At 40.6% G+C, this 50,597-nt stretch carries 49 protein-coding genes (1 of these 49 only partly in view); 32 read left to right on the top strand and 17 right to left on the bottom strand.

Features of this window, described 5'->3' with window-relative positions; translation table 11 throughout:
* The first annotated feature begins 78 nt into the window (after positions 1-78).
* Both pdxH and N523_RS0115475 read left to right on the top strand, forming a co-directional pair.
* On the top strand, positions 79-717 hold the full coding sequence (pdxH, locus tag N523_RS0115480) for a pyridoxamine 5'-phosphate oxidase (protein ID WP_028833915.1): 639 nt from the start codon (positions 79-81) through the stop codon (positions 715-717).
* A 12-nt stretch (positions 718-729) separates the two neighbouring features.
* The gene (locus tag N523_RS0115475; protein ID WP_028833916.1) at positions 730-1,497 is read left to right on the top strand and encodes a TatD family hydrolase; all 768 of its coding nucleotides are present in this window, start codon (positions 730-732) and stop codon (positions 1,495-1,497) included.
* On the opposite strand, the gene N523_RS0115470 is transcribed toward N523_RS0115475, so the two are convergent.
* On the bottom strand, positions 1,464-2,084 hold the full coding sequence (locus N523_RS0115470) for an AhpA/YtjB family protein (protein ID WP_028833917.1): 621 nt from the start codon (positions 2,082-2,084) through the stop codon (positions 1,464-1,466). The genes N523_RS0115475 and N523_RS0115470 overlap by 34 nt on opposite strands.
* 142 nt (positions 2,085-2,226) lie before the next feature.
* On the opposite strand from N523_RS0115470, the gene serB reads away from it, so the two are divergent.
* Positions 2,227-3,252 carry a phosphoserine phosphatase SerB gene (gene serB / locus N523_RS0115465; RefSeq protein WP_028833918.1) on the top strand — a complete coding sequence of 342 codons (1,026 nt, stop codon included), beginning with the start codon at positions 2,227-2,229 and terminating at the stop codon, positions 3,250-3,252.
* Here the strand turns inward: serB and N523_RS0115460 are convergent.
* Complete coding sequence (locus tag N523_RS0115460) at positions 3,249-5,729, bottom strand: PilZ domain-containing protein (protein WP_028833919.1); 2,481 nt, start codon at positions 5,727-5,729, stop codon at positions 3,249-3,251. The genes serB and N523_RS0115460 overlap by 4 nt on opposite strands.
* Positions 5,730-6,083: 354 nt before the next feature.
* Between N523_RS0115460 and radA the strand changes: the two genes are divergently transcribed.
* Positions 6,084-7,469, top strand: coding sequence for a DNA repair protein RadA (radA, locus tag N523_RS0115450; RefSeq protein WP_013465693.1), 1,386 nt, complete (start codon positions 6,084-6,086; stop codon positions 7,467-7,469).
* Positions 7,470-7,554: 85 nt separating this feature from the next.
* Positions 7,555-8,487, top strand: coding sequence for a hypothetical protein (locus tag N523_RS0115445; protein WP_028833920.1), 933 nt, complete (start codon positions 7,555-7,557; stop codon positions 8,485-8,487).
* A 92-nt stretch (positions 8,488-8,579) separates the two neighbouring features.
* On the opposite strand, the gene serA is transcribed toward N523_RS0115445, so the two are convergent.
* From serA to metK, 5 genes are all read right to left on the bottom strand, one after another.
* Entirely contained in the window at positions 8,580-9,809 is a 1,230-nt protein-coding gene (gene serA, locus N523_RS0115440) for a phosphoglycerate dehydrogenase (protein ID WP_028833921.1), read from the bottom strand.
* A gap of 9 nt (positions 9,810-9,818) precedes the next feature.
* Positions 9,819-10,472 (bottom strand): ribose-5-phosphate isomerase RpiA, encoded by a 654-nt coding sequence (gene rpiA / locus N523_RS0115435; RefSeq protein ID WP_028833922.1) that lies wholly within the window; start codon positions 10,470-10,472, stop codon positions 9,819-9,821.
* 53 nt (positions 10,473-10,525) lie between these two features.
* The gene (locus tag N523_RS0115430) at positions 10,526-11,122 is read right to left on the bottom strand and encodes a 5-formyltetrahydrofolate cyclo-ligase (protein WP_028833923.1); all 597 of its coding nucleotides are present in this window, start codon (positions 11,120-11,122) and stop codon (positions 10,526-10,528) included.
* Positions 11,123-11,140: 18 nt separating this feature from the next.
* A complete protein-coding gene (locus N523_RS0115425; protein ID WP_028833924.1) occupies positions 11,141-11,686 on the bottom strand; it encodes a hypothetical protein in 546 nt (181 codons plus the stop codon).
* A gap of 139 nt (positions 11,687-11,825) precedes the next feature.
* Positions 11,826-12,977 carry a methionine adenosyltransferase gene (gene metK / locus N523_RS0115420; RefSeq protein ID WP_010387726.1) on the bottom strand — a complete coding sequence of 384 codons (1,152 nt, stop codon included), beginning with the start codon at positions 12,975-12,977 and terminating at the stop codon, positions 11,826-11,828.
* Between the two features lie 265 nt (positions 12,978-13,242).
* Between metK and tkt the strand changes: the two genes are divergently transcribed.
* From tkt to N523_RS0115375, 9 genes are all read left to right on the top strand, one after another.
* Positions 13,243-15,234 (top strand): transketolase, encoded by a 1,992-nt coding sequence (tkt, locus tag N523_RS0115415; RefSeq protein ID WP_028833925.1) that lies wholly within the window; start codon positions 13,243-13,245, stop codon positions 15,232-15,234.
* Positions 15,235-15,658: 424 nt separating this feature from the next.
* Positions 15,659-15,973, top strand: a complete 315-nt coding sequence (gene ppnP / locus N523_RS0115410; RefSeq protein ID WP_010387728.1) for a pyrimidine/purine nucleoside phosphorylase — start codon at positions 15,659-15,661, stop codon at positions 15,971-15,973.
* Positions 15,974-16,162: 189 nt separating this feature from the next.
* Positions 16,163-16,519 (top strand): ribosome hibernation-promoting factor, HPF/YfiA family, encoded by a 357-nt coding sequence (hpf, locus tag N523_RS0115405; protein ID WP_013465684.1) that lies wholly within the window; start codon positions 16,163-16,165, stop codon positions 16,517-16,519.
* Between the two features lie 141 nt (positions 16,520-16,660).
* Positions 16,661-17,893: an NRAMP family divalent metal transporter gene (locus N523_RS0115400; RefSeq protein WP_028833926.1), complete on the top strand. Its 1,233-nt coding sequence runs from the start codon at positions 16,661-16,663 to the stop codon at positions 17,891-17,893.
* A 130-nt stretch (positions 17,894-18,023) separates the two neighbouring features.
* Entirely contained in the window at positions 18,024-18,467 is a 444-nt protein-coding gene (locus N523_RS0115395; protein WP_028833927.1) for a hypothetical protein, read from the top strand.
* A gap of 64 nt (positions 18,468-18,531) precedes the next feature.
* The gene (locus N523_RS0115390; RefSeq protein WP_028833928.1) at positions 18,532-18,738 is read left to right on the top strand and encodes a hypothetical protein; all 207 of its coding nucleotides are present in this window, start codon (positions 18,532-18,534) and stop codon (positions 18,736-18,738) included.
* Positions 18,739-18,761: 23 nt separating this feature from the next.
* Positions 18,762-19,217, top strand: coding sequence for a GNAT family N-acetyltransferase (locus N523_RS0115385; protein WP_028833929.1), 456 nt, complete (start codon positions 18,762-18,764; stop codon positions 19,215-19,217).
* An 18-nt stretch (positions 19,218-19,235) separates the two neighbouring features.
* On the top strand, positions 19,236-19,646 hold the full coding sequence (locus N523_RS0115380) for a GNAT family N-acetyltransferase (RefSeq protein WP_028833930.1): 411 nt from the start codon (positions 19,236-19,238) through the stop codon (positions 19,644-19,646).
* Between the two features lie 34 nt (positions 19,647-19,680).
* On the top strand, positions 19,681-20,376 hold the full coding sequence (locus tag N523_RS0115375; RefSeq protein WP_028833931.1) for a hypothetical protein: 696 nt from the start codon (positions 19,681-19,683) through the stop codon (positions 20,374-20,376).
* Between the two features lie 207 nt (positions 20,377-20,583).
* Here N523_RS0115375 and N523_RS0115370 read toward each other — a convergent pair whose 3' ends face one another.
* From N523_RS0115370 to N523_RS0115360, 3 genes are read right to left on the bottom strand one after another with little or no spacing between them, the layout of a single operon-like run.
* Positions 20,584-21,771: a vWA domain-containing protein gene (locus N523_RS0115370; RefSeq protein ID WP_028833932.1), complete on the bottom strand. Its 1,188-nt coding sequence runs from the start codon at positions 21,769-21,771 to the stop codon at positions 20,584-20,586.
* Position 21,772: 1 nt separating this feature from the next.
* The gene (locus N523_RS0115365; protein WP_008464234.1) at positions 21,773-22,621 is read right to left on the bottom strand and encodes an AAA family ATPase; all 849 of its coding nucleotides are present in this window, start codon (positions 22,619-22,621) and stop codon (positions 21,773-21,775) included.
* A 54-nt stretch (positions 22,622-22,675) separates the two neighbouring features.
* A complete protein-coding gene (locus N523_RS0115360; RefSeq protein WP_008110327.1) occupies positions 22,676-22,900 on the bottom strand; it encodes a DUF1653 domain-containing protein in 225 nt (74 codons plus the stop codon).
* Positions 22,901-22,961: 61 nt separating this feature from the next.
* Here N523_RS0115360 and N523_RS0115355 point away from each other — a divergent pair, with 61 nt between their 5' ends.
* The 11 genes from N523_RS0115355 to rpoS all read left to right on the top strand — a co-directional run bounded on the left by N523_RS0115355 (position 22,962) and on the right by rpoS (position 30,593).
* Entirely contained in the window at positions 22,962-23,435 is a 474-nt protein-coding gene (locus tag N523_RS0115355; RefSeq protein ID WP_013465675.1) for a DUF2947 domain-containing protein, read from the top strand.
* Positions 23,436-23,505: 70 nt separating this feature from the next.
* Positions 23,506-24,138, top strand: coding sequence for a hypothetical protein (locus N523_RS0115350; RefSeq protein ID WP_016899656.1), 633 nt, complete (start codon positions 23,506-23,508; stop codon positions 24,136-24,138).
* A 35-nt stretch (positions 24,139-24,173) separates the two neighbouring features.
* On the top strand, positions 24,174-24,461 hold the full coding sequence (gene ftsB, locus N523_RS0115345; RefSeq protein WP_013465673.1) for a cell division protein FtsB: 288 nt from the start codon (positions 24,174-24,176) through the stop codon (positions 24,459-24,461).
* Positions 24,451-25,152 carry a 2-C-methyl-D-erythritol 4-phosphate cytidylyltransferase gene (gene ispD, locus N523_RS0115340; protein WP_028833933.1) on the top strand — a complete coding sequence of 234 codons (702 nt, stop codon included), beginning with the start codon at positions 24,451-24,453 and terminating at the stop codon, positions 25,150-25,152. Before ftsB ends, ispD begins: the two co-directional genes overlap by 11 nt.
* Positions 25,149-25,631 (top strand): 2-C-methyl-D-erythritol 2,4-cyclodiphosphate synthase, encoded by a 483-nt coding sequence (gene ispF / locus N523_RS0115335; protein ID WP_016899658.1) that lies wholly within the window; start codon positions 25,149-25,151, stop codon positions 25,629-25,631. The genes ispD and ispF overlap by 4 nt, the downstream gene beginning before the upstream one ends.
* Positions 25,628-26,677 (top strand): tRNA pseudouridine(13) synthase TruD, encoded by a 1,050-nt coding sequence (gene truD / locus N523_RS0115330; RefSeq protein ID WP_028833934.1) that lies wholly within the window; start codon positions 25,628-25,630, stop codon positions 26,675-26,677. Before ispF ends, truD begins: the two co-directional genes overlap by 4 nt.
* On the top strand, positions 26,658-27,422 hold the full coding sequence (gene surE, locus N523_RS0115325; protein WP_028833935.1) for a 5'/3'-nucleotidase SurE: 765 nt from the start codon (positions 26,658-26,660) through the stop codon (positions 27,420-27,422). The genes truD and surE overlap by 20 nt, the downstream gene beginning before the upstream one ends.
* Positions 27,412-28,050, top strand: a complete 639-nt coding sequence (locus tag N523_RS0115320; RefSeq protein WP_016899661.1) for a protein-L-isoaspartate(D-aspartate) O-methyltransferase — start codon at positions 27,412-27,414, stop codon at positions 28,048-28,050. Before surE ends, N523_RS0115320 begins: the two co-directional genes overlap by 11 nt.
* A gap of 9 nt (positions 28,051-28,059) precedes the next feature.
* A complete protein-coding gene (locus N523_RS0115315; RefSeq protein ID WP_016899662.1) occupies positions 28,060-28,638 on the top strand; it encodes a YqaA family protein in 579 nt (192 codons plus the stop codon).
* A gap of 41 nt (positions 28,639-28,679) precedes the next feature.
* Complete coding sequence (locus N523_RS0115310; protein WP_028833936.1) at positions 28,680-29,504, top strand: peptidoglycan DD-metalloendopeptidase family protein; 825 nt, start codon at positions 28,680-28,682, stop codon at positions 29,502-29,504.
* A gap of 117 nt (positions 29,505-29,621) precedes the next feature.
* Complete coding sequence (rpoS, locus tag N523_RS0115305; protein WP_028833937.1) at positions 29,622-30,593, top strand: RNA polymerase sigma factor RpoS; 972 nt, start codon at positions 29,622-29,624, stop codon at positions 30,591-30,593.
* 61 nt (positions 30,594-30,654) lie between these two features.
* Here the strand turns inward: rpoS and mutS are convergent, their stop codons facing one another.
* A complete protein-coding gene (gene mutS, locus N523_RS0115300; RefSeq protein WP_028833938.1) occupies positions 30,655-33,240 on the bottom strand; it encodes a DNA mismatch repair protein MutS in 2,586 nt (861 codons plus the stop codon).
* A gap of 21 nt (positions 33,241-33,261) precedes the next feature.
* On the opposite strand from mutS, the gene N523_RS0115295 reads away from it, so the two are divergent.
* Positions 33,262-33,750, top strand: coding sequence for a CinA family protein (locus N523_RS0115295; protein WP_024602330.1), 489 nt, complete (start codon positions 33,262-33,264; stop codon positions 33,748-33,750).
* A gap of 68 nt (positions 33,751-33,818) precedes the next feature.
* Complete coding sequence (gene recA, locus N523_RS0115290) at positions 33,819-34,862, top strand: recombinase RecA (RefSeq protein WP_013465663.1); 1,044 nt, start codon at positions 33,819-33,821, stop codon at positions 34,860-34,862.
* A 127-nt stretch (positions 34,863-34,989) separates the two neighbouring features.
* Here recA and N523_RS0115285 read toward each other — a convergent pair whose 3' ends face one another.
* A complete protein-coding gene (locus tag N523_RS0115285) occupies positions 34,990-37,110 on the bottom strand; it encodes a TonB-dependent siderophore receptor (RefSeq protein WP_197019876.1) in 2,121 nt (706 codons plus the stop codon).
* Between the two features lie 202 nt (positions 37,111-37,312).
* Positions 37,313-38,482: a DcaP family trimeric outer membrane transporter gene (locus tag N523_RS0115280; RefSeq protein ID WP_028833940.1), complete on the bottom strand. Its 1,170-nt coding sequence runs from the start codon at positions 38,480-38,482 to the stop codon at positions 37,313-37,315.
* 404 nt (positions 38,483-38,886) lie between these two features.
* Between N523_RS0115280 and acs the strand changes: the two genes are divergently transcribed.
* The 3 genes from acs to N523_RS0115265 all read left to right on the top strand — a co-directional run bounded on the left by acs (position 38,887) and on the right by N523_RS0115265 (position 43,332).
* Positions 38,887-40,827: an acetate--CoA ligase gene (gene acs / locus N523_RS0115275; protein WP_028833941.1), complete on the top strand. Its 1,941-nt coding sequence runs from the start codon at positions 38,887-38,889 to the stop codon at positions 40,825-40,827.
* A 92-nt stretch (positions 40,828-40,919) separates the two neighbouring features.
* On the top strand, positions 40,920-41,570 hold the full coding sequence (locus N523_RS0115270) for a response regulator transcription factor (RefSeq protein ID WP_013465659.1): 651 nt from the start codon (positions 40,920-40,922) through the stop codon (positions 41,568-41,570).
* 154 nt (positions 41,571-41,724) lie between these two features.
* The gene (locus N523_RS0115265; protein WP_028833942.1) at positions 41,725-43,332 is read left to right on the top strand and encodes an AbgT family transporter; all 1,608 of its coding nucleotides are present in this window, start codon (positions 41,725-41,727) and stop codon (positions 43,330-43,332) included.
* A 73-nt stretch (positions 43,333-43,405) separates the two neighbouring features.
* Here the strand turns inward: N523_RS0115265 and purU are convergent, their stop codons facing one another.
* Positions 43,406-44,236 carry a formyltetrahydrofolate deformylase gene (gene purU, locus N523_RS0115260; protein ID WP_028833943.1) on the bottom strand — a complete coding sequence of 277 codons (831 nt, stop codon included), beginning with the start codon at positions 44,234-44,236 and terminating at the stop codon, positions 43,406-43,408.
* A gap of 401 nt (positions 44,237-44,637) precedes the next feature.
* Here purU and N523_RS0115255 point away from each other — a divergent pair, with 401 nt between their 5' ends.
* Positions 44,638-46,305 carry a methyl-accepting chemotaxis protein gene (locus N523_RS0115255; RefSeq protein WP_028833944.1) on the top strand — a complete coding sequence of 556 codons (1,668 nt, stop codon included), beginning with the start codon at positions 44,638-44,640 and terminating at the stop codon, positions 46,303-46,305.
* A gap of 285 nt (positions 46,306-46,590) precedes the next feature.
* Entirely contained in the window at positions 46,591-47,943 is a 1,353-nt protein-coding gene (locus tag N523_RS0115250) for a magnesium transporter (RefSeq protein ID WP_013465655.1), read from the top strand.
* 90 nt (positions 47,944-48,033) lie between these two features.
* Here the strand turns inward: N523_RS0115250 and N523_RS0115245 are convergent, their stop codons facing one another.
* The 3 genes from N523_RS0115245 to N523_RS0115235 form a co-directional block, all read right to left on the bottom strand.
* Positions 48,034-49,029 (bottom strand): GGDEF domain-containing protein, encoded by a 996-nt coding sequence (locus N523_RS0115245; RefSeq protein WP_028833945.1) that lies wholly within the window; start codon positions 49,027-49,029, stop codon positions 48,034-48,036.
* A 177-nt stretch (positions 49,030-49,206) separates the two neighbouring features.
* Positions 49,207-49,587, bottom strand: coding sequence for a DP-EP family protein (locus tag N523_RS0115240; protein WP_028833946.1), 381 nt, complete (start codon positions 49,585-49,587; stop codon positions 49,207-49,209).
* Positions 49,588-49,610: 23 nt separating this feature from the next.
* Positions 49,611-50,597 carry the end of an nSTAND1 domain-containing NTPase gene (locus N523_RS0115235; RefSeq protein ID WP_028833947.1) on the bottom strand. 2,268 nt of this gene lie beyond the right edge of the window, so 987 of the gene's 3,255 nt are visible here — the last part of the coding sequence; its start codon lies off the right edge, out of view — the gene reads right to left on this strand; it ends in the stop codon at positions 49,611-49,613.

The raw sequence follows: 50,597 nt of genomic DNA, 5'->3' as shown, positions 1-50,597 counted from the left end.
TAGCTGATAGCTGATAGCTGATAGCTGATAGCTGATAGCTGATAGCTGATAGCTGATAGCTCTTTAGAAGGATTTGATATGAAACTCGAAGATATTCGTCGTGAATACCTGCAAGATGCGCTCAGTGAAGACAACTTGCTGGATAATCCGTTTAAGCAGTTTGAAACCTGGCTTGAGCATGCTGTTGCCAGTAATTTGCCCGACCCTACAGCAATGGTGGTCGCTACGGTTGATGACACCGGTCAGCCTTCACAGCGTATTGTGCTGCTAAAGCATTTAGATGATAACGGTTTTGTGTTTTTTACTAATACCGGTTCACGAAAAGCACAAGAGCTTAAAGGCAATAATAAAATTTCCTTGCACTTTCCATGGCACCACATGGAGCGCCAAGTAATTGTATATGGTGAGGCGCGGCCGCTTCCAACGTCTGCCGTGGCTAAGTACTTTTTATCTCGTCCAAAAGAAAGTCAATTAGCCGCTTGGGCGTCGCAACAAAGCCGCCCGGTGTCGTCGCGCAAAGTGTTAATGGAAACCTTTGCCAATATGAAAAACAAGTTTGCCAAAGGTGAAATACCACTCCCTGATTTTTGGGGCGGATATTGTGTTGTGCCGCAAAAAATCGAGTTTTGGCAAGGCGGAGCTCACCGTCTACATGATCGCTTTATGTATCAGCGTCAGGCCGATAATAGCTGGCAAATAACGCGCTTAAACCCGTAGTGGGCTAGTTTTTTGAAGTTTATAGACTCGCATTGCCATCTTGATTTTAGTGAGTTTGATGCAAACCGCGAATCACTTATTAATGCCTGTGTAGCAAAGGGCGTTAGCCAATTTATTGTGCCAGGTATTAGCTTGGCGCAATCTCAAAAATTACTCGAGTTTAAAGCAACTTACCCACAAGTCAGCATAGCGGCAGGGCTGCATCCTTATTTTTTAGAGCAACACCAACAATCACATTTAGAGTCATTATTTAATTTTGCTAAAGCAAATAAAACACAGCTGGTGGCTATTGGTGAGTGCGGGCTCGATCGCAGTATTTCCAATCTTGAAAAACAAACCTTTTTGTTTGAGCAGCAAATAGCGCTTGCTAATGAGCTTGATTTACCGCTAATTGTTCATCACAGGCAAAGCCATGATTTAATTGCGCAGTCGTTTAAGCGTTGTAGGCCAAAAAACGGCGGTGTGATTCATGCTTTTTCAGGCTCAATTCAACAAGCGCACTATTATATAAAGCAGGGTTTTAAACTTGGAGTCGGTGGGGTTATAACTTACGAGCGTGCAGCTAAAACACGTGCGGTTATAGCAAAGCTTGAGCCGCAGCAGTTAGTGCTTGAAACTGACTCACCTTCAATGCCGCTAAGTGGCTATCAAGGGGAGGTAAATACCCCACTGCATATTCCTAACGTATTTGATGCGCTTTATGGTTTAAAACCAAATAGCGATAAATTTCAATTAGCTGAGCAGCTTTATGATTCATGCTCAGATGTTTTTTGTATATAACGATTTACTTGCCAGCGCTTTAATCCTCGGCCTAATTGCCAAGTAAAAATACAGGCAATCACTAACATAAGTAGCACCTGGCGACCTAAATCATGAAAATGATTATGGCTAGCCGATACCGCAGCACGGGTTAAATAGGTAATAGATACAAAGCCAATCGGGCGGTTGTCGTCTGAAATAACTTGCTCAACAAAAGGCGTTTTTAACTTACTAATACCCGGTGATGAGTCAGGTAATAAGCCATATACATGATGCGATTGCCAATTATCGCTGCTCGCAAGTACCACACCTTGTTTGTCATAAATAGTGGCCGAGAGTACAAATTCATCTTTACTGATATTGTTGCATAAGGTGGTCAGTTGCTGCTTGTTTTTTTCTATCAGCGGATTTTTAGCATTCAGTGCCATAAACTGAGTGAGAGATTTAGCTGCGCTATTGGCATTATCGTAAAGCAGTTGATGACTTTGAAAGCTACTATTTATACCCACCCAGCTTAATAATACAAAGCAGCCAGCGGCCAATAGCAAACGGATTAAACGCTTTTTTTGCGAGGCTGTAAGTGGATTTTTAAGATGGTTATTTTTCATAGTCACCGTATATGCTGCTGACAGCATTTTGATTTGATGTTACAACTACACTATAACCTTAAATCCACCCTGATGGCGAATTTTGTATCTTATATCCTTATCATCAATGCGCTAAATGTCAGGAAATATAAACGGAGATCCCATGTCGGATGCGAACATGGCACAGCACAGCGCTGAGCAACCATTATCACAACTTACCCTAAATAAATGGTTCAGCTATCAAAAGGGCGTATTTGCACCTTTAAATACAATTCCAAGCAGAGAGCGAGGGCTTTTTAGTATCGCATTTGCAGGCGATTTTAGTATGGCGCATATCAATAGCATGATTGAATTTTTTGCCACTCATCAGCAAAATGTGACAGCAATGTGCCAATACCAGCCAGATTTAGGGTTATCTCCGGCATTATGTTTTTATATAGAAAATACAGAGCAGGCAATAAACCCACTTGAACTTCAAACTTTTGCAAATACCTTGACGTGTCAGTTAGTGCAAGTAACCAATCCCCCTAATTTAAAAAAACCAGGATTATTGGTAATGGATATGGATTCAACAGCCATTACTATTGAGTGCATTGATGAAATTGCGCGTTTAGCCAATGTATATGACGAGGTTGCCAGTGTGACCGCGCAGGCAATGGCAGGTAAGCTTGATTTTAGTGAGAGTTTAAACCAACGCGTTGCCAAGCTAAAAGGGATTGAAAAAAGCTTAATTGATGATCTAAAAAGTGCACTGCCTTTAATGCCGGGTATTAAAGCATTGTGCCAAATTTTAAAGCACCACCAATGGTATTTAGCTATTGCATCAGGCGGGTTTGTGCCGTTTGCAGAGCGTGTACAAGAGTTAATTAATTTAGATGAAGTGCATGCCAATGTATTGGAATTTAAAGACGATAAACTAACAGGTAAGGTGTTAGGAGGCATTGTTGATGCTGAGCAAAAAGCGGTTATTTTAGAATCGCTCCAACAAAAACTAGGCCTTGAAAAAACGCAAACAGTTGCCATTGGTGATGGCGCAAATGATTTAAAAATGATGGCTCAAGCAGGATTAGGCGTTGCTGTGCATGGCAAACCTAAAGTAGTTGAACAAGCCCAAGCGGCTATTTGCCAAGGCTCGTTATTACAATTGCTGTATATGTTGGCGGTTCCGCTAAATCCATCACAGGGTTAACGTAAACGGTTTAACCAAATTAGTTTTCGCCTAGACATTTGCTCAACCTGTTGTTGGTTGAGCGATAAATGTACAAGGGCTTCGTCACTTACATCAATAATATCGCCAACTCCCGATACTGACCACAAGGCATCCTCTAAGTCTTTAGCCTTGTGAATTGCGTATTGGCTAACGTATTTTAGCTCATTTGCTAAGTAGTCAGTATCGAGTCGACCAGTACGTGAAATATATAAACGCATTATAAAAACCAGCTCAGACTTCAGCCCTTTACTTATTTGCTGTTTAAACTCGCTGCAGTCGGTGCCTAAAATACACTGACTGGTAATTGCATCGGCTATATTTTCTTTTTTAGGATCGAAGTTAATCACCAAACTAAATTCTAATGGCGAGTCTTGGCGAGATCGCTCTTTAATATTCGGGGTGATCACATCAGCAATGTGCGCTTTAGTAATAATATTTGATAAGTCTGTTTTAGTATTTAGCAGTGAAAAATTTTGTAAAATAACATGCAGAGGGCTTGGATATAAACCAAATCCCATGGCGCCAATTTCAAAGTGAGCCATTGATTTATGTAAGTATATTGGGAACTGGCAAAGTGTTTTGGTTACCATATTTCTAAGTGCTGTAGAAAGCCCAGGTACTTTAGGTGACTCTTCTGCTATTTTTAATTTTTGTTTATTGCTGTTAATTAAAAGAGTAAAAAAATCGACCCCAGTATGAGGCGACTTTTTCTCTACATGTGCTTTTAAATTAATCGTGGTTAACGATTTACTCACCGCCATTACTTCATATTGAATAAGACTTAATGAATAACTTTTGGTGATTTTTTGTAAATCGGGGAATGACAGCGACACGATATCGCCTTTTTTAAAGTTTACTTCTTGATTACACTCTAGCTGTAAACCAAAGACTGAAAAGTCCCGAGTATGGCCATGCAGTACTGAGTCACGGGTGTTAATAACGACGCTGGTTTTATAAAGGTAACGCTTATTAGATCGAAGGTTCACGTACTCTAACGGCACGGTATTTAGCTCCGGCGGTGATGCATGCTTACTGTGGCCAAACAATTTCAATTTATTGGCCAAGGCTTTATCAAATTCATACTGTTGATAATGCTGTTGTTCATGCTTATTACCTACTTGAGTAAGTAGCATTAAATATTTTACGTCTTTTATGGCGCCTTCAACACGTGGTGAAGGCGGTTTATTAAGTTTCTCAATATCTTTACCCAAAGAGTTAGGTAAAGATAAAGGAATATAAGCATCTTCAGTATGGCTTGGCATCAATTGTAATTTAAAGCAGCGCCAACTGTCTCTTCGGCTACCAAAACCAAAAAATAACGCTTTTAATTGTGCATGTTGCTCAAGCTCTGAACGAGTGGCTGAATAGTAGTAAATTTTTCCTGCAGAGACATGGGTAAAGGTATATAAATATTCCTCTTTTACAGCAACAGGTTTTAGTGCCAAGTTACGAATACGCTTATGGTTTAACACACTGTATAGGCAAGATACTTTGCGCTCATCGGTAAAGTAACGCTGAATAAACAGGCTGTTTTCTGTAGTTAAACTTAAGCTTGGATAATAAACACCGTTTTTTTGACTTATAAAAACGTATAGCGAATTGACCCTTGGAATGTAATATTGCTCGTATCCTTTAGAAATAACTGCATCGAGGGTGTTATCTAAGTTCACTTTGTAGCGGCGTTTATTGCCGTGAATAAAGCTTTCTAAAAAATGGTCAAACGCGGTGTTGTTTTCTTTAAATGTGCGTTTTAAGCGAATATGATTAAATTCATCCGAGGTGTTTTCTATCGCAACCACTTCGTATTCAATCCCATTTTTTAACCCAAGCTCAAAATCTTGTTCAAGGCCAACTAAGTGCATAACAATAAGCTGACCTTTTTTTAAGTTATAGCGGGATGCCAACTTAATTTTACAGCCACTGAGTGAAATATCAGAAGTACTTGCTTCAATTTTTGTTTGCTCATCGTACTCAATAGTAATTTTAATTGAGTAATTCATTCGCTCTTCGCTACGACTTTCATAAGCCGCAAACTTAATTACATCGGTGGGTAGTTCGGGTAATGGTTCAATTATTTTAGCTGGGGTGGTCGTTGATTTTTGCTGTAATACACGATAATTATTTTCGGTATTCATCACCGCTTCGTACACGGCAAGGGTGTAGCCTTTATGTTGTTTTATTGCTGCTTCGAATACTTCAATGGCGGTGTCATCCATAAAGTGTTGTTTACCGTTATGCTCATATGGTTTTACTTGGCCGGTTACTGAGCCACGCAGATCAATAAAGCGGTCTATCGGCTGAGATAAACGCGACATTTCCATTTTTATTAAAAACTGCTCGGGTTTGCTTAACTCGGCGGTTTTTGACTTGAAAATGAGATCAAACTTAGCATTTCCCAAATACTGTTTTAATTCATTTACAAGCGCTTCATGCTTGAGCAATACGTTTTCAGCCATTTATAAATCATCACCGTCTAATTTAAAAGTAGGTATACTGTTGCAATCATTTATTAGAGAATTAAATAAATCTAATATCGAAAAGTAGTTAAATGCGACCACGATATTATGCGTAACTATACTTTGTGTTTATTGTTATTCGTTATGAGCCAATTAATTGGCATGTTTTTATTAGCTTTTTAAAGCAAGAAGCATGCCCTAAAGCAGGTTAAATGAAACTACATCAGTATAGTGTGAGTGTGATACTAAATGCGCTATTCCACAAGGCGTTGTTGCTAAGGTAAAGCCAGCAATGGCAAAATAAGCGCTTAACAGTCAATATTTCAAAATAAAGAATAGTAGGTAAGGTTTTAAATGGCTAAAGCGGCAAAAGTAGAGTTTGTTTGTACAGAATGTGGCATGAACTATCAACGCTGGCAAGGTCAGTGTCGCTGCGGTGCGTGGAACACATTAGCAGAGTTTAAACCTTCTGCAGGGCAAAGCAAAAAAGTAGCAGCTCGTGCAAGTGTCGGTGGCTACGCCGGTGGTATTGGCGGTGGCTCTAAAAAAATTAATGAAGTAGCAACCTCAGAGGCAGAAAAACAGCTTACTGAAATTGGCGAACTTGACCGTGTACTAAGCGGCGGTGTAACCACCGGCTCGGTTAATATTATTTCTGGCGATCCGGGGGCGGGTAAAACCACGCTACTATCGGATTTAGTGGCAAGAATGTCTCAGCGCATGCCATCGCTTTATTGTACTGCTGAGGAGTCTTTGTCGCAGTTTAAAAACCGAGTAAACCGTTTAAAACTTAACTATAACGAAGATGAGCTCTATTTACTTTCTGAAACCAGTGTTGAAACCATTATTGAAGAGCTGGATAAAAACAAAATTAAGTTTGCCGTTATCGACTCTATTCAAGCCGTGGTCACCGACACCGCTAATGGTAGCCCTGGCTCACCCTCGCAAGTAAAAAGTGCCGCTCAAGCGCTAACCCAATATTGTAAGCAAAACGATGTCACTATGTTCATTATTGCTCACGTAAATAAAAATAATGAAATAGCTGGCCCGCAAACATTAGTGCATATTGTTGATGCACTGTTACATATTGATACCAACGATGGTCAAGTGCGTACGCTGCGTGCTAATAAAAATCGCTTTGGTGATATAGATACTGTGGGCATTTTTAAAATGTGTGAACGCGGTATGCTCAGTGTGGATAACCCCAGCGAAATTTTCTTATCCGGTTCAACCACTGAATCACCGGGGTCGACGATTACTTGTATTCGTAAAGGTAATCGTAATCTACTACTCGAAATTCAATGTTTAACCACTGAAACAGAAGCAGAATTTCCACAGCGAGTATGTGTTGGTTTAAATATGAACCGGATTAAAATGCTCACTGGTATTTTACGTAAACACACTAAAACTAAAATATTTCACGATACGTTTTTTAATATTGTGGGTGGTCTAAAAATTGATGAATCAGAAACCTGTATTGATTTAGCGCTTGTTACTGCACTTTTAAGTAGTTTGAACGAGTTTGTTGTACCTCGAACCACCTGTATTATGGGGGAGCTAAGTTTAAACGGTGATGTGCGTCCAATCGACAGTGGTGTACCCCGTGTTAAAGAAGCGGCGCAACATGGGTTTACTGAAATATTTATCCCATTTCGTAACTACCATAAATCGATGGAAGGGCTGGGTGCTAAAATAACGCCAGTTAAAACAGTGCACGAGCTACTGAGTTTAATTAACTAGCAAACAAAAAGTGCTTAACGATGCATGTTCTCAATGTTAGTCTTGCTTAAAGCCACTTATATAAAGAGTTTAATAAGGAAATGACATGAAAAAATTAGTGATTGCAGCCGCGATTATTGCTGCAGGTGTGGGTGGCGTAAGCTATGCAAACTATGTTGCAACACAAGAGGTACGTGCTGAGGTTGATAAACAGTTGGCCTTGGTCAGCGAACAAACAGGTGCTAGTTTTAACTACGCAGAGCTATCGGCGAGTGTTATTTCAAACAGTGTTGCCATTAGTAATATTGAAGTGACTAGCCCTGAGGGCGATAAAATTGCCACGGTTGAGCATGTTGAAGTGACAGGCTACGAAACCGATAAAATATCGCCACATACTGCTTTTACGTTAAAAAACTTTCAATTTGATAAAAGCTTTGTCGATACACTGCCTGCAGATACAAATACACAACTTGCCTCAGCCAGTTATGATTTACACTCTTCATTAGATTACGATGAGCAATCAGGTAACAGTGATATTGTTGTTAAGCTGCAAGCTAATGATATTGCCAGTATTGATATGGACATGGGGCTTGCTAATTCTAAAGCGCTTATGGACGCTTCACTTGAAATCAGTAAGGCTCAACAAGCTGCAGGCACTACGCCACTTACTTATGAGCAAGAGTTACAGCAGCAAACAATGATTATGCAAGCAATGAGTAAGCTAGAGCCACGTAATGTTAGCTTAGTTGTTAATAACCAAGGTGATCTTAAAGGCTTATTAGAAAGCGAGTTGGCAAAGCAAGGTATGACGTTAGAGCAAATGCAAACAATGCTTGATCAACAGCTTCAACAAGCACCTGTGACCGAAGAAATAGCCAAGGCGTTAACTGATTTTGCTAAAGGACTAAATTCGTTTAGTGTGTCAGCAAAACTGCCTGAAGGTAAAACTATGATGGAAGTGAATCAGCAACTAATGATGTTAGCAGGACAACCCGAAGAGCTGGTTAAGTTTATAAATTTAGAGGTTAAAGGCAAATAACAGCGGTAAGTTATAAGCCGTCAGGATTCAATTTAAAACAAAAAAGCCGTACTTGATTATTCAAGTACGGCTTTTATTATTTTAGCTGATAGTTAGTGAAGAATACGCGCTCTAATTGTACCTTCAACCGCACTGAGCTCTTTAAGTGCGACTTCTGAGTGATCTGTGTCTACATCAATAACCACGTAACCAATTGCTTCATCGGTTTGTAAGTACTGTGCGGCAATGTTAATACCGTGCTGAGCAAACGCTTGGTTAATTTGCGTTAGCACGCCAGGGCGGTTGTGATGCACGTGTAACAAGCGGCTGCGATTAGCAAGCTCTGGCAATGATACTTCAGGGAAGTTAACTGCGGTAATAGTTGAGCCGTTATCTGAGTACTTAGCGAGTTTACCCGCTACTTCAATACCAATGTTTTCTTGTGCTTCTTGAGTAGAACCACCTATATGCGGCGTTAAAATAACGTTGTCGAATTCACGCAGTGGCGAGATAAATTCTTCATCGTTAGATTTAGGTTCAACTGGGAATACGTCAATTGCTGCGCCGCTGAGTTTTTTCTCTGTTAGCGCTTCTGCTAGGGCGTCAATATCAACGACAGTACCACGTGAAGCGTTAATTAAAATAGAGCCTTGCTTCATTACCGCCAATTCAGCCGTGCCAATCAGGTTTTTAGTTTGCGGTGTTTCAGGTACGTGCAAGCTAATAATATCAGCGCGTTGCAATAGCTGCGTTAAGTTATGTACTTGTGTCGCATTACCTAAAGACAGTTTGTCTTCAATGTCGTAATACTCCACGTTCATACCAATATTTTCAGCCATAATGCCCAACTGAGTACCAATGTGACCGTAGCCAATAATACCTAAGGTTTTACCACGCGCTTCAAACGAGCCATTGGCTGTTTTTAACCAGCCACCACGGTGCGCAGCGGCATTTCGCTGTGGAATACCACGTAATAAAAGCAGTATTTCACCTAGTACAAGCTCAGCTACAGAGCGAGTATTTGAAAACGGGGCATTAAATACTGCAATACCGCGTTCACGTGCTGCATTTAAATCTACTTGGTTGGTACCAATACAAAAACAACCGATAGCAACTAGTTTTTCAGCTGCATTTAATACCGATTCATTAATATGAGTACGAGAACGCAGCCCCACAAAGTGCACATCTTTAATGCGCTCAATAAGCTCGTCCTCAGGTAGCGATGTTTTAACGTAGTCGATATTGCTATAACCGTTACGTTTTAGCGTTTCAACAGCGCTTTGATGAACACCTTCAAGCAAGAGAATTTTAATTTTGTCTTTTGCTAACGATACCTTACTCATAACCATATCCTATTTAATTTGTGGCCCATTTTTTGTGCCGATAATCACTTTATCAGCACCGCGCTCTGCAAATAGGCCGTTGGTGACTACGCCAACAATTTGATTTATTTGTGTTTCAAGCTGTTTAGCATGGGTAATTTTTAAATTATGTACATCTAAAATAACGTTGCCGTTATCGGTTACAACACCTTGGCGATACACAGGATCACCGCCAAGTTTTAATAATTCGCGGGCAACATAGCTGCGCGCCATCGGAATAACTTCAACTGGCAGTGGGAAATCCCCTAAGGTATCGACTAGTTTGGTGTCATCAACAATACACACAAACTGTTTAGCCACTGCCGCGACTATTTTTTCACGGGTGAGCGCTGCACCACCGCCTTTAATCATTTCGTTTAGAGCGTTAATTTCATCTGCGCCATCAACGTATACATCCAGAGCATCAACATTATTTAGCTCAAATACTTCTATACCAAGTTCTTTTAAACGTGCTGTAGACGCTTCTGAACTAGATACTGCACCAACAATGGTGTCTTTTACTGTGCCTAAAGCATCAATAAAATGATTAACGGTTGAGCCTGTACCAACACCCACTATGGTGTTTTCTTTTACAAACTCCAGTGCAGCCCATGCAGCTGCTTTTTTTAATTCATCTTGTGTCATTGCTATGTGCTCATTTATGTCAAAAATAGACTGTTAGTTTACAAGATTAATTGTTACCAACAGTAGGTTTTATTGGGTGTAATAATAGTTTTAAGAGGCACATCCCACGATTCAATTGGGAGCTTATCCACTTGTTGGCATTCGTGTGCTAGACCAATAAGTTGTGGTTGCTGCCAGTTTTCTTCGTGTAAACATGCCAAGGTTCTATCGTAAAACCCACCCCCCATTCCAAGGCGATTACCAAATTTATCAAATGCAACAAGTGGCATAAGTAGATAATCAAGCGCTGGCAATGGGCATATTTGAGAGCAGTTTAGCTTAGGCTCCAAGATACCATAGCGGTTTGCTCTCATGGGTGAGTTTTTTTCATATCGTTGAAATAGTAAATTAGCCCCGTTGAAAGGGTGAATTACAGGTAAGTAAACATGCTGTTCAATGCTCCATAATTCATTAATTAACAATGAGGTATCTAATTCGCCATCATTGCTTAAATAAAGCGCGATATGGCTTTTTTTGGCCGAGTTCATGCTTTTTAAAAATTGAATAAAATTCACTTTAAGCGAGTGGGCCGCTATTTCTTGCTGGTTTTTTGATAGGTTATTACGTGCTTTACGAATATCGTGTCTTATTTGTGCGCGATTATTACTCATTAAATAACTAAACCATGATTAAAAAGAGAATAAATTAGGAAATAATAAGTACACAGCAAGCACAATAAGTAATATTACGGCTGTAGAAATCAGCGAATATAAAACAAGGTTACTGCGTTTTTTGGGCGTAGTAGAGAGTGGCTCATCAAGCATTAAATCGTCATCTTCCCATACTTCATTTTTTTCATCAGGTAATGATAATTCAACCTCAGGGAGACGTTGCTCAAGATCCTCAAGTTTTTCTTCAAGACGAATTAAGCTACTAGTAATGTAATCTAGGGCATCAAATAAGCGCTGATCTCGCTGGCTGTCGTGCGCTTTTTGAGAAGTAGCTTGTGTAGGGGCTGTTTGCTGAAGTTTGCTTTTGATCCCCAGCGTTGAAAGTAACTTAGCTTGCTTAAGGGCTTTCTCTTTGTTGCTAGGAGCAAACAGCGGCTTGCCATTAAAAAATGCCGCCACCTTTTCAGGTGAGGTTTTTAGTTTTTCTGTCAGTGCATTGGTCACTGCTTGGCTGTCTGCGCCTTCTGCAAGTCCTACAAATATAACACGAAAATTGTCGGCCATTTTTTATCCCTAACACGCTTTATTGTATAAGCAGAGTATATACCTAAAATGTTAAACAGTTCGAGACTGTTTTATGACTAACTTAATACACATAGCAAAACGGCCCTAAAAAGGGCCGTTTTAATATTAGCTAGGTGGCTTACAGGCCAGCTGCTGCGCGAAGTGCGTCTGCTTTATCTGTGCGTTCCCATGGGAATTCATCACGGCCAAAGTGGCCGTAAGCCGCTGTTGGAAGATAAATAGGGCGCTCAAGATCAAGCATTTGAATCAGGCCGTAAGGGCGTAAGTCAAAGTGTTCACGAATAAGTTCGATTAAACGCGCTTCTTCTAATTTACCTGTGCCAAATGTTTCAACACTGATAGATGTTGGCTCTGCAACACCAATAGCATAAGACACCTGAAGTTCACACTTGTCAGCAAGGCCAGCAGCAACAATGTTTTTAGCAACATAACGTGCAGCATAAGCCGCTGAGCGGTCAACTTTTGATGGATCTTTACCAGAGAAAGCACCACCACCGTGACGAGCCATGCCACCGTAAGTATCTACAATGATTTTACGACCAGTTAAACCACAGTCACCCATTGGTCCACCAATTACAAAACGGCCAGTTGGGTTAATAAAGAATTTAGTGGCACTAGTAATCAGCTCAGCAGGAAGTACTGGCTTAATAATCGTTTCCATTACCGCTTCTACTAAATCACTTTGCGATACATCTTCGCTGTGCTGAGTAGAAAGTACAACGGCATCAATGCCTACTGGCTTGCCATTTTCGTATGCAAACGTAACCTGTGATTTTGCATCTGGACGCAACCAGTTAAGCTCGCCGCTTTTACGTACTTGTGCTTGGCGTTGTACTAAACGGTGAGAATAAGTAATTGGAGCAGGCATTAATACTTCAGTTTCGTTACATGCGTAACCAAACATTAGGCCTTGGTCGCCAGCGCCTTGCTCTTCAGGGCTTGTACGGTCAACACCTTGGTTAATGTCAGGAGACTGTTTACCAATCGTGTTTAAAATTGCACACGAATCGGCATCAAAGCCCATGTCTGAATGTGTGTAACCAATTTCACGTACTGTTTTACGTGTAATTTCTTCGATATCAACCCATGCGCTAGTCGTGATTTCACCACCAACCATAACCATACCGGTTTTAACGTAAGTTTCACACGCTACACGGGCATGAGAGTCTTGCTCTAGGATAGCATCAAGTACCGCATCAGAAATTTGATCGGCGATTTTATCCGGATGACCTTCAGAAACAGATTCAGAAGTAAATAAATGTTTTGCCATTGTAATTATGCTCACAAATATTGCGCTTCACAAACGTCGGTATTAGCGCTAAAAAATTAAGGCGCGTATTTTATCTAAAACAAATGAACTTGCATAGTTTTTTTACGCCTAGACGTCTAAATAAAATATCTAATAGTAAATGGTTCTTAAAAAATATTCATAATGCCCTATTTTTATGGGTTTTTAATTGCACACAGCCCCCACAATAAGTAAGAATGGGGATAAATAAATACCCGCGCAAATACATATAAAGGTAGGAGAATTCATGCCATCTCGCAAAGAACTTGCAAATGCTATTCGCGTCTTGTCAATGGACGCAGTACAAAAGGCCAAATCTGGTCACCCTGGAGCCCCTATGGGCATGGCTGATATCGCAGAAGTATTATGGCGCGATTATCTAAAACATAACCCAACAAATCCAGAGTGGGCTGACCGAGATCGATTTATACTCTCAAATGGTCACGGTTCAATGCTAATTTATTCTCTACTGCATTTAAGTGGTTATGACTTGCCACTGGACGAAATTAAAAACTTCCGCCAAATGCATTCTAAAACACCAGGCCATCCAGAATATGGATACGCGCCAGGAATTGAGACCACTACGGGCCCATTAGGTCAAGGGATCACAAATGCGGTAGGTATGGCGATTGCTGAAAAAGCATTAGCAGCGCAGTTTAACCGTGAAGGCCACGACATTGTTGATCACCACACGTATGCGTTTATGGGTGATGGCTGTTTAATGGAAGGCATTTCTCATGAAGCATGCTCACTAGCCGGTACATTAGGCCTAGGCAAATTAGTGGCATTTTGGGATGACAACGGCATTTCAATCGACGGTGAAGTTGAAGGTTGGTTTAGTGATGATACCCCAGCACGTTTTAAAGCATACGGCTGGCATGTAATTAGTGACGTTGATGGCCATGATAGCGATGCAGTAAGTGCAGCAATTGCAGAAGCTAAAAGCGTGACTGATAAGCCAACACTAATTTGTTGTAAAACTATTATTGGTTACGGCTCACCTAATAAATCAGGTAGCCACGATTGTCACGGTGCACCACTAGGTGATGACGAAATTAAAGCGTCTCGCGAGTTTTTAGGTTGGACGGGCGATGCATTTGAAATCCCTGAAGATATTTATGCACAGTGGGATAACAAAGAAAAAGGCCAACAGCTTGAAGCAAGCTGGGACGAAAAATTTGCCGCATATGAAAAAGCATACCCAGAGCTAGCAGCAGAATACAAACGCCGTACACATTCAGAATTACCAGCTGACTGGGCTGAAAAATCACAAGCGTACATTGAAGAGCTGCAAGCAAACCCAGCAAACCCAGCATCACGTAAAGCGTCGCAAAATGCATTAAATGCGTTTGGCCCGTTACTACCTGAATTTATGGGTGGTTCTGCCGATTTAGCGGGTTCAAACTTAACAATTTGGGATGGCTCTAAAGGCTTAACTGCTGATGATGCAAGTGGTAACTACATTTACTACGGTGTACGTGAGTTTGGTATGTCGGCCATTATGAACGGTATTGCACTGCATAAAGGCTTTATTCCTTACGGTGCAACGTTCTTAATGTTTATGGAATACGCACGCAACGCGGTACGTATGGCTGCATTAATGAAGCAACCAAGCATTTTTGTATACACGCACGATTCAATCGGTTTAGGTGAAGATGGTCCAACTCACCAACCAGTTGAGCAAATTGCGAGCATGCGTTTAACGCCTAACCTATACAACTGGCGCCCATGTGACCAAGTTGAGTCAGCAATTGCATGGCAACAAGCTATTGAACGTAAAGACGGTCCTACATCATTAATCTTTACTCGCCAAGGCTTAGAGCAGCAAGCTCGTGATGCCCAGCAATTAAGCGACGTTAAAAAGGGTGGTTACATCTTAAGTTGTGACGGCAATCCAGAGCTTATTTTGATTGCAACGGGTTCTGAAGTACAGCTAGCGCAAGACTCTGCGAAAGAGCTACGTGCGCAGGGTAAAAAGGTACGTGTTGTATCTATGCCATGTACTGATGCGTTTGAAGACCAATCGCCTGAGTACAAAGAAAGCGTATTACCAGCAAGCGTTTCACGTCGCGTAGCGATTGAAGCGGGTATTGCTGATTACTGGTACAAGTATGTAGGCCTAAATGGCGCCGTAGTTGGTATGACCACCTTTGGTGAGTCGGCACCGGCAAACGAGCTATTTGAGTTCTTCGGCTTTACGGTAGAAAATGTAGTTAACAAAGCAAACGCATTGTTTTAAGCAACTGCTTTAACATTTAAAAGCCCGCCCTGCGTAAAATAGGGCGGGCTTTTTTATGAGTTGTACTTTTATCACTTCCTCTAAAGCATAGCGTCTCATCGCCCTCTTTGTGCACAAATTATTAAAAATTTATTTGAACACAGAGAAGCAAGTGAGGTAATACAAAACCCAAATTTCAAAGTCAATTCTGCTGTTTGATTACTTCCTCTAAAGCGTAGCGTCTCATAGTCCTCTTTGTACAAAAATCATTAAAAGACCTGTTCAAAAGTTTAGCCCGTTGCTCACAACCTATTTCCCATAAAGTCTTTCATTTTTAATCTTTTGGCTTCTAAATGAGTAATTTTCACAGCACTTAACTTGCAAGGTTTTTGTGTATCAGGCACTGTGGGGGTAACAAAATTATAAATTAACAACAGGAGTTAACATGCCAAAGTTCGATAACGTTAGTGTGGTTAAAAAAGCCAATGTGTACTTTGATGGCAAAGTATCAAGCCGTACTGTGCTTTTAGGTAACGGTGAAGCAAAAACCTTGGGTTTTATGCAACCCGGTGAATTTGAGTTTAATACTAACCAAAAAGAGTGCATGGAGTTGTTAGCAGGGCAGTGGGATGTATTACTACCTGGTGAAAGCGAGTGGAAAACATTTAATGCGGGCGAGTCATTTAATGTTGATGCTAATGTGAGCTTTCATGTAAAAGTAAGTGATTTTGCAGATTATTGTTGTTCATACACCGATTAATTTGTTGGTTGATTAAATTATCAACACCTCTAAAGGCCGCTTCAAAGCGGCTTTTTGCATACTTAATGCTAAATGAATGATCTAAATCAGGTGGGGTAATAAATAATTGCGTAATTTTCATTTTTTCTCTTGTGTTAATTCGTTTAGCCCCCAATACTAACTATGAGGTAACAAATAAAAGGATACCCTATGAAAATTAATCTTTCTGGTCACCATGTTGACGTTACTGATTCTATTAAAGAACACATTAACGAAAAGTTCTCAAAAGTCGCGAGCCATTTTCCATCATTGATATCTCTAGATATTATTCTTTCAAAAGAGCATCATAAGTTCCAAGCAGAAATTAGCACAAATTATGAAGGTGCGCGTATATCGGTAAAAGGGGAAAACGAAGTTATGTATCCTGCTATTTCCAGCGCAGCTAAAAAACTCGATGCCGCACTAAAGCATCGTAAAGGGCAAATAAAAGCGAACTTACATGAAAAGCCTGTAAGTACCACACCAGAAATAGCACATGAAATCATCCAAGAGATGGATTTAAATTAATAACTAACAGCGTGTTATTTTAAAAAGAGCCTAAGGGCTCTTTTTTATTGCCTGTAAATTAGGTAAGTTATGCATTCACACAGTTTATTAATGATAAAAATTAATAATAAAAGCACATAACACACCAAATTTGAGAAGTTAATGCAGTACACACAAAACACATGGAAGTCTCGGTTAGGGGCGCTCGGCCCAGGTATTTTAATGGCAACCGCTGCCATTGGTGGCTCACACTTGGTGGCCTCTACTCAAGCAGGCGCATTATTTGGCTGGCAGCTATTTTGGCTTATTGTGGTGGTTAACGTTTTAAAGTACCCGTTTTTTCGTTTTGGTATGGAATACACACTCGCCACCAAAAACAGTTTAGTAGAAGGGTATAAAAACCAAGGCCCTGGCTATTTTTACAGCTTTATTGCCCTCAATATTATTGCCGCTGTGGTAAATACCGCAGGTGTATTGTTGCTTACGGCGAGCTTATTACACTACGCATTACCTATTAGCATTCCTGTTACATTATTGTGTTGGGTAATATTGGCCGTGTGTTTAATTATATTATTACTGGGGCATTTTAAAGCGCTCGATAACGTAGCAAAAGCTATTATGGGGCTACTTACTATAGCAACCATCACTGCATTGGTTATTGCTATAAATAACGGCCCAGTAGCGCCTATAAACTACGTTGGCCCCTCACCATATGAACTTGCCATGTTAGGCTTTATGGTTGCCTTAATGGGCTGGATGCCAGCGCCTATTGAAATATCGGCACTGAGCTCGTTGTGGCTTAAAGAAAAACAAGCTCAGCAAAGTGTGACTAAAAACCAAGGCTTATTCGATTTTAATCTAGGTTATTGGTTAACCGCCGGGCTTGCGCTGGTATTTTTTAGTTTAGGTGCGTTAGTGCAATATGGGCAAAACAGTAATATAGAGCTCGGTGGTGTAGCGTTTGCTAAACAGCTGATTGATATGTACGCATCAACAATAGGCGAGTGGGCAAGGCCTTTGGTATCAGCCATCGCGTTTTTGTGTATGTTTGGCACCACACTCACCGTACTTGACGGTTACGCCCGCACACTTAACGAATCACACAAATTACTTGGTTTTAAGCAATCTAAACACAGCTTAAATACGTGGCTTATACTGCAAGCATTGGCCGGTATGGCGGTTATTTTATTTTTTAAATCAGCCCTTGGCCCTATGCTTATCTTTGCAATGACACTTGCTTTTGTAACCACACCGGTTTTTGCATGGCTTAACTTCAGCCTAGTGCGCTCAGAGCCCGCGATTAAACACAGTCTACTTTTGCGTAGCTTAACGTGGTTAGGTTTAGTGTACTTGGTTGGTTTTGCTGTAGCGTTTGTGGTTTGGAAGTTGATGTGATTTTATTTTCGAGGTTTGAGGTGAAAGGTGCAAATCAAACGACCTCTACATAAATACCGACTAGTGTGGACCACGATAGCCTGCGGTGGGCGAGAATTGGCCTGTCAAAAGTAATAGCTAGGTGAAAAAGATGATCATACTTGAAAGCCAAGTATTTAAGACAATCCCTAAGTCTCCAGAACAGAGCTGTATCTTTTTAAATAATACGCAAACAGATAAAGTTGTTGATGGTACTTATTTGGAACTTTGTATTAAAGCAGGTTGTAAATACCTTGTCTTTATGACGGATGACACTCCTTACGAGGATATGCTTCATATCCATCTCTTGAATGAGCACCTTGATATTGTTGATTCAGCTACGATTGGTAGCATGTATTCAACGGGATCTTTTCGAAATTATAATATTCAAAACTCGAACACGTTAACTTTTCATTTTATTGGCGATGCTAAATGGAAAATAGAAATACTAGATAGCAAGGAATTCTTATTTCCTCTTGTTTCTTCACTTAAAGGAGTTTCGAGAAAGAATATTTTTTATCAATATTTTAAAATTTATAACACCCCTTCGTTATAAACCTTGTAACTTTAAATTGTCCTAGGTAATCATTATTTTATGTTTAATCTACAAGGTGGAAACTATGATATTTAATATGCTCATTACAGACAACTTCGCATCATTTTATGGTGAGGATAAAGAAGTACATATTTTTATTGATAGTTTTGATAATCAAAAGTTTGAAATGCGAATAGGGGACTTAGAACACTCGAAACCACTCGGTAGTGTTATCGCTTTTACTGATGATGAGTTAAATATAAAGTTATTAGCGCTTTATATTAGATATTAATACACAAAAAAAATGAGCTGTAAATGGAAATAAGAACAGGCGAGCTTTCAAACCCACACGTTATAAAACTATTACAAACGCATCATAACGATATGCTAAATCACTCACCTGTTGAGAGCGTACATGCACTTGATGTGAGTAAACTCACTCAGCCCGAGATAACCTTTTATAGCTTATGGATTGATTGTAATTTAGCTGGTGTTGGTGCATTAAAAGCGCTCAATACAACTCATGGCGAAATTAAATCAATGCGTACATCAAGTAACTATTTACGCCAAGGCATAGCGGCTAAGCTACTTACGCATATTATTGAGCAGGCAACACTGCGAGGTTACAAAAAGCTAAGTTTAGAAACTGGAACAGCAGAGGCATTTGTACCCGCACAAAAGCTTTACGCTCAATTTGGTTTTAAAGAGTGTGAACCGTTTGGTGATTATGAGTTAGATCCGTATAGCTTATTTATGAGTAAAGAGCTTTAAAAGTGAGAAAGGGATATTATGGCTTATAAAGTTGGACTTAAAGCCCCTGCACTGGATGAGTTTGCTAATTTACGTACACAAGTAAAGTGGCAAAATCCTGACGATGAAATATTAAAAGCAAGCATCGAAAACTCACTATTTTGGGTTGCCGTGTACGACACTGATAAGTTGATAGGCACTGGGAGAGTGATTGGTGATGGCGCAATGTATTTTTATATTCAAGATATAATTGTTGCGCCTAGTTATCAAAAACAAGGTATTGGTCGTTTAGTAATGACCCACATTGAAAACTATCTAAGCAGTACCTGCTCTAATGGCGCTACAGTAGGTTTATTAAGTGCTTACGGGAAAGAAAGTTTTTACGCACAATATGGCTATTTAAAGCGCGATGGAGATGTTTTAGGGTTTGGAATGTGTAAGTTTATTTAGTTAATATTATGGATTAAAGGAACTAACTTTTTATATGGTTATTGACCTTACTAAGCCCTTAAGATTACCAAAGGCATTTACTGATAGATTAAGAACATTAGACGAGCTATGCCGTAAACATTACCACTTGGAAAGTATGTTTAAATACAGTTGTGTCCTCGAGTTAGTAAAAGATATTGATAAACACTGCTCGGAAAGAAAAGTTGTCGGTATTCATTATACAAGGGCCATTCCTGAGCAAATAAAAGAAAGAGGACTCCTTGTCAGAAATGGAAGTGAGATTAGGAATACCTTCCTAACAGAACATGGTCATCGGTTTTCTTTAAATGAAATTGACTTTATTAAGAGTTGTTGGAGCGATTTTTTCACTGAAGAATATTGCCCAGCTAGAGATAAACGAATATTTTTTAATTTTACTGAAGTAGCTCTAGGTAATAGTGGTTCGAAATTTTTAATCGGTTTATATGGCGGTGAGCAGGTTATGATGTGTTTTGATTTCGACGACTCTATCGGTATGAAGTTGTCGGAAATTGGTAAACCTCTTCTTATTCGCTGTGCTTTAAATCCATCAAAAGTGAAAACTTTTACTGAGTACCCATGGGGTAAAATTTTAGTTTCATCTTATCACAAGCTTATAAACCCAGAAGCTTGCACTTTTGATCAGGATGGTTATCAATCTATTGCAGTTACAAAAGACGATATTGTAAATATTGAAGTGCTTCCTGAGTAATAACTCAGTCATACTTAGGAGGTGATCTAAAAAGTGGTGCATCGGATTGTTTCTGGTACATCGATCATTTTGTCGGATGGCGTGGCTTCGCCACTTATCCGACCTACGTCAAAAGGTAGGTTGGTTAAGCCGAAGGCGCCACCCAACAAAGTTATAGATTCATGCCTAAAGCTCCGCTGCTAGCGCTGAGCTGTCGTAAATTAATATTTAACTCAGCTCTTTTATCGCGCTACTTATTCCATCTAAACTCAGCGGGTACATTCTGTTATCCATCAGCTGCTTTATAAAATCAATTGATTGATAATACGGCCAGTGTTCAACCGGTTGTGGGTTGAGCCACGCGACTTTATCAAAGTGATTAGTAATTCGGTTTAACCATGCACTGCCGGGTTCTTCATTCCAATGTTCTACTGAGCCGCCAGGATAAGCAATTTCATACGGGCCCATAGAGGCATCACCGACAAATATAACTTTGTAGTCACTGGTGAACTTGTTGATCAGCGTCATGGTATCAATAACGTTTGAGTGGCGGCGTTGGTTATCTTGCCACACGTGTTCGTATAAACAGTTATGAAAGTAGTAAAACTCTAAATGTTTGAACTCGCTGTGGGCGGCGCTAAATAATTCTTCACAGGTATGAATGTAATCATCCATTGAGCCGCCAATATCAAACAGCATCAATACTTTTACGGCGTTGTGGCGCTCGGGTGCCATTTTTATATCGAGCATGCCACCTTGTTTGGCGGTCGCGCGTATGGTTTCGTTTAAATCAAGGGTGTCGCTTGCGCCAGTGCGGGCAAATTTGCGTAGTTTTTTAAGGGCCAGCTTTATAGTGCGTGAGCCAATTTCGCGGTCAGAATCGAGGTTACGGTATTCGCGCTTATCCCACACTTTTACCGCTTGGCGATTGCGGTTGCCGTCTTGACCAATGCGTATGCCCTCAGGGTTATAGCCGTATGCCCCAAAAGGCGAGGTGCCGCCGGTACCTACCCACTTATTGCCGCCAGCGTGGCGTTTTTGCTGTTCTTCTAAACGCTCTTTGAGGGTTTTCATTAGCTCGTCGAGCCCGCCCATGGCTTTTAGTTGGGCTTTTTCTTCATCGCTTAGGTGCTTTTCAAACTCTTTGCGCAACCAATCTTCAGGTAAGTTGTGTTGCTGTTTTAAGCTCTCGAGCAGGTCTAAGTCGGCAATACCGCTAAAGTAATCGCTAAAGGCTTTATCGAATCGATCAAAGTGCGTTTCGTCTTTTACCATAATAGTGCGCGCTAAATGATAAAAGGCGTCTACATCAGCAAATACAACGCCTTGTTTTAAAGCGTTTATTAAATCGAGCAGTTCGCGCAGGCTCACGGGTAAGCGGTATTTGCGTAGCGTGAAAAAAAACTGTACCAACATATTAGCGACGGCTCATAAACGCGAGCTTTTCGATTAGGCTTATGTCTTGCTCGTTTTTAAGTAGTGCGCCAAACATCGGCATTAAGCCGCCTTTTTGCGCTTTGTCGTGCAGGGTTTTGGCGTCTATATCTTCAGCCATTAATAGTTTTAACCAATCCAGTAACTCGCTGGTGGATGGCTTCTTTTTAAGGCCGTTGGCTTCGCGTAAGTTAAAAAACACTTCAAGTGCTTGGCGAACTAAATCTTGTTTAACATGCGGGTAGTGCACATCAATAATTTGCTGCATTTCGTCGCTATTTGGAAAATCAATATAATGGAAAAAGCAGCGGCGTAAAAACGCATCGGGCAGCTCTTTTTCATTGTTTGATGTGATGATCACAATAGGGCGCTCTTTGGCCACAATGCGCTCACCGGTTTCGTATACATGAAATTCCATTTTATCGAGTTCGAGTAGTAAATCGTTTGGAAACTCAATATCGGCTTTGTCTATTTCGTCAATAAGGAGTACTGGGCGTTTTCCGTTTAGTTCAGCGTACATGAAGGCTTGCCACAGCTTACCTTTGACTATGTAGTTACTAATATTGTGAACGCGCTCATCACCTAGCTGGCTGTCGCGTAAACGCGATACTGCATCGTACTCGTACAAACCTTGCTGCGCTTTAGTGGTTGATTTTATATGCCACTGAATCAACTCGGTATCTAAACTTTTTGCCAGCTCTTCAGCCAACATGGTTTTACCTGTGCCCGGCTCGCCTTTAATTAAAAGCGGCTTTTGCAGCATAATAGCGGCGTTTACGGCCTGTTTTAATGCTGAGCTTGCGATGTAATTATCAGTAGAATTAAATTGCACGGGTTATCCTTTATCTGGTCTGAGCAGTAATTATTATGCGTTATAATGCCATAGTTAATCGGCTTCACCAAGGTAGGCAAAACGCGCAATCGTTTTACCGTCTTTTTCAACGGTTTCAGTAAACATACTTAGTGGGCGTGCCCATATGCCGTATTCACCGTATAAGGCTTGGTAAATAACCAATTGCTCGTTGGTTTCGCTGTGAGTTGCCACATGCATAACTTTATATTGTGGGCCTTTGTAGTGTTGATATAAACCCAGTTTTAGTGCTGTAGTCATAGTCTGTTATCTTGTATAATTTGCCTTCGCTTTTTATTATGCCAAAGAATACGCCAATACTATGAATTATATTTCTCTTGATGATTACAAAAAAGCCTGGGTATTTCGCCACAAAGATATTCCGGTTTCAGATATTGATGCAGCTAATATTAAACCGATGACCAGCGAGCGTGCTGCAGTGCTATGGACAACCATGGTGAGTCGTGAACATGATCATCCTGACTTTTTTGATAAAACCGATTGGTGCGCGCAAGAGCAAAACTTTAGCCAAGAAGTAAATTGGGAAGACGCATGGGAAAGCGAAGATCCCCAATTTCCTGACGCTATTTTAAACCACCTAGACTGGCAGGCTAACACCACCGTTTATTTTTGTATGGCGCGCGATAATATTATTGAAACGAGCTTTGATGTGTTTAAACGCAACTGGCAAAACTTTATGTTTTTAGCCGATGGCAGTTTATTAATTGGAAAAAAACGTAATACGGTTGTGCAATTTTTAGAATCAGGCATTGCGAAATTAGGCGAAAAGCCCTAACAATCGGTGCTTAAAAACTGTGCATTACTGTGTTATAAAACATCTATTAAGGTGTTTTTGAGTACAGCGATTGGTCAGTAAAAATAAGCAGTTTGACACAAACCAACAAGTTGAAATGTGGCAAACTGATGCACAAAAAGTGCTTTATGCACAATTATGTAATGCCTTTTATCAGCGTGAGGTGCAGCGCTTAGTGGCTGAACCTAATGGTGATCGTTTACGCAGGCAATTAAAAAGCCTGCCTTATTACATTGAACGTGCCGCAACACGGGTGGCTAATGCAACATCGCCTTTTACGCTCGATGCGCAAAATGGTGGGTGGCTTGAAAAGCAAAAACCAACTCCGCCAGAAGTTAATTCTTCAGCGAATGAACTTTTTTATCAAGTCTATGCCAAAGTTGGGCTGATTATTCCTGTATTATTACAAAATCACGGCCAAATTCGGGTTAGAATAGACAGCATTGATCAAGTAACTAAAACACAGGTTCATTGCAATGAGCTTGGCTGGTTTGATTTTTTAGGTCAAGGGCTTGAGCAGCAAAGTGCGCAATTACTCAAACCCAACAAAGCAACGCTTGCTGCGGCGTGTTGTGGCCACCAGTGGCAGTTTTCAAAGCGCAGTACGCCACGGGTATTATCGTTACGGGAAATGTTATTGGCTGCCAATATTAATTGGCGCAATGTTAAGCGGCCATTGGCGTAAAGCTTACAATTCAAAATTAAAATAAGGAGTGTTTAATGCGATTTTTTCAATTTGGCTTGTTGTGCTTAGCACTTTTTATTCAGTATAGACTTTGGTTTGGCCATAATGGTGTGCAAGACTACACCCGTCTAAAAAATGCGGTAGCATCGCATCAACAAACAAACGAAAAGCTGATCAAGCGTAATAAAGTATTAAAAGCGGATATAGAAGATTTAAAGCTCGGCCTTGAAGGTATTGAAGAGCGTGCCCGCAACGAATTAGGAATGATTAAACCGGACGAAACCTTTATTCGTGTTTTACCGGCTCAACACCATGACAAATAAATTTACTATTGCAGCTATTGTTCCTGCCGCAGGTGTTGGCAGCAGAATGCAACACACAACACCAAAGCAATATATTTCCTTAGCAGGGAAAACCATTTTAGAGCACACGCTCGCTAAGTTATCGCAGTTACCGCAGTTAAACTCTATAGTGGTGGCTTTGAGCGAAACCGACCCTTACTTTGACGACCTTACGCTAGCTGATCCTCGCATCGTGCGTGCTATTGGCGGTAAAGAGCGTGCAGATTCAGTATTAAACAGTTTATTGTTTTTAGCTGCCAATCCACCGACTTGGGTTTTGGTGCATGATGCAGCAAGACCTTTAGTTGATATTGCTGATATAGAGCGCCTAATAGCACAGTGCATGCAGGCTGATGAAGGCGGCATTTTAGCCAGCAAAGTAAAAGACACCATAAAACGAGGGCAAAGCCATGCGCAGCAAACAGTGCCTCGTGATGATTTATGGCAAGCACTTACGCCACAGCTTTTTAAATATGACGAGCTCAAAACAGCACTGCAAAATGCGTTAGCCAATGGGGCAATTATTACTGATGAAGCCAGTGCCATGGAATGGGCAAATAAGCCGGTAAGGTTGGTGGCGGGGCGCAGTGATAATATTAAAATTACCACCCCAGAAGATTTAGACTTAGCAGGTTTTTTACTGCAAAAACAAAATAATGAGAGTGCAACATGATACGAATAGGCCATGGTTTTGACGTGCATAAGTTTGGTGGCCAAGGGCCTTTAACCATCTGCGGCGAAAAAATTGATTACCCGCAAGGCTTTTTAGCGCACTCAGATGGTGATGTAGCTATTCATGCGTTGTGTGACGCGATTTTAGGCTCATTAGCGCTAGGTGATATTGGTAAGCACTTTCCAGATACAGCCAGTGAGTATGAAAATATCGATAGCCGTATTTTACTTCGCCATGTGGTGAGTTTGGCCAAGCAACAGGGCTATGTATTGGGCAATGCGGATGTCACCATTGTTGCACAAGCACCAAAAATGCTGCCGCACATTCAAGCAATGCGAACCAATCTTGCCAGTGATTTAAATGCTGAGCTCTCACAGATAAATGTTAAAGCCACAACCACTGAAAAGCTCGGGTTTGAGGGGCGTAAAGAAGGTATTTCAAGCCATGCCGTGGTCATTATGAGTAAACAAAGCGCATGAGCGAATTAAATTATTTATATGGCGCGCCGCTTTCTAAAGCCGACTTTAAAACCACCGCAGAAGACTTTATGGTCGATGAAGATCTTGGTATAGAGTTTACCGGCAGTGGCGAACATGTGTGTTTGCAAGTGATAAAAAAAGGCGAAAACACTCAATATGTGGCTAAGCTCATTGCACAAAAAGCGGGGGTGTCGCCGCGTGATGTAAGCTATGCAGGTATGAAAGACCGCCATGGAGTATGCTCGCAGTGGTTTAGCGTAAAAGTACCGATTAAAAAACATATTGATTTTACTGAACTCAACAGCGAAAGCGTGTTTGTGGTTTCGCAGCAGCGCCATGAGCGAAAATTGCGCACCGGTTGTCATAAAGGAAATAGATTTACTATTACCTTGCGTAATGTAACCGAACCTTTGGATATTTTGTGCCGTATAAACGCAGTACGCGCCGGTGTGCCTAACTATTTTGGTGAGCAGCGTTTTGGCCGTGATGGGCATAACTTAGTGATGGCTGAAAAAATGTTTGCCGGTGAGCGCATACGCGATAAAAAGCTGCGAGGCATTATTATTTCTGCAGCACGTTCACATGTGTTTAATCAAATTGTTAGTTTACGCGTGGCTGAGCATGGCCTTGCTAAAACCATGCACCGCGAAGTATTTATGCTTAGCGGTAGCAATGCGTTTTTTGAAGATGCGATAAGTGATGAAAATATTGCACGGCTTGCTTCTGGCGATATTATGATGTCGGCGCCCATGGTGGGCAAAAGTGAAAAAGGCTTAACCGAACAAGAAAAAACATGGTTGGCACCGTATCAAGCATGGTGTGATGGCTTAGGTGAGTTAGGGCTTAAAAACGAGCGCAGAATGCTGCGTTTAATCCCTCAAGATCTAAGTGTAGAAACACTTGATGAACGCACATTAAAACTCAGCTTTGGTTTACCCAAAGGCTGCTTTGCAACGGCTTTACTGCGCGAACTGGTTGATTATACTGACGCCAGTCCTCGCGAGCGGAAAGAAAAGGATAACGCAGATGAAGATTCTATTAAGTAATGATGATGGTGTTAATGCCAAAGGTATTGCTGTTTTATACCAAGCATTAACACAAATTGCTGAGGTAACGCTGGTTGCGCCAGATAGAAATTGCAGTGGCGCAAGTAATTCACTGACGTTAATGAATCCTTTGCGTGCAACGACACTCGACAATGGCTTTATGTCGGTTAATGGCACGCCAACGGATTGTGTGCATTTAGGTGTGAATCAATTAATGGATGAAAAGCCCGATTTAGTGGTAGCCGGTATTAACCACGGCGGCAATTTAGGTGACGATACACTTTACTCTGGTACGGTTGCTGCGGCGACTGAAGGTCGTCATCTGGGTTTACCAGCAATTGCGGTGTCTTTGTGCTCTCACCATGGTGAACACTTTGAAACGGCAGCAGCCGTTACGGTCAATATTATTAAAGGGCTTGCTTCGCATCCACTGCCTAAAGATCAGATCATCAATATTAATGTGCCAGATATTCCTTTAAGTGAGCTAAAAGGGGTTCAGGTAACTCGCTTAGGCGCGCGACACAAAGCAGAAACCATGACTAAGCAAAGCGATCCTTGGGGACGCGATATTTTTTGGTATGGTTCTTTGGGTACAGAAAGCGATGCCGGTGAAGGCACTGATTTTTATGCTGTAAATAATGGCTATGCATCAGTTACCCCATTGAGCGTTGATATGACCGCTAAAGACAGTATCAAAGCTGTGGGAGAGTGGTTAGCCGAGTTGGAGATCAACCGTGCTGGCTAATTATACCCGCAGTGCACAAGCGCTTTCAGACCTATTACAACGAGAGGGCGTAGAAGATAAGGAGGTTTTAAAGGCGATTGCGCAAATTCCTCGGCATATCTTTATTGATGATGTACTAAAGCACAAAGCGTATCAAAATACGGCGCTACCGATAGGGCAAGGACAAACTATTTCTCAGCCTTACATTGTTGCCCGCATGACCGAATTGATGCGTTTAGCTGGCGTGAAAAGTAAAGTGTTAGAAATTGGTACCGGATCCGGCTATCAAACCGCGGTACTGGCTAAAACCTTTGATAAGGTGTATTCGGTTGAGCGTATAAAAGCTTTGCAATGGCAAGCAAAGCGTCGATTACATCAGCTCGATTTATATAATGTCACTATGAAACACGGTGACGGTTGGCAAGGATGGCAATCGCAAGCGCCATTTAATGGCATTATTGTGACGGCTGCGGCAACGATTATCCCTCCAGAACTACTCGCACAACTTGCAGATGGAGGCGTATTACTCGCCCCCATTGGTGAGGCAGAACAAAAATTAACCATGGTTATTCGCCAAGGCGATAGCTTTACAGAGCATGTAATTGCGCCAGTAAGATTTGTACCTTTGGTCCCTGGCGATATTGAATAGGAATTCATTTTGAAGTTGTTTACCAAGTTATATGATATGGCCTTAGTGTGGGCTAAGCATCGCCATGCAGAACGTTATTTAGCAGGGATGAGCTTTGCCGAATCGGTTTTTTTTCCGGTGCCACCCGATGTAATGTTAGCGCCTATGTCGCTGGCACAACCGAGTAAAGCATGGCGATTTGCAAGCTTTGCTACCGTAGCTTCTGTGCTTGGTGGCGTGCTAGGTTATCTACTAGGGTTTTGGTTATTTGAACCTGTTGTAGAGCCTTTTATTGCACAAATGCAATGGCAAGATAAATTTAATACGGCACTTACATGGTTTAAAGATTATGGCGTATGGGTGGTATTTTTAGCCGGGTTTTCGCCTATTCCTTATAAGGTATTTACTATTGGTGCAGGGGTATTACAAATGGCGTTTTTACCCTTTATTGTTGCATCGGCGGTTGGACGAGGGGCGCGTTTCTTTTTAGTATCTGCTTTAATGAAATGGGGCGGAGTTAAAATGGAGCAAAAATTACGTCAATATATTGAAGTGCTTGGCTGGGCTGTTGTTGCTTTAATTGTTGTTGCGTACATTTTATTACGTTAAGTACTATATATTAATGTTATTAACGCAGAGGGCAAAACGCATTGAATAAACAAATACGCTGTTATGTTGCTTTATTTATTAGTGTTTTGCTCTGTGCATGCTCGTCTCGCCATGTTCCCGCTCCGGTAAGCAGTTTAAATAATAATATTAATGACTATCCCTCACGGATTAATATTAACGGCGGAAAATACACAGTACAAAAAGGCGATACACTTTACTCGATTGCTTTTAGTGCCGGAAAAGATTTCAGAGAGCTTGCAAAAAACAATTCAATTCCATCACCTTACACTATTGTTCCTGGTCAGGTTGTTTCTCTTTTAGAACCAAGTAAGCCAAGGGTTACAGCAAAAACGAATGAAAAACACCCAGCTAAAAAGTCATCTCATTTACAAAAAAATAACAAAAAATTAAAGAAAGAGCTTGATAAGCCGAAAAAACGAAGGTATGTTCAAAAACAAGCTAACCAAAAAATTAGCAAGTCTCAAGGTTCTACAAACAGAAAGTTGAGTTGGTTTTGGCCTGCTAAAGGTAAAATAATCCAACGCTTTTCTAACAAGGAAAATGGTTATAAAGGCCTACAGATTGCTAATAAAAAGGGGGCGGCAGTATTCGCCGCTGCTCAAGGAACGGTAGTCTATGCGGGTAGTGCACTAAGAGGTTACGGTAATTTAATTATATTGAAACATAATGATGATTACCTAAGTGCTTATGCACATAACTCAAAGTTACTTGTTAAAGAAAAGCAAATAGTGAAGGCGGGACAAAAAATAGCAGAAATTGGTAATTCAGAGTCTTCAGTAACGGCACTTCGCTTTGAAATTCGTTATCGAGGAAAAGCTGTTAACCCTGCTAAATACCTACCCTGAACTAAAGGTGTTGATTGACAGTTCTGGAGAAGGCTCATGGCTAATACAGCAAAAGCTAATAAAACGACTACAGACCTTAATCATAAAGTTATTGATAGCTTGCTCAGGAGAAGTCTTATGGCTGATGTAGCAAAAGCTGAGAAAACCCCCACTGATGATAAGTTTGACGATTCAAAAGTTGAAGAGCCAACGCAACTACTTGATGACGTGGAAGATGAAGACGTATTTGTTAAAGAAGAAGTCACTAAAAACCTCGACGCCACTCAGTTATACCTAGGCGAAATTGGTTTTTCCCCTCTATTAAGTGCCGAAGAAGAAGTTTTTTTTGCACGAAAATCGCTTAAAGGCTGTGAAGCTTCCCGTAAACGCATGATTGAAAGTAACTTACGCTTGGTTGTGAAAATTGCGCGCAGGTATAACAATCGTGGGCTTGCTCTACTCGATTTAATTGAAGAAGGTAACTTAGGACTCATTAGAGCGGTTGAAAAGTTTGATCCTGAACGTGGTTTTCGATTTTCTACTTATGCTACATGGTGGATACGTCAAACCATTGAGCGGGCGATAATGAATCAAACGCGTACTATTCGTTTGCCTATTCATGTAGTTAAAGAGCTTAACGTTTATTTACGTACAGCACGTGAGCTAACGCAAAAGCTTGATCATGAGCCTACCGCAGAAGAAATTGCAGAAAGCTTGGATAGACCGGTCGAAGACGTCACCAAAATGCTACGCCTAAATGAAAAAATCGCCTCTGTAGATATGCCCATTGGTGGCGAGAATGACAGTGCATTATTAGATGTGATAGCTGATGAAAAAAATGTAGGCCCTGAAGGTGAAGTACAAAACAACGATATGAATACGCATATCATTGACTGGTTAGGTGAATTAAATCCTAAGCAACGCGAAGTACTTGCACGTCGGTTTGGTTTACTAGGCTATGAACCCTCAACCCTTGAAGATGTTGGTCGTGAAATAGGCTTAACCCGTGAGCGAGTTCGCCAAATACAGGTTGAGGCGTTACGTCGGTTAAAAGATATTTTGCAGCAAGAAGGATTAAGTACCGAAAGCTTATTTGAACAATTTGCTTAATCTAATCTAAACACACAGAAAAATGAATACAGCCCGGCTTTTTAAGCCGGGCTGTATGCGTTTAAAGCAGTGCTTTTAATTTATAAAGCAGTTCATGCGCCTGACGCGGTGATAGGTTATCAGGGTCTATTGCGCTCATTTGTAGCTCAAGCTCACTTGGCTGGCTGGTTTGTGGCTCACTATCAAACGGTAAAACCTGCTGCTCTGTAGTGACTGTGGTGACACTTTGATGGTTTTCAAGCAAGCTTAGCTTTTGTTTAGCTTGGGCAATAACCGCTTTAGGCACCCCGGCCAGTGCTGCTACTTGCAAACCAAAGCTCTTACTCGCTGCGCCATCTAATACCGTATGCATAAAGGCAATGGTATCGTTGTGTTCGATGGCATCTAGGTGCACATTAACCAGCCCAGGCGTTTGCTCTGCAAGCTCTGTAAGTTCAAAGTAATGGGTTGCAAACAGGGTTTTAGCCGCTATTTTTGAAGCGAGGTGATCAGCTGTCGCGTACGCCAGTGATAAACCATCGTAAGTGCTGGTTCCTCGGCCTATTTCATCCATAAGCACCAATGATTGCGCGGTGGCATTATTTAAAATAGCCGCGGTTTCGGTCATTTCAACCATGAAGGTTGAACGCCCAGATGCTAAGTCGTCACTGGCGCCAATACGGGTAAATATTCTATCTATATTACCAATTTTAGCGCTATCGGCAGGAACGTAACAGCCAATATGTGTCATAAGCACAATAAGCGCAGTTTGGCGCATGTAGGTTGATTTACCGCCCATGTTAGGGCCGGTAATAATCAACATTTTACGCTGGTTATTGAGCTCCACAGGGTTGGCAATAAACGGGTCTTTCATTACCTGCTCTACCACAGGGTGGCGGCCTTGTTTAATGCTGATATTATCGTTATCGCAAAGCTCAGGCTTGGCATAATTAAGTGTTTGGGCACGCTCTGCTAAATTGTTCAGTACATCTAGATCGGCAATTACTGAGGCCATTATTTGTAGCTGCTCAATATGCGGAGCTATAAATTCAAATAACTGTTCGTATAATTGTTTTTCAAGGGCCAGCGCTTTTGATTGGCTGCCGAGAACTTTGTCTTCGTGTTCTTTTAGTTCTGGGATTATATAGCGTTCGTTATTTTTTAATGTTTGACGACGAATGTAATCTGCAGGCACTAAGTGCGAGTTGGCGCGACTCACTTCAATAAAAAAGCCATGCACTCGGTTATAACCAATTTTAAGTGTACTAATACCGGTGCGTTCACGTTCGCGCTGCTCTAGCTGTTCAAGCACATCGGTGGCACCTTGGCTTAAATTACGCCACTCATCGAGTTCGCTGTTATACCCTGGCGCAATAACACCGCCATCACGAATTAACACTGGCGGATTATCAATGACAGCACGTTCAAGTAATGCTTGTAGCTCAGGAAGCTCTTTAGAATGCGTAATTATATGTGAAATACGTGTATCAGTTGCATCGTTTAATAAGCTATGCAGTGGCGCCAATGCTTGAAGCGCACTGCGAAGCCGTGTTAAATCGCGTGGGCGAGCGGTATGTAATGCCAAGCGAGCAATTACACGTTCTATATCACCAATCTCTTTGAGCGCGTCATGCAGTTCACCACATAATTGTGCATCTAAAATGGCAGTAATAGCATTAAGTCGTGAGTTGAGTTCATCTTTATTGCGAATAGGAGTATGAATGCGGCGTTTAAGTAATCGCGAGCCCATCGCCGTTGCTGTTTTATCAAGCACTTGGGCTAAGGTGTTTTCAAAGCCGCCGGATAAATTAACCGTTAACTCAAGGTTTTTACGGGTTGGCGCATCCAAAATAACCGCGTGTTCGTTATGCTCAAGAGTGATTGCGCGGATGTGCGGTAATGCAATACGTTGGGTATCTTTTACGTACTGCATTAAACAGCCTGCTGCCACCAAGGCGCTATGTGCTTTGTCGACGCCAAACCCCACTAAATCTTTGGTCCCAAACTGCTCGCACAGTAAGTGTTGCGCGGTATCAAGGTCAAACTCCCAATCAGGGCGACGTCTTGCCCCTTTAATGTGTTCAATTAAGTGAGTGTTTTCAAAGTGTTCGCTATACAGTAATTCAGCAGGCGCTAAGCGTTGTAGCGTTGAGCTAAATGCTTCATCAGTGTTTACTTCAACAACATTAAAGCGCCCTGAGTTGATATCAAGATACGCAATACCGTATTGGCCTTTTTTATTTTGCCAAACACTGGTTAAAAGGTTGTCTTGGCGTTCTTGCAGTAAGGCTTCGTCAGAAATGGTACCCGGGGTGACAATACGTACTACCTTGCGCTCAACAGGACCTTTGCTGGTGGCTGGGTCGCCCACTTGCTCACAAATAGCCACCGACTCGCCCATTTGTACTAAGCGGGCTAAATAGTTTTCTACTGCATGATAAGGCACGCCCGCCATAGGAATAGGATCGCCGCCGGCTTTGCCACGATGTGTTTGTGAAATATCAAGCAATTGCGCGGCGCGTTTTGCGTCGTCAAAAAAGAGTTCGTAAAAATCCCCCATCCGATAAAACAATAAAATATCGCGATGCTCTGATTTTATTTTTAGATACTGCTGCATCATAGGGGTTTGTTGTTTTATAGTGTGCGGTGCATAAAGATCAAACGACATGTATTTACCCAAAGGCTGAATATGGAATTACATCAAGAGATTAAGACACTTGCTGCGCAATTAGGCGCTATTTTAACGGATAAACGCTTATGGATCACTACCGCTGAATCATGTACTGGTGGTGGAGTGAGTTATTCGCTTACCGATACCCCCGGAAGCTCTGCATATATTGACCGCGCATTTGTCACTTATAGCAATAACGCAAAGCATGAATTGCTCAATGTGAAGCGTGATACCCTCGAGGAATTTGGCGCGGTGAGCGAACAAACAGTCATTGAGATGGCAGCAGGTGCATGTAAGGCGGCTAATGCTGATATTGGCATTGCTATTTCAGGAATTGCAGGTCCCGGTGGTGCCACTGAGGGCAAACCGGTAGGGCTTGTGTGGTTTGGCCTACAAATTAACGGTAAACACTGGACGTTTGAGCAAGTATTTGATGGAGATAGGGCGCAAGTTAGGCTGCAAGCTATTGTATTTTCATTGAAAAGTATAATAGAGAAGATAAAATAATAAAATTAGCTTGATACTGTGATTTCATACAGTATACTTGTCTGCATTAGCTGGATTTGGAGAGTAAAATGAACGATAACAAACAAAAAGCATTGGACGCAGCTTTATCACAAATTGAACGTCAATTTGGTAAAGGCTCAATTATGAAATTGGGTGATAACAAGGCGTTAAACATTGACGCTGTATCAACAGGCTCGCTAGGTATTGATATTGCTTTAGGCATAGGCGGCTTACCAATGGGGCGTATTGTTGAAGTATATGGCCCAGAGTCATCAGGTAAAACAACGCTAACATTGCAAGTTATCGCTGAAGCTCAAAAAGAAGGTAAAACGTGTGCCTTTGTTGATGCTGAGCATGCTCTTGATCCAATTTATGCACAAAAACTAGGCGTTAACATTGATGAGTTACTGGTATCTCAACCAGATACGGGTGAGCAAGCACTGGAAATTTGTGACATGTTAGTGCGTTCAAGCGCGGTTGATGTGGTTATTGTCGATTCGGTTGCAGCATTAACGCCAAAAGCTGAAATTGAAGGCGACATGGGTGATTCACACATGGGCTTACAAGCACGTTTAATGTCACAAGCATTACGTAAGCTGACTGGTAACATTAAGCGCTCAAACACGCTATGTATTTTCATTAACCAAATCCGTATGAAAATTGGTGTAATGTTTGGTAACCCTGAAACAACAACCGGTGGTAACGCCCTGAAATTTTACGCCTCTGTACGTATTGATATTCGTCGTATTGGTTCGGTAAAAGAAGGCGACGAGGTTGTTGGTAATGAAACGCGCGTTAAAATTGTTAAAAACAAAGTTGCACCGCCGTTTAAACAAGCTGAATTTATCATTATGTATGGTGAAGGTATTTCTAAGCAGGGTGAGCTGATTGATTTAGGTGTTAAGCACAAACTTGTTGAAAAAGCAGGTGCTTGGTATAGCTACAATGGCAACAAAGTTGGCCAAGGTAAGTCTAATTCGATTAAGTTCCTTAAAGAAAACCCTGAAATTGCAGATGAAATTGAAGGTAAACTGCGTGAAATGCTATTGCTAAAAGCAACAGTTGAGCCAGAAGATGGCGAAGACGTATTAGGTGACGAAGGCGACCTTTAAGCCAATTAGTTTTAAAAGCTTGATTTGACCCGAGCTTAAAAAAAGCGCTAACCAATTAGGTTAGCGCTTTTTTATTGCTTGCTATAAATTGACTTAAGCTCTGTTCATGAGAGCCCAGTACTCAGGTTTATAGCTGCCAGTTAACTGACAGTGAGTAGTTACGCGGTGCACCGTAGTAACCTTGAGCCCAATAGAGGCTGTTTATGTATTTTTCATCAGTGCTGTTATTAACATTGAAGGTAACACCGACGTTTTGAGTGATTTCGTAGGTGGCCATTAAATCTAGTAAGCCATAAGCACCTTGTTTTGTAGTAACCAATGCGTTGCCTGCTGGATCTTTTACTTGCACGCGGCTAATAGAGTCTTGCCAGCGGTAATTAGCACCTAAGGTTAAACCATCAATAAATGGCACCTGATAAGTGGCAGCCATTTTTAATTGGTTTTCTGGGGTGTAGTCTTTAACAAGTTCGTCACCATCAATACTTAAATTACTAAAGCTGATACTGGCACTTAAATCATCAGTTAAGCGACCGCTTAGCTCAATTTCGAATCCATCGCTATTGATACCATCTGCAGCATAATAACGCGTATCGCTAGGAAGAGAGTTTGGAAGTGCAACAGCAAGTCCATCTTGCTCGGCATCAAAGTAGGCGAGTGTAACAAATACTTGCTCACCTAAAAGCTGTGCTTTTAGGCCAACCTCAGTACTTTTGCCAATTACAGGAGCTAGTTGTTCAGCATTAATGTCTAACTCTTTTTGTGGTACAAACGTTTCGGTATAGCTAGCATACGCAGATAACGACTCGGTAAAATCGTACACTGTGCCAATATAAGGGATTAATTCTGAGTCATCACGGGTTTGTACTACATCATAAGCAATACCTTTAGTTTCCCAATCGGTATAGCGTACTCCAGCTAAAAGGCTCAATGGTTCAGCTAATTTGATGCGGGTTGATATATAAGCCGACCTTTGTGTGTTTTGTACATCACTGCCATTAGGTCTATCAACCAATGTCGCTTCTGGAATAACACCATCCCAACTTGCTAAATCAGGCATACCTGGAAAACCATTACCTGTAGTGTAGTCATAAAGCGATTGGTCATTAAAGTCCATGTTTGCTTGGCTGATGCCGAATGATAAGTCGTGCTCTAGCGAAAATAGCTCAAACTTACCGCTGGCATATAAATCATACAAATCTTGTGTGTCTTTGTAATCATAACGACTCGCATATCCCGTTAAACCTAAACCAGTTTCTTTATCTGGTGTGCCATACACATAAAACAACTCTGAATTTTGTTCATTTTTTATGTGGGCATAACGCGCTTTAGCGACCCAAGTCGCTGATAAGTTTTGCTCAAGTGTTACATAAACACGTTCAGCGCTATTATCCCAATACGACCAATCTGCAGCTGTGCTAGTTGAGTCATCATAGTTAGTTGCTGAGCCATCAGTGTAATAAAGTGGTAACGCGCCCCATAAAGGACTGTCGGCATCTTTTTGTTCGTTTACGTAGTTAATGCTCAGTAGTGTATCGTCAGTCAGCTTACCCTCATAGGCAAGGTAGGCAACGGTTTTATCGGTTTCGTAACGGTCTAGGTATGACTCTTTATCTTGCTTAGTAAATACAGCACGAACAGCGTGTTCATCGTTAATCGGTGTGGAAACATCAATATCTACACGTTTATTATTCCACGAACCATAAGAAGCGGATGCATGAGCTTGCCTGGTGTAGGTTGGTTTTTTTAGCACCATATTAACAGTAGCCGATGGGTTACCTGCACCGGTCATCATGCCGTTGGCACCACGCACTATTTCAACGCGATCGTAAATTGCCGTATCAAGTGTACCTTGAATTGAACCTGAACTTTGCGGCGTGCCTAAACCATCAATTAAAAAGTTAGTTATTTCAAAACCACGGGCTTTAAAGTAAGTACGATCGGTTTCTATTTGTTCCACTGTTACGCCTGGGGTACTTTCTAATACCGCATTAATATCATCAAGTGAAAAGTCATCCATCAACGCACGTGAGACAACAGAAATTGACTGTGGAGTTTCTTTAATTGTTAAACCTAGCTTAGTCGCTGACTGTGCTTCTTCGGTAATATAATTTTTATGATGTTGCCCATAAACGGCAATTTTTTCTAAAGGTAGGTCGTCTTGCGTGTCGTTAGCAATAGCATGCCCAGATAAAACCAGTGAAGTAAGTAGACTCAGTTTAAATGCAGAGTTTTTATGTTTGTACAGCATCTTGTTTCCCATAAGATAAAATGTGGGTGTAATTTAATCTAAATGAGAGTGATTTGCAATTGCGTTAAGTCGGTATTTTACACATCTTTGATATTTTTTAAATAAAGCGTGTGGTTGTAGTTAACCTGAGCGCTAGTTAAAAACCAAAAAAAGCGGCCGAAGCCGCTCAGGAAGTAAATCAGTACATTAATCAGTAAAGAAATTAAAATGCATATTTAACAGAGAACTGTAAGCGATCCATATCGCCATCTACGCCACTTTCAAGCTCACGTTCTGCATGTTTTAATTCAGCACCAAAGGTTAAGCGTTTAACCGGTGAGTACAGAATATTTGCGCTGTAGCTTTGGCTTGATTCTGTCGGATCACCTGAGAATAAAAGTAAGTCTGTATTGTTATCTGCTGAGAAAAACGAATATAGGAATGTAGAGCGCCATTGGCTGTTCCACTTATGTTGATAAGCAATAAAACCTGATGTTGAATCAATGGCATCTAAATCATCACCGTTGAGTACCGCACCACGTGCTACGTTTAGACCAACATAACGACCTAACCCTTTACCTTGAGTAAGCATAAATTTAAGGTTGTCTTCACCTAGTTTAACCATACCTGATGCACTGACACCAAAAGAAGTTTCATCGGCATCAACACCGCCTACTTTATAAGTTAATTGACGAGCGAGTGCAGCAACTACAAAGTTACCCCAGTCAGCATTATGCGTATAGCGTGCAGTAAAATCAGGTAATGAGGCATCATCTGTCACTGCCATGCCACCACCAGGTGTTGTAATTGTGCTTTCTGGGTTTTCTAAAGAGAAAGACCATGCGCCCGTAGTGTATTTAATTTGAGATTGACGAACAAAGACGGTGCCTTCAGCTGGGCCAACAAAATCAAGCGCTTCTGGTAATGCACCGACGTTTTGAAAGTTTGACCATGTTTGACCAAATAACCAGCCATCATAAGAAATAAAGGCATGGCGAATACGCGGAGAATATGAATTGGACACACGCTCGTTGCCGCCAGGAGCAGAAGCTAAAAAGTCTAACTCAATTTTAGTTTTAACCGTTTTGCCATTATCTAAAAGTGTAGACGTACCAAAGTTAAAGCGAGATTCACGTGCGTGCATATCAAATACAGCGTCTGAGTTATTATCGCTGCCAACGGTTAATGTACTTGGTACATAAAAGTCACGGCCAACACTGGTGCCTGCAGGCGCACCTGCTGAGTAGTCACTCCACATTGCGTCGAGTTTAATGTATCCACCGTAGGTGAATTCGGTATCACCTATTTTTGCAGCTGTTGCGGCATAAGCTGTGCTAGAAAGTGCACAAAGTACAGCTGTAGCTGCCAGTGTTTTAATTGGAGTAAGTTTCATTGTTGCGTCCTTTTATAGGCTACTTGTTGTATGTTTTTTCTAACGTGTGTTACTTATATAGTACTAACAAATTGAATTTACATAGTTTTAATTTAATTTGTAAGTAAATAAGGATTGTTAATAAACAGTCAATACTTTTAAATATTTAAGCTACTGTTGTATATGTACACAATTTACTCAATCAACTATTAGTCTATTAGACTAAGGTTTAATAAATATGAGTTGTTCATATTCTTTGCTTTAATAATGTGTATTTTTATGTATATCAAGTGTAACTAAGGGGATTATAGATAAGATAATAGCTGTTTGAACCTAGATACAACTAATGTCTAATATTTAATAGTGCACCGCTGAGTAATCCTTGATGAAAAGCCTAAGGCAAGTAATATAAATTGGAGACTAATATGTCACAAAGTATCTACCCAGTTCCTGCGCATATTAAAAACGCAGCGCTCGTCGATAATGAAAAATATAATACGATGTATAAACAGTCTGTAGAAGACCCTGAAGGGTTTTGGGCTGAGCACGGTAAGCGTCTTGACTGGTTTACTCCTTATTCAAAAGTAAAAAACACTTCATTTGATAAAGGCCATATTAATATCAAATGGTATGAAGATGGCTACCTTAATGCATCTTACAACTGTATCGACCGCCACTTAAAAACAAAAGCAGATAAAGTAGCGCTTATTTGGGAAGGCGATGATCCTTCGCAAAGTGAAAATATTACCTACCAACAATTACATGACGAAGTCGCTAAATTTGCCAATGGCTTAAAAAAATTGGGTGTAAAAAAAGGTGACCGTGTTGCCATTTATATGCCAATGAGCCCACAAGCTATTTATGCAATGCAAGCTTGTGCCCGTATAGGTGCGATTCATTCTGTTATATTCGGTGGCTTTTCACCATCGGCTATTGCAGATCGCATTAATGATTCAGGCGCTAAGGTGGTGATCACATCAGATGAAGGTCGACGCGCCGGTAACTGTGTACCGCTTAAAGCCAATGTTGATGAAGCGGTGTTACAAGATTCGGTAACTACCGTTGAGCATGTAGTTGTTCATAAACTGACCTCTGGCGATGTTGATTGGCATAGCCATGATATTTGGTGGCATGACTTAGTTGCTGATGAAGCACCCGAGTGTGAGCCTGAGCGCATGAACGCTGAAGACCCGCTATTTATTCTGTATACCTCGGGTTCTACAGGTCAGCCTAAAGGTGTGGTACATACCACTGGTGGTTATTTAGTGTATTCATCAATGACTCATGAATATGTTTTTGACTTACAAGAAGATGATATTTTTTGGTGTAGTGCCGATGTGGGCTGGATCACAGGTCACAGTTATATTGCTTATGGCCCGCTTGTTAATGGGTGTACGCAAGTCGTATTCGAAGGTGTGCCAACTTACCCAACAGCAGGGCGTATGGGTGAAGTTGTTGATAAACATAACGTTACTATTTTATACACGGCACCTACTGCTATTCGTGCGCTTATGGCCAAAGGTGATGAGCCAATTGCCAGTTCAAACCGAGATAGCCTGCGTATTTTAGGCTCAGTAGGTGAGCCAATTAACCCCGAAGCGTGGACGTGGTACTACGAAAAAATTGGTAAATCTAACTGCCCAATCGTTGATACCTGGTGGCAAACTGAAACTGGCGGCATTATGATTGCGCCGCTTCCAGGTGCAACTGATATGAAACCAGGCTCTGCAACTCGTCCATTTTTTGGTATTGCACCGGCGTTATTTGATGCTGAGGGTAATACACTAGAGGGCGCTGTTGAAGGAAACCTAGTTATTTTAGATAGCTGGCCTTCGCAAGCACGAACTGTGTATGGCGATCACGAGCGCTTTGAGCAAACTTATTTTAGTGCTTACCCGGGTGTTTACTTCACCGGTGACGGTTGTCGTCGTGATGAAGACGGAGATTACTGGATCACAGGGCGTGTGGATGATGTGCTTAATGTATCTGGGCATCGTTTAGGTACTGCTGAAATTGAAAGTGCTTTAGTTGCTCATGAAGCTGTGGCTGAAGCTGCAGTTGTCGGTTACCCGCACGATATTAAAGGCCAAGGCATATATGTTTACATTACACCTAACGAGGGTGTAACGGTGAGTGATGAGCTAACAAAAGAGATCCGTAATTGGGTACGTAAAGAGCTGAGCCCTATTGCATCACCCGATATGATCCAATGGTCGCCAGGGTTACCAAAAACTCGCTCAGGCAAAATTATGCGTCGTATTTTACGTAAAATTGCTGCAAATGAGTATCAACAGCTTGGTGATACGTCGACACTCGCCGATCCGTCAGTCGTTGATGAGCTAGTAGAAAATCGATTAAATCGTTAATTTCGCGTTAAAAGCTTGATTAGAAGTTGATTCTAAACGTAGTATATCGGCTGTTGTCTATCGGATAGCAGCCGAATTTTTGGGAGTGAACAATGAGTCAGTTTTTAATAGCGGACGATCATCCGTTATTTCGCGAAGCATTAAAGGGCGCTTTGAGCGCAAAATTTGCAGGTTTAGAGGTTTTTGAATCGGCCGATTTTGATAGCACATTGAAAGTGTTAAGCGAACAAGAAGATCTTGATATATTACTACTAGATTTACACATGCCAGGTAACGGTGACTTGTACGGATTAATCCGTATTCGTGAAGATTATCCGAGTTTACCGATTGCGGTGGTTTCGGGTAGTGAAGATGTAAATATTGTTTCTAAGGTAATGGGTTATGGCGCTATGGGGTTTATTCCCAAATCATCTTCATCGGATGATATTGCTAATGCAATAAACCAAATACTTGAAGGCGACACTTGGCTGCCAACCGAACTAAAAAGTAAGGTAGCTGAAATAGAAGGCGAAGATAGGGAAATTGCCGCACAAGTTGCATCACTTACTCCACAGCAATACCGTGTATTGCAATATTTGCACGAAGGCTTACTTAATAAACAAATAGCTTACGAATTGCATATTTCAGAAGCCACCGTCAAAGCACACATTACTGCCATATTTAGAAAACTCGGTGTTTATAACCGAACTCAAGCTGTTTTAATTGCCGCAAAATTACAACTAGAACCCATAGAGCAAGTTTAAACAGGTTAAATTAGAGGCGAGAGCCTCTTTTTTGCAACTCAAGCATGCGAAACCATTCAGTTACTATGACATAACAAGTCATTCATCTTTATTACATGACCTGCTGGGTAAATAATGCTAGGTTACGGGCATTTTGTAATTAAGAGAGCATGGTATGTCAGACTCAATAGACTCACCAAACACATCCCAAGATGAAAATCAGGTCGCAAAGAACGGCTGGTTTAATCGATTTTTAGCCACTGTAGAATTTTTAGGGAACATGCTTCCCCACCCAATTACGTTATTTGCATTGTTTTGTATTGCCATTATTTTATTTAGTGGTGTTGCCGATTGGTTTGGACTCAGCGCTATTGATCCACGGCCTGAGGGCTCTGCTGGGCGCGATCCAGATGGTGTTATTGAAGTAGTAAGCTTACTCAGTGCAGAAGGCTTACAACGTATTGTAACGGGGCTGGTGACCAACTTTACTAGCTTTGCGCCATTAGGGACTGTATTAGTTGCGCTATTAGGTGTGAGTGTAGCTGAGCATTCAGGGCTATTGTCTGCCGCTATGCGTGGCATGGTAATGGGGGCATCAAAACGCTTAGTGACCTTTATGGTGGTGTTTGCCGCTATATTATCAAATACAGCTTCTGAGCTTGGCTATGTGGTATTGATTCCGCTAGCGGCAATGATATTTCATAGCTTAGGTCGTCATCCGCTTGCCGGTCTTGCTGCGGCATTTGCTGGGGTATCTGGTGGTTACAGTGCTAATTTATTATTGGGTACTATCGATCCGTTACTAGCCGGTATTACCACGCCAGCTGCACAAATGATTGACCCAACTTACCAAGTAGGCGCAGAAGCAAACTGGTATTTCATGATGATATCGGTATTTTTAATTGCCATATTAGGCACGCTAGTTACTGAGAAAATTGTAGAGCCGCGATTAGGCAAATATAACCCAGACGAAGCCAGTGAAGATTTAGCTCAAAACAACATTGCCGGTTTAACTGACAAAGAAAAGTCGGGCTTAAAATGGGCTGGATTCTCATTACTTGTTGTTTCATTACTACTCGCGTGGACGGTTGTACCCGCAGACGGTATTTTACGTAACCCAGAAACAGGCCTAGTTGCTCACTCGCCGTTTTTAAAAGGGATTGTGGTTTTTATTTTTGTCACCTTTGGTATTCCAGGTTTTGTGTATGGCCGCGTTGTTGGCACCATGAAAAATGATAAAGACGTGATTAACGCCATGAGCAAAAGTATGAGCTCTATGGGAATGTACATTGTATTAGTATTTTTTGCTGCGCAGTTTGTGGCATTTTTTAAGTGGACTAACTTAGGTACTATTTTAGCCATTAATGGCGCTGCATTATTACAGGCACTTAGCCTAACGGGGCCGGAAGTATTTGTGCTGTTTATTTTAATGTGTGCTTTAGTGAACTTAACGCTAGGCTCATCGTCAGCGCAGTGGGCAGTAACAGCCCCTATTTTTGTTCCTATGCTGATGCTTATAGGTTATGCCCCGGAGACAATTCAAGCAGCTTATCGTATTGGTGATTCGGTAACTAACTTAATTACCCCGATGATGAGTTACTTTGGCTTGATCCTCGCGGTTGCCACTAAATACAAAAAAGACATGGGAATAGGTACTTTGGTAGCGACTATGTTGCCATATAGTATTATTTTCTTTGTTGGTTGGGTGGTGCTGTTTTACTTATGGGTATTTGTTTTAGGTATGCCAGTAGGTCCTGGGGCACCAACGTATTACACACCCTAACTAAGTAAGGTTTAATATTTACTTATAAAAAATGCCAGCTTATTAGCTGGCATTTTTATTTAAAAAGTAAAAATTATGAAAATACGACGGTTTTATTGCCATTAATAAATAGCTTATGTTCTGATGCTAGTTGCAATGCTTTACAAAACACTGTTTTTTCCACATCTTTACCCATTTTAGCCATCATTTCAGCCGTATTAGCATGGGTTACACTCGATACGTCTTGTAAAATAATAGGGCCTTCATCTAGCTCATTATTTACAAAGTGAGCCGTGGCACCAATAATTTTTACACCGCGCTCAAACGCCTGATGATACGGTTTAGCACCAATAAAAGCCGGTAAAAATGAGTGATGAATATTGATGATTTTACCCTCAAATCGACCAACAAACTCAGGGCTTAAAATACGCATGTATTTAGCTAACCCAATAATGTCAGGGTTATAGCTGGCAATTAAGTCACCGACTTTTTCGTCGTGCTCATTGCGCGTAAGTCCTTCATGAGAAACCACATGAAAAGGAATATCAAATCCCTTAACCAAAGGCTCTAATGTAGGATAATTGGCAATCACGGCAAGTATCTCTATGTTTAGGGTTTGTTCAAATTGCTTTAACAACATGCCGCCTAAACAGTGGGCTTCTTTTGTGGCTAATAATACTACTTTGGTTTTTTCTTCACCGTGTAGCGCCACTTTTGCACCTGCGGGTAATACTTCACGTAGCTGTGCTAAAAACTCAGTGTGGAGTTCGCCAGTGAGTTCAGTGCGCATAAAAAAGCGCTGTGCATCTTTATCTACAAACTCGTTATTACGAATAATGTTTAAGTTATGTCGGTGACACAGTCCGGTAATTTTGGCGATTAAGCCAATATCATCGGCGCATTGGGTGGTTAGTATGTAACTCATTTTCCTCATTCTTACCCAGTAGTTAGTTGCTTCATTATTTGCGTTTTAACTCAGAAAGCAAGACCTTTGTGTGATGCCCAATATTTAATTTCATTAAAGCTAAAATAGCGTTAGTCAGGTTAATTTAGCTTTAAGGAAGTTTAACAAGCTGTGTACTGGCTATGTGAAAGGCTAAATTGATTTTAGTTCTTTATTACTGCTTATATACTATGGTCTAGTTATAAAGTGTTTTTTAGTGTGTTTTACTATTGCAAGAGTGTATTAAATTGCTAAACGATCTCGTTTGTGCTTAATTTGTATACAGGTATGCGTTGTATAGTAATGCAAACAATGAAATTTTTTAGCTAACGGGCTACAAAATAAAAAGAGCTTGATGGCTTGTAATGTTAATTGGAGAAATAATGGGTAATTTAAGCTTAAAAAACAAATTGCTACTGTTGGCTGTTTTACCATTAATTGTATTGCTAATCAGTTTTATGGCGGGCTCATATTATTTAGAGAAGCAAAATCAGCAGCAATACTTTAATGAATTCAAAACCAAACTAATAGCAGATAAACAAACGCTGCTAAAAACAGAAATTGAAATTGGTTCTCAAATAGTGCAATACCAATTAGCACAAGGTAATGAACAAGACGCAAAAAATGCGTTAAGAGATTTAAAATTTGGCGAAGATGGCTATTATTTTATTTACGATACCGATGGCGTGAGTGTTTTTCATGCATTGTTAGGCGATGCAATTGAAGGGCAAAATAAAATAGGCATGACCGACCCAAACGGTAAAAAAATAGTGGTTGGCTTACTAGAGCAAGCTCGTAAAGGGGGTGGGTCTTTTACCTATCACTTTCAAAAACCTAACACGACGGGTTTAATTGAAAAAATAGGGTATGCAGCCATGATCCCAGGTACTAACTGGATGATTGGTACGGGTACTTATATGGATGACATTGAGGCTGAACTAGTTAAATACCAAGCAACCATGGCTGAGCATTTAACTGAAAAAATGACCACCTTATTTTTAATATCACTTCTGCTACTTGGTTTAGCAGCAGTGGGTGCTTTATATGCAGCGAGTAATATGGTTAAACCAATACATCGAATGGTACAAAGTTTAGATGACATAGCCAAAGGTGAAGGTGATTTAACCAGAAGATTAGTGATTGACACCCATGATGAAATTGGTCAACTAGGTGAATCGTTTAATCTGTTTGTTAGTAAGCTGCATAGTATTATTTCCGGTGTGGTCGATGTGACGAGCGATGTTAAAACGGCCTCATCAGATATCAATACGCAAACCTTATTAATTGAAGATAAATTATTGAAACATAACCATGAAACTGAATTAGTAGTCACCGCTATTACTGAAATGTCAGCAACCTCGCATGAAGTGGCACAAAACACCACACAAGTTGCGGTATCAACGCAGGCAGCAACAAAAGAAGTGGCCAATGCGCAAGATTGTGTGGATGTTTCACTCAGTGAAGTTTCAAATTTAATGGGTGAAATTAACCAAGCCGCTGAGCAAGTAAACTCGTTAAGTGAACAGTCTAAAAAGATTAATAGCGTGTTGAGTGTCATTGGGGGTATTGCTGAGCAAACGAACTTATTGGCATTAAACGCCGCTATTGAGGCTGCACGAGCGGGTGAGCAAGGTCGTGGTTTTGCCGTTGTAGCTGATGAAGTAAGAAGCTTAGCAAGCCGCACTCAAGATAGCACATTAGAAATTAATGAAATGCTTAGCGAATTACATAACTTAGTCACTGCGGCTGTAGGAGCCATGCAAGCGAGTCAACAAAGCTGTAACCGCTCTGTAGAGTCTTCACGCGCTATATCTGAAAGTTTAGGTGCGGTTACTACATCGGTAACAACAATTAACGATATGAGTACACAAATTGCCACCGCAGCTACTGAGCAAAGTAGCGTTACAGAAGAGATAAACCGTAACGTGTATGCAATTCAAGAAATTGTGAATGAATTAACGCAATCGAGTAAAACGACCTCTTCGGTAAGTCAGCACTTAGCGGGACGAGGTCAAAACTTAGGTGATTTAGTTGGTCAGTTTAAAATATAAATAACACTTAGCTATTAATTGCTTTTGGAAGCCGTGACTTATTTAGTTACGGCTTTTTTTTGCTTTATTTTTAGCTAAAGCGCAATAGTTTATAGCCTGCTACATCCATAAATATTTAACAGCACAGCGATTTTTTAATATTTTTATTAGCGACTAATGTACACTATAAGGGTCTGTTGACCTTTTTGGATTGAAACATGTTCAACCTCGAAAGATAAACAGACCCTAGCTAATCTTACTTATTACAGTAAATTTATAGTGAAACGACTATTTTAGGGTTTTTAAATGATAGAGTATCCGGTTGATCAGTTACCACAACTCATAAATGACTTATTGCAGTGTGATACCACTGAGCGCAAAAATAAATTACTTATAGATGCTCAGCAAACTTTATCAACTGAGCACTTATCTTTATTGTTTGAGGCGATCCCTAAAGAGCAGCGTCTTGAAATTTGGCATTTATTAGATGAAGACACGCAGCACGAAATTTTTGTTAATTTAAGTGAAGATAGCTGTTTATGGTTACTACAAACACTAGATGACAGTGCCGGATTTAAATTATTAGACGAAGTAAATGTTGAAGAGCTACTTGAGTTAGAAGAAGTTATTCCACAACGTTTTATTGATTACGCTAAAAAACAACTCGATGAAGCACAAACTAAGCAATACGAACTGGCTCAGCAATATACGCCAGAGCAATTAGGTCACTGGATTGGGTTTGATTTTTTAAAGGTGTCAGACAAACTCACTGCGGGTGGTGCTAAAAAGCTGCTACACAAAGGCTTACCGCAATACAGCGAAGTTATTTATTTGGTGAGCCGTAAAGGTAGCTTAATCGGTGAAGTTGCGGTTAATGATCTGATAAAAGCGCATGATAACGAGAGTTTAATGACGTTAGCTAATCATGACTTTACCTCATTGCACGCAGACCATGATTTATATGAAGCCGCTGAAGTGGTTATTCATAGCGAGAAAATGGCCATGCCAGTGGTTAATGCCGATAACAAATTAATAGGGCGTTTAACCATTGCATCAGCTTATGAATTACGTCAAGAAATAGCCGACGAAGCCACAGCAAAGGCCGGTGGTTTACGAGAAGACGAAGACTTATTTGCCAGTGTTCGTAAAAGCGCTAAAAACCGTGGTATTTGGTTAGGTATCAACTTAGCAACGGCATTTTTAGCCTCGTGGTTTATCGGTTTGTTTGGCGCAACCATAGAGCAAGTGGTTGCTTTAGCCGTCTTAATGCCCGTTGTTGCTTCAATGGGCGGTATTGCCGGTAGCCAAACCTTAACGGTTATTGTACGAGGACTGGCTCTGGGTCAGGTTACTGACTCAAACCGAAACGCATTACTTAAAAAAGAGTTGCGAGTAGGGGCGGTAAATGGCTTGGTGTGGGCATTAGTGATTGGTTTGCTAACCTTTGTATGGTTTAACGATATTATGCTCAGTATAACCATTACTGTGGCAATATTACTTAACTTAGTGGCAGCATCGTTGGCGGGCGTAGTGATCCCCTCTATTTTAGATAAAATGAAAATTGACCCTGCGTTGTCGGGTTCAGTGATTTTAACCACAGTCACTGATATTGTCGGCTTTGTGACCTTTTTAGGGTTAGGTAGTTTATTGTTACTTTAATTTAATTGGCCGTTATTTAACTAAACGCCACCTCCATGAAGTGGCGTTTAATATAGATATAGCGTCATGAAAAGGCCTTTAATTTAAACTTTAAATAATCGTACTTATTTTATTTCTACCTTCTGTTTTTGCTCGGTACAAAGCCGTGTCTGCGGCATATAACAGCGCCTCGTAGGTGCGGTACTGGTTATTATTTTCACTGGCAATTCCTTGGCTTACCGTAATTTTAACCTCTGGCGGCAAGCCTATGTCGGTAAAGCTCATTTGTGCAATTTGTTGTTGTATATGGTTGGCCACAACCGTGGCGGTTTTTATATCGCAACGGGGTAAAATAATTGCAAACTCTTCACCGCCATACCTAGCAGCTAAACACTCTCTAGATGGAATGCACTGCAATAGCATTTTTGCTATTTTCTGTAAGCATTTATCGCCTTTAATATGCCCATAGGTATCATTGAATTTTTTAAAGTGGTCAACATCAATTAATATACTGGTTAAAGGTTGTTGGCTTTGAATACTTTCTTGCCAGTATTTTTTTAGTGACTCATCTAAAGCTAAACGATTAGCGAGCCCAGTTAAATGATCGGTTGAGGCCTGTATTTTTAAACGGTTATACATTGCTTTATGCGTACTGAGGTCATGAAGTATGCAAACGTATAATTTTTGCGCCGATGCAATACTTTTTGGCATGCTTGATATTGATAAGTCTGCTTCAATCACATCGCCATTGGCTTTGTTTATAGTAACTTCATTTGGGCCAATGCTAAGAGGGGTGTCCTTAATACCAATCCAATTTAATAAGGTCTGTTTATATTTATCAAGGTCTGCACCGTGTAAAAACGACAGTAAATTTTCGCCTATCAGAGATTGCTGAGAGTAACCTAATAGCTGCGCTGCTTTTGGGTTTGCAAACTCAAAACCACCGTGCTCATTAAGTACAAAAATGCCTTCGGCGGTGCCGTTAAATAATTCAATTAAAGCGCCAAATTGAGTATGCGAAAAAGGGGATAATAAAGCGCTATCGAAGGGCAATGCTTTATCGTTTTTAACCGCCGCTATCTCTTTTTTATTAATTTGTTTAGACACGTTTTAGCCTTAGCATGGTACAGACGTTTTTGATGTCTACAAATTTACATAAAAAAGTGCGATTAAACCTTTCGGTAATCTTCTGGTTTTAAGTTTTTGATTAATAGTATTTTTTTATTATACACAGGCGTTAAAGGCCTGTGCAATTTGGAAAACAAAATTATATATTAAGCGTTGTTAATTAATTTCTTTTTCATTCTTAACTTGAGGATCGGCGCTTTCATACGCTTTACCATTGCACTCAACATTAAATATTAAACACACAGTGCCATTATTTTCATCTGTGTCTGTGATGGTGATTGATTGGCCATTATCATTGATTTCTGATTTAAAATCACCAGCACAGTTGCCTTCTTTATCAGTGATAGTGGCTCCGGTGAATAAAAAACCTTTAGCAAGTGTTGCTTCATTTAAGCTATAAATACCTGCGGTTTCAGTTCTGACAACGCCACCGCCAGAGACTTCTTTGTTATCTCTAAAGTATGTAAAATTGGCGTTGTTGTTATTGTCTAATTCAATATTTACAGTAAAGTTAATTTGTTCTTGGGTATTATTCATATTATTTCCTTTTTTGTTAATAGCTATAGCTGAAAATTAGTAATGCCTAAGTTAACTAGGCTTGTTTTAATTTCAGATATCTCATTTTCTCTTTTTAAACAGGTATAAGCTTGGACTAGCGGGTAAGTTATTTTTACGCTTTGGGCTGTGTTTACTTTTACAGAAATACTTTCAATCGTCTTTAAACAAAATTGAGCTCGCAGTTTCTTCGTTGTAGCTAATTTTGCTTTGATTAAATTTATCCGTGTAAGTATTAAGGCATCCTTTATTTTCACTTGATTGGCTATGTACAGTTTATAATTTTTATCATTCTCAAGTACCGTTAATAACTGTAGGGCTTTAAGTGGTGAATTTCTATCAATAAAATAGTGAATAAGGCTTGCTTGTGTATTTATGATAAGTTTATCTTCAAACCCTTGATTTTTAATAAAATTAATAATGTCACTCACTCGTTCATTAATGTTTTTATCATCTGAAAGCATCAATTGATACGCTAAAAAGCGATAGTAAGAACGTTGAAATTTGTTGTTTTTTGGATCCTGTAATCGAGCGTTATTTATTAAGTTAGTGGCTTGTTGTGCTTTATTGTAGGCGCGTAGTTTTGTAGGCAGGTAGCTTAAAAGGTAGCTTTGCTGCATATAATTATGGGCTAAGTCATTAAATAAACTAGCGTCATTCGGGTAACTAATAAGCATATTATTTAATTCTTTCGATGCATTTTCTAACATGGTTAATGCTGCATTAAAATTACCTAAATTTTCTTCAGTTTTTGCTAACCAGCTTATGGTATCTGCTCTGTCTCTTAATAAGTTTTTATTGTTAGGTTTAAGTTCAAGGGCCTTATTTTTTAACTCAAGTGATAAAGTGAAGCTCGTTTTTGCCTCATTATAGTTAAATAGGTTTGTATACAAAGACCCCAATGAATTATGCGAATACGATAGCTCCATAATCGAGTTAAAACCATTCGGTGCTAATGAATACATTTTCTCGCTGTAGGCATGATATTTTTT

It is taken from the genome of Pseudoalteromonas sp. 23_GOM-1509m, assembly GCF_000518425.1.
Lineage (GTDB): Bacteria > Pseudomonadota > Gammaproteobacteria > Enterobacterales > Alteromonadaceae > Pseudoalteromonas > Pseudoalteromonas tetraodonis.
Note: the sequence above shows the minus strand (reverse complement) of the source record. Positions and strands in the feature narration are given on the sequence as shown.

Bases quoted from the DNA above. Each gene is read 5' to 3' on its own strand.
- mutS (WP_028833938.1), bottom strand. From the start codon at position 33,240: ATGTCGTTTGATCTTTATGCACCGCACACTATAAAACAACAAACCCCT.
- pdxH (WP_028833915.1), top strand. From the start codon at position 79: ATGAAACTCGAAGATATTCGTCGTGAATACCTGCAAGATGCGCTCAGT.
- surE (WP_028833935.1), top strand. From the start codon at position 26,658: ATGAAGATTCTATTAAGTAATGATGATGGTGTTAATGCCAAAGGTATT.
- N523_RS0115360 (WP_008110327.1), bottom strand. From the start codon at position 22,900: ATGACTACAGCACTAAAACTGGGTTTATATCAACACTACAAAGGCCCA.
- N523_RS0115425 (WP_028833924.1), bottom strand. From the start codon at position 11,686: ATGGCCGACAATTTTCGTGTTATATTTGTAGGACTTGCAGAAGGCGCA.
- rpoS (WP_028833937.1), top strand. From the start codon at position 29,622: ATGGCTGATGTAGCAAAAGCTGAGAAAACCCCCACTGATGATAAGTTT.
- N523_RS0115265 (WP_028833942.1), top strand. From the start codon at position 41,725: ATGTCAGACTCAATAGACTCACCAAACACATCCCAAGATGAAAATCAG.
- metK (WP_010387726.1), bottom strand. From the start codon at position 12,977: ATGGCAAAACATTTATTTACTTCTGAATCTGTTTCTGAAGGTCATCCG.
- ftsB (WP_013465673.1), top strand. From the start codon at position 24,174: ATGCGATTTTTTCAATTTGGCTTGTTGTGCTTAGCACTTTTTATTCAG.
- N523_RS0115355 (WP_013465675.1), top strand. From the start codon at position 22,962: ATGAATTATATTTCTCTTGATGATTACAAAAAAGCCTGGGTATTTCGC.
- N523_RS0115280 (WP_028833940.1), bottom strand. From the start codon at position 38,482: ATGAAACTTACTCCAATTAAAACACTGGCAGCTACAGCTGTACTTTGT.
- ispF (WP_016899658.1), top strand. From the start codon at position 25,149: ATGATACGAATAGGCCATGGTTTTGACGTGCATAAGTTTGGTGGCCAA.
- N523_RS0115390 (WP_028833928.1), top strand. From the start codon at position 18,532: ATGATATTTAATATGCTCATTACAGACAACTTCGCATCATTTTATGGT.
- serB (WP_028833918.1), top strand. From the start codon at position 2,227: ATGTCGGATGCGAACATGGCACAGCACAGCGCTGAGCAACCATTATCA.
- ispD (WP_028833933.1), top strand. From the start codon at position 24,451: ATGACAAATAAATTTACTATTGCAGCTATTGTTCCTGCCGCAGGTGTT.
- N523_RS0115395 (WP_028833927.1), top strand. From the start codon at position 18,024: ATGATCATACTTGAAAGCCAAGTATTTAAGACAATCCCTAAGTCTCCA.
- N523_RS0115375 (WP_028833931.1), top strand. From the start codon at position 19,681: ATGGTTATTGACCTTACTAAGCCCTTAAGATTACCAAAGGCATTTACT.
- acs (WP_028833941.1), top strand. From the start codon at position 38,887: ATGTCACAAAGTATCTACCCAGTTCCTGCGCATATTAAAAACGCAGCG.
- N523_RS0115270 (WP_013465659.1), top strand. From the start codon at position 40,920: ATGAGTCAGTTTTTAATAGCGGACGATCATCCGTTATTTCGCGAAGCA.
- radA (WP_013465693.1), top strand. From the start codon at position 6,084: ATGGCTAAAGCGGCAAAAGTAGAGTTTGTTTGTACAGAATGTGGCATG.
- N523_RS0115445 (WP_028833920.1), top strand. From the start codon at position 7,555: ATGAAAAAATTAGTGATTGCAGCCGCGATTATTGCTGCAGGTGTGGGT.
- N523_RS0115285 (WP_197019876.1), bottom strand. From the start codon at position 37,110: ATGCTGTACAAACATAAAAACTCTGCATTTAAACTGAGTCTACTTACT.
- N523_RS0115370 (WP_028833932.1), bottom strand. From the start codon at position 21,771: ATGTTGGTACAGTTTTTTTTCACGCTACGCAAATACCGCTTACCCGTG.
- hpf (WP_013465684.1), top strand. From the start codon at position 16,163: ATGAAAATTAATCTTTCTGGTCACCATGTTGACGTTACTGATTCTATT.
- tkt (WP_028833925.1), top strand. From the start codon at position 13,243: ATGCCATCTCGCAAAGAACTTGCAAATGCTATTCGCGTCTTGTCAATG.
- truD (WP_028833934.1), top strand. From the start codon at position 25,628: ATGAGCGAATTAAATTATTTATATGGCGCGCCGCTTTCTAAAGCCGAC.
- serA (WP_028833921.1), bottom strand. From the start codon at position 9,809: ATGAGTAAGGTATCGTTAGCAAAAGACAAAATTAAAATTCTCTTGCTT.
- N523_RS0115385 (WP_028833929.1), top strand. From the start codon at position 18,762: ATGGAAATAAGAACAGGCGAGCTTTCAAACCCACACGTTATAAAACTA.
- N523_RS0115255 (WP_028833944.1), top strand. From the start codon at position 44,638: ATGGGTAATTTAAGCTTAAAAAACAAATTGCTACTGTTGGCTGTTTTA.
- N523_RS0115250 (WP_013465655.1), top strand. From the start codon at position 46,591: ATGATAGAGTATCCGGTTGATCAGTTACCACAACTCATAAATGACTTA.
- N523_RS0115380 (WP_028833930.1), top strand. From the start codon at position 19,236: ATGGCTTATAAAGTTGGACTTAAAGCCCCTGCACTGGATGAGTTTGCT.
- N523_RS0115470 (WP_028833917.1), bottom strand. From the start codon at position 2,084: ATGAAAAATAACCATCTTAAAAATCCACTTACAGCCTCGCAAAAAAAG.
- recA (WP_013465663.1), top strand. From the start codon at position 33,819: ATGAACGATAACAAACAAAAAGCATTGGACGCAGCTTTATCACAAATT.
- N523_RS0115460 (WP_028833919.1), bottom strand. From the start codon at position 5,729: ATGGCTGAAAACGTATTGCTCAAGCATGAAGCGCTTGTAAATGAATTA.
- rpiA (WP_028833922.1), bottom strand. From the start codon at position 10,472: ATGACACAAGATGAATTAAAAAAAGCAGCTGCATGGGCTGCACTGGAG.
- N523_RS0115430 (WP_028833923.1), bottom strand. From the start codon at position 11,122: ATGAGTAATAATCGCGCACAAATAAGACACGATATTCGTAAAGCACGT.
- N523_RS0115400 (WP_028833926.1), top strand. From the start codon at position 16,661: ATGCAGTACACACAAAACACATGGAAGTCTCGGTTAGGGGCGCTCGGC.
- purU (WP_028833943.1), bottom strand. From the start codon at position 44,236: ATGAGTTACATACTAACCACCCAATGCGCCGATGATATTGGCTTAATC.
- ppnP (WP_010387728.1), top strand. From the start codon at position 15,659: ATGCCAAAGTTCGATAACGTTAGTGTGGTTAAAAAAGCCAATGTGTAC.
- N523_RS0115295 (WP_024602330.1), top strand. From the start codon at position 33,262: ATGGAATTACATCAAGAGATTAAGACACTTGCTGCGCAATTAGGCGCT.
- N523_RS0115240 (WP_028833946.1), bottom strand. From the start codon at position 49,587: ATGAATAATACCCAAGAACAAATTAACTTTACTGTAAATATTGAATTA.